Consider the following 56,166-nt stretch of genomic DNA (forward strand, 5'->3'; position numbering starts at 1 on the left):
CTCATTCCACTGCCTTCCCTCCGAAGAGTTCCGTCAGTTTCCTGCGCTCGACTTGCATGTATTAGGCACGCCGCCAGCGTTCGTCCTGAGCCAGGATCAAACTCTCCATGAAGTGTTTGACTTGCTCTTTTTTGTGACCGGAGTCACGATTGACGAAGCTTGCGCTTCATTCGTTTTTGTATTCCGTAGAATACGATTTTTGCCTCATCGTTCAGTTTTCAAAGTTCGTCATTGTTTGTTTTGAAAATGGTGGGCCTAAGTGGACTCGAACCACCGACCTCACGCTTATCAGGCGTGCGCTCTAACCAGCTGAGCTATAGGCCCGTCAAAGCAAACAAAATATGGTGCACCCTGAGAGATTCGAACTCCCGACCCCTTGATTCGTAGTCAAGTACTCTATCCAGCTGAGCTAAGGGTGCGATATGGTGCGGTCGAGAGGACTTGAACCTCCACGATGTTGCCACCACTAGGCCCTCAACCTAGCGCGTCTACCGATTCCGCCACGACCGCAAATATGAAATTAAAAATGGTGTGTCATGCAGGATTCGAACCTGCGACCCTCTGATTAAAAGTCAGATGCTCTACCAACTGAGCTAATGACACATAAAAACTGGGCTGGAAGGGATCGAACCTTCGCGTGCTGGAATCAAAATCCAGTGCCTTACCACTTGGCTACAGCCCAAAAATGGCGGTCCTGACGGGATTCGAACCCGCGATCTCCTGCGTGACAGGCAGGCATGTTAACCGCTACACCACAGGACCGCAATTTGAAGTTGTAAACAACTCTTTAAAAAGAAATGGTGGAGGATGACGGGATCGAACCGCCGACCCCCTGCTTGTAAGGCAGGTGCTCTCCCAGCTGAGCTAATCCTCCATATGGTGACCCGTACGGGATTCGAACCCGTGTTACCGCCGTGAAAGGGCGGTGTCTTAACCGCTTGACCAACGGGCCATATCGTAATTAATAATTATTCTCAAGAAACATTTTCACATAAGAGGTCTGGCGGAGATGGAGGGATTCGAACCCTCGCACCAGTTTCCCGGCCTACACCCTTAGCAGGGGCGCCCCTTATAGCCACTTGGGTACATCTCCAAAAGAATGGCTCCGCAAGTAGGATTTGAACCTACGACCTACCGGTTAACAGCCGGTTGCTCTACCGCTGAGCTATTGCGGAACGTTACGTTCTGTTCGGAACACTTTTATATAGTAGCAACTTTTTTTCTTTCCGTCAATGCTTTTTTAAAAAAGTTTTTAGCGACGATAAGTTGTTTAGTTGCTGTCGTTTTGACGACTTCTATAATTTATCATGCTCCGAAATGAACGTCAACTACTTTTGTAAAAAATCTTTCCACGACATCGACCACATCGATACCTTTCCGTATTCATGCGTCTTTTCCTTCTATATAATGTGCTGCATTTCTCACATTCATAAAGATAGGATTTTTTTTCGTCTTCTTGTCTTCTGGGACTGTATCGAAGCCCACCATAGCGCTCTAACCATTCCTTGAAGTCTTGATCTTGATGACGGTGTCCCATTCCTGCTAGATGTAAATGATAGTGACACAGTTCATGAATCACGATTCCGCGGAAGACTTTCATGTCATCGATATATCGTTTATTGAAGTCTAAATGATGATCGCCTAAGAAATAGCGACCACCTGTCGTCTTCAGCCGTGGATTAAAATAAGCTTTATGTCGAAACGGTAAGGAAAATACGTCGAGCGAAAGTTGCTCGACGTATCGTTGTAATTGTTCATTCGTCATTTCGGCGGAACCAGTGTCAAACCAATCCGTCCCCGCTCTGGTTCAACATTCGTCACCCATACTGTCACGATATCCCCGACAGCGACGACATCAAGTGGATGCTTGACACGTTTACGACTGAGCTTCGAGATATGAATTAAACCATTCTCTTTCACTCCGATATCAACGAACGCACCAAAATCAAGAACATTTCGGACCGTTCCTTGGAACTCCATCCCGACTTGGATCATATCCATCGATAGAACATCTTGGCGGAGCAACGGTTTATCGAGCGCTTCCCGAGGGTCACGACCCGGACGTTGTAACGCTTCGATGATGTCACGTAATGTCGGCTCTCCGATCTCGAGCGTCTGTGCCATCTCCGGTAATGACAATGTAGACAATTGTTCCCGCACCGCATCCGTTCCAACTTGATCCAGCGTTAAGCCGAGTGTCTTAAATAACTTCTCGACTGTTTTGTACTGTTCCGGATGAATCGGCGTCCGGTCGAGCGGATGCGTACCTTCTAGAATTCGTAGGAATCCTGCTGCCTGTTCATATGCCTTTGCACCAAGACGAGGAACTTTCAATAATTCCTGACGCGTCTTGAACGTCCCAAGTTCCGAGCGGCGTTCGACGATTTTTTTCGCCGTCGCCTTCGTGATTCCTGCGACATAACTCAAAAGCGGTTCTGACGCTGTATTAACATCAACTCCGACTTGGTTGACGACCGTCTCGACGACAAAATCAAGCGTCTCCTTCAGTTTTGTTTGCGAGACATCATGTTGATATTGACCGACTCCGACAGACTGCGGGTCGACTTTGACAAGTTCAGCCAGTGGATCCTGCAGGCGACGCGCAATCGAAATCGCGGATCGTTGTTCAACCTGAAGCTCTGGGAACTCTGTCCGGGCAATCTCTGAAGCGGAATAAATACTTGCCCCTGCCTCGTCGACGATCGTAAAGGCGATATCTTTTTGCCCCTGCATCCAGTCCGCAACGAATGCTTCTGTTTCCCGCGAAGCTGTACCATTGCCGATCGCAATCAATTCGATCCCGTATGTATCGACGAGCTGCGAAAGAGTTTGACGTGCTTCTTTCGCTTTGTGTTCTGACATCGTCACGTAGATGACGCCGACTTCTTTCATTTCACCTGTCGGATCGATGACTGCCCACTTACATCCTGTCCGGTAAGCCGGATCCAGTCCCAACATGACTTTCCCTTTCATCGGTGGCTGCATGTAGAGTTGGCGGAGGTTCTTACCAAAGACGTCGATTGCTTGGAGCTCTGCCTTTTCCGTCAGTTCATTTCGAATTTCTCGTTCGATGGCAGGAAAGACGGATTTTTTATAGCCCGTCGTGATCGCTGCTTCGACGATATCACGTTTCTTTGGCGCCAGTTGTGCGTAGGAACGAAGCAATGTCGGTAAAACCTGTTGTTCCTCTAACACGACTTTCACAGAAACGATTTTCAATGCTTCCGCACGGTTAATCGCAAGAATCCGGTGCGGAACGATCTGTTGGATCCGCTCACTGTAGGCATAATACTGTGCAAAGACGCCTTTTTCATCGACTGCATCCTTTTTCTGTTTCGTAACGATTTCTGCTGAACGGCGCATTTGCTTACGAATGAACTCACGCACCGTCGCTTGTTCGCCCCACTCCTCGGCAATGATCGATTGTGCCCCGGTAAGAGCTTCTTCCAGATCCAGCCCATTGCTCAAGCGATGGAATGTCGCTTCATCATAAGCAGACTTGTCGCGGAACCAGTCAGCAAGTGGTGCAAGCCCTGCTTCCCGTGCAATTTCCGCCTTTGTCCGACGTTTTGGTCGAAACGGTAAATAGATATCTTCGACTTGTTGTAACGTCGTCGCTTCCTCGAGCGTTCGACGGAGTTCCGGCGTCAATGCACCTTGCTCCTCGATTTTTTCAAGGACGTCACTCCGTCTACTTTCAAGTTGTGTTAATTGTTTATGTCGATCAAGAATCGCTTTGATCGCGACCTCATCGAGTTCACCTGTCTGTTCTTTTCGGTAGCGGGCGATGAACGGAATCGTACCGCCTTCTTCCGTCAATTGTAAGACTGCCTTCACTTGCGCAGGACGTACATTCAATTCACTTGCGATTCTCTTTTCCATCTGCTTCACCTCTCATTCATTATACCGAAGAACGCATGGAAAAGAAAAAAGACTGACACGAGGTCAGTCTTTTGAGAATACTTCATTTGGTTCGACTTTGATCGCTTCACGTAACTTCTGCAAAGCACGTCGTTGGAGACGGGAAACGTGCATTTGTGAAATGCCGAGTAATTCGCCCGTTTCTTTTTGACTCATATTGCGGTAGTAGGCACATTCGAGAATCGAACGTTCGCGGTCCGTTAAGACAGCAAATGCCTTTTCAAGAATCAGACGCTGATCGACGGAGTCGTAGCCGTTTTCTTGATTCCCGACGAGGTCGAGTAACGTAACAGTACTACCTTCCTGATCTGCCTCAATCGAACTATCGACAGATAATGCTTGATAGCTTTTACCCATCTCAAGTGTTTCGAGGACTTCCTCTTCCGATACTTCAAGACGCGCAGCAATTTCATCAATGCGCGGAGAGCGTTGCAACTCCGTCGTCAATTCTTCCACTGCTTTCTTGATTTTCGGTCCGAGTTCCTTAATGCGACGTGGAACGTGGACGCTCCATGTCTTATCGCGGATGAAACGTTTGATTTCACCGATGATCGTCGGAACAGCAAACGACTCAAAACTGCGACCGAATTCTTTATCGAAGCGGCGAAGCGCTGCGAGCAACCCAATCATACCGACCTGAACGAGATCGTCATGAATCGGTCGACCACGCGAGAACTTCCGGGCCAAAGCTTCTACCAAGTCTGAATAACGCTCGAGTAATGCCGCATGCACTTCCTCATCTTGGTCGTCCTGCTGATACAAATCAATCAGTCGAAGTACTTCATCATCACTGTGATGGCGTTGTTGAGACTTTGCTGGCACTTTGACCCACCTCATCTCTATTCATATATTTTGTCATATGGACAGTGACGCCGTTCGCTTTCTCGATCGTTACTTGATCCATCAATGCTTCGATCATCAAGATGCCGAGTCCTCCTTCATGCAAGGAATCGAGATCGTGTGCATCCGTAATCGGTTCACTTTGGCGTTTGACCTCATCTTTATCGAACGTAATGCCGTTATCCTTGACGACAATCTCAAGACGATCATCCGGATAGACGTTACATGTCAAGGCGATGCTACCATCTTCTTTTCCTTCGTACGCATGTTGAACAGCGTTCGCACATGCTTCTGAGACAGCGATCTTGATATCTTCGATGTCATCATACGTGTATCCCATCCGGTTCGCGACGCCTGAAACCGTCAAACGGGCAATGGCTACATATTCCGGTTTTGCCGGTAATGTCATGTTTAGTTGTTCGTTCTTCATTGCGTTCCACCTCTTACACCACTATCGATTGTAATGATGCTTGAAAGACCTGTGATTTCGAATAGACGACGGATGCGTTCAGAAACACCGACGAGCGTGAACGATGTACCGTTCTTTTTCGCTGCTTTGAGTGCTCCGACGAACACGCCGAGACCTGTCGAATCCATGTAGTGGACTTCATCCAAATGGACGACGACATCGTTTGTCTCAACTGCCGGAACTAGTTCTTGGCGAAGTTTTGGTGCTGTATACGTATCAATCTCACCTGCGATATAAAGATGCGTCTGACCGTCAAGCTGCTCTGTTTTAATTGTTAAATCCATCTTCAAGTTCCTCCTCAAGGAAAATCTGTCTATGTGGTCTTGCTATTCATCCTACCTCATCCCTTTATAAAAAGGTCACTTGGGTATGTTTCCCCATAAAGAAAACTTTAAAACCTATTTTATAAAAAAAGAGGTCAAAAAAAGTCGCATACGCTAGTATCGACTCTTCTTGTGTTGCGCTTCTATGTAAGTGCCTAAAAATCAACCAAGCCTAAGCTGATTGCGACGGCACTATTTACCTTCATCATCGTGTCTGGATCTAGATGTGTGACTTTATCCGTTAGACGGCGTTTATCAATTGTCCGGATTTGCTCAAGTAAGATGACCGAATCACGTTCTAATCCGTGTCGCTCTCGATATACTTCCACATGGGTCGGTAGTTTGGCTTTGTCGATCTGTGCCGTGATCGCAGCCACGATGACTGTCGGGCTGAATCGGTTACCAATATCATTTTGTAGAACAAGCACGGGACGAACTCCCCCTTGTTCCGATCCGACCACAGGTGACAAATTTGCATAAAACACGTCGCCACGTTTGACTATCAAAGCTTACACCCCGCTTACTTGACGTAGGAGTGAGAACTCCGCCTCCGTTTCAATCTGGAACATTTCGCCAACGATCGATAAATTGATTGCTGCCATTTCTTCGTAACCACGCTTCAATTCCTCACGTAGCTGACGCTTGCGTTCTTCGGTCGTATGGTTCGACTTCATCCCAATCGTCTCCTTCGCTACATTTCGCTCAACAAACTGCATTTCCCGTTGTTGGACCAAGATAATGGCACCTCCAGATTCACTGAAACCTTAACGAACGACTCACTTTCTACTTCAATATATCAGTCGAATTCAGAAAATACAATCAAAATTCAAACAAATAACATATTTTTGCCATCTTATTGATGTCTTGTACGAATCATTGACGCGGAACACGCTTAGAGAATTGACAGAGAACTTCATAGTTGATCGTTCCGAGCCAATGGGCTGCTTCCTCGATCGGTGCCCCTTCTCCAATCAGGATGACTTCCGTTCCAATCGGATATTCCCGCGGTAAACGAATCATGAGCCGATCCATGCAGACACGACCGACGATTTCGCACGGTAGACCGTCTACGATCAACGAATAGCCTTGGAACTTGCGTGACCAGCCATCCGCGTAACCGATCGGAACGGTACCGATCCATTCATCCGTCGGCGCTGTATAGGTCGCTCCGTAACTGATTGTTTGACCCGGTTCGACTTGTTTGACCTGCATCAGACGACTTTTCAGTGAAAACGCTGGCTTTAAGAATTCGTAATGTCCTGCCATCTCATCCGACGGCATCGCCCCATATAACGCGATACCGACTCGTACGACGTTAAACGGCGCTTGACCTGCTAAACGAATCGCTGCCGCCGAATTGGCACAGTGGACGTAACGGATATCCGGTACTAGTGCGACATACGATAAAAATGTCTTGAGCTGGCGCTCGAATAACTGACTGTTCAACTCGTCAGCGGTCGCGAAATGCGTATAGATGCCTTCGAGCTCGACGAGATCATCATCGCACTCAGCAAGAATTCGCTTCAACTCATCGACATGTTGTAGTCCGAGTCGTCCCATTCCCGTATCGATCTTGATATGCAAGCGGAGATGATCGATTTCCGTCAAATGACGTTTCGCTTCCTGAAGCCAATCGGCTGAAAAGACAGGAACGGCGACATCATAATTCGAAGCGACTGGTGCATGTTCTGGTAGTAAGGCTTCAAGCATCAGGATCGGTGCTTGGATGCCCGCTTCGCGTAACTCGATCGCTTCTTCAAGGAGTGCGACAGCGAGTAAGTCGGCTCCGTTCTCAAGAGCGATCTCAGCGACTGTCACTGCCCCGTGACCATAGCCGTCCGCTTTGACGACCGCCATCACCTGTTGCTCGCCCATCCGTGTTTTGATTTCGCGTATATTATGTGCGATCGCTTCCCGATCGATTTCAATCCAAGTTGGTCGGTACATCCCATTCCCTCTTCTCTAATAAGACTTGCGCAGATGCATAATGCTCAGAATGTGTGATCGAGACGTGGATGACGCCATCGAATGGTCCACTCATGATCGGTCGCCCTGTCTCATCGTTTAAGACTTCAACGTCTTGCCAAGAGACTTCTTTTCCGACGCCAGTTCCGAATGCTTTGACGAACGCTTCCTTTGCGGCGAAACGTCCAGCGAGATACTCGATGCGACGATATCCCGAGAGCGATTGAAATCGTTCCTGCTCTGCCTGGGTTAAGATTCTCCCAGCAAAACGCGGCTGTCGCTCGAGCGTTTGCTCGATTCGATTCAGTTCGACCAAATCGATTCCAATTCCATAAATCATCTGAGACGCCTCCACAGTTCTATTCTTCGCCATCTTCATATAGAATGAAGATGAAGCGAGGTGTTGTCATGTTTAGTCGAACGGAAAACCTACAAACGTTCACACGTTCTTATCCGGTCGTTTCGTTGTTCATTTTAATCCAAGTTGCCCTGTTTGTCATCGAACAGTTGGGCCCACTCCTTAATCTGACATTCTCTCCTCTAAATGCAGGGGCATCCATCAATCTCTTAATTGAACAAGGTGAATGGTGGCGTGTCGTCACAGCAACGTTCTTGCACTACGATTTTTGGCACATTGCGTTCAATACGTTTGCTCTCGTCATCTTCGCTCCACCGCTTGAGCGGATGATTGGTCACGGTCGATTTGCAGCCTTTTACTTGCTCGTTGGTACGCTCGCGAACATCTTGACGTACTTCACGAAAATCAATGAACCGTTTTATGGTCAAGCTGGAGCATCGGGTGCCATTCTTGGTTTGCTTGGTTTTTATGTCTACTTGAGTCGATTCAAGCGGACGGTCATCCTAGCAGATGATACACGTCTTGTGTATATCTTCACTGCGGTCACGGCAGTCTTTACGTTGCTCGGATCGAACGTTGCTGTCTTTGGTCATTTGTACGGTTTCGTCCTCGGATTCCTCTTTGGATTCGTCTTTGGTAATCGCGCCGTTCCATTCACACGTCCGTTTCAAACCGGTCGTCGTTCGAGCGGTGGACCTGTCTTCGTAAGCGGTTCTGGTCAACTCGGTCGGATCTTCTTCTATATCATCATCGCGTTTGCCGTACTCGGATTATTCTTCCGCTACTTGTAAACCAGCATACAAAAAGAACTCCGCTACCCAATCGAGTTCTTGCAGATTGTAGATAAAAGAGCTGACTCAAAAAATGACGCATCTTTTCACGCCCTTTCCTCAGGCGAGACACAAGCCAGTTTTCCCGCTCCATTCGAGCAGGAAAACGGGTCTTGTTTGTCTCTGACAGCGCAAAATCGCGCTTTTTCCTGTAGGAGTGGCGTATGAGGCGTCATTCTTTTGATACTTGGAAGAAGGATTAGAGAAGTATTTTGTTCTCTCGAGATCGCTTCCTAGGGAAAAACAAGCAAGAGCGACCCTGAAGCGGCGCGATGCTTGTCCCAGGAAAACGATGCGAGACGAACAAAAAAGCGTAATCCTTCTCGTTAGAGAAAAATTACACTTTGTCTTCAGTCTCAAAGGACTCCGCTACACGCGTGAGTCCTTTTTTTGCTTATTTGCGAAGTACTTCTGCTAAGTCCTTCACGTCGTCAATCAGGTTATGGATCGTCTCCTGATTGTCCGTATAGAGTGCTTTTAATTCCTCAAAGCGCCCTTTTGGATCTTGTTTGACGGCAGACAATTGTGTTCCTGCGCCGCTGAATGTCCGTTTCACTGCTGCAAACTGCGCTTGGCGCGTATCTTTATGCAGTAGTGATAAAGTAGCGCCGACAAGTGCGCCACCGAGTGTTGCTACGACAAAATAGTTCTTCTTCATCTGTTAGTCCCCCTGCATCTCACTCATTTGTTGGTGGTACGATTTGATACCGTTTCATGACGGGAGAAGGCGCGAACGACTTCCCTGCCTCTTCAGCATACTGGTCTACCGTAAGACGTTCAACTGATTTTGCATAACGAGCTCCGTCCCCTGTCTCTTGGAACTGAATCAATAAGGCAAGATCCGTTCCCTTCTCGACACGTCCAATCCGAAATGCCTGGAAGCCACCATATTCTGCTCCGATGACTTTCGGATTCGACATCACTTGATGTACGAATAGATCCCCGCTATTTTGATCTGCCGGAATCGACCAGTAGAAGAGACTGCCTTCGTCCGAAAAATTGCCACGTGATTCAAGCAACGTATAGGTATTGCCACTTTGAAAAGGTGATTTCGAGTCCGTCTCCATCCAGAGGATGGCATCGCCGCTTCCGCTAGCGACACGAATATGAGCATCACGGGAACGAATTTGTTCAACGAACGAACCGCTACCGAATGTAATCGAAAGTTTAGATGGCATCACAGGCCTCCGCAAGTTGAAAGTCTTTTTCCGTCAATCCGTTTTCATCATGAGTCGTCGCTGCAAGTGTGACGTTTTTATAGTCGATCACGATCCGTGGATGATGATTCAAGTTTTCAGCGATACTTCCGACTTCTTGTACGAAATCCAGTGCCGCAGGAAACGATGCAAGTGTATAGGTCCGGACGATTTCATCATCCACGACACTCCAATCCTGCAACCGCTCAAGACGCTCTTCCACTTCATACTCATTCAACCTAGCCATCCCTTTCTCCTCCTCTACTATCATTTTCGTCCTATACCTTATACCCCATTCTTTTACTTCTCTATACCTGTTTGTATCCGATTTCTTCCTTTTGCCTTCTGTGTGAGATAGAGTACAATGTGAAAGAGAACACTAATTCAAAATCGGAAAGGGGCTTACGCATATGCGCGCTCTGATTGTCATTGATTACACGATCGATTTCGTTGCTGACGAAGGAAAGCTGACTTGTGGAAAACCAGGACAAGCGATTGAAGATCGAATTGCTACGTTGATGGAGGAGTTTTCAACGGAAGACTACGTCGTCATCGCCAACGATATTCACGAAGAAGGCGATACATTCCACCCGGAAACCGTCCTCTTCCCACCACATAATATCCGCGGAACACATGGACGTGATCTGTTCGGGAAAGTCGCAGCCATGGCACGGGTCGCCGATCACGTCATCGACAAGACGCGTTATAGTGCGTTCGCCGGGACGGACCTCGATTTACGCTTGCGTGAACGCGGTATCCGCGAAGTCCACCTCGTCGGTGTCTGTACGGACATTTGTGTCCTTCATACAGCTGTCGATGCCTACAATCTCGGGTATCGTATCGTCGTCCATGCCGATGCGGTCGCAAGCTTTAACGCGACTGGTCACGAGTGGGCGCTTACACACTTTAAACAATCGATCGGCGCAGAAGTCGTCGGCGAATAAGAAGGGATCTGTCCGTCATGTTACAACGTAATCTTGCACTCCATACCGATCTGTACTTACCACGGTGGATGTATATCTATTGGAAAGAAGGACGTCATAATGAACGTGCCGTCTTTGATGTTTACTACCGTTCGAATCCGTTCGCAGGAGGCTATGTCGTCTTTGCGGGTCTCGAAAATATCATCGAGTATATTCAAACACTCCGTTTCACGGAAGAAGATATCACGTACTTGCAAGAGATGATTGGCTTCCCGGATGAGTTCAAGGATGAACTGCGTCAGTTCAAGTTCAATGGCTCGATCTCAAGTGTCAAAGAAGGCGAAATCGTCTTCCCGAACGAACCACTGATTCGGATCGAGGCACGCATCTTTGAAGCGAAGCTCTTACAGACCGCGATTCTGAACATCGCGAACCACGAATCGCTCATCGCGACGAAGTACGCACGTATTCGTCAATCGGCTCCCCGTGCGAAGTTCCTCGAAGCTGGTGCCCGTCGCGCGCAAGGCATCGATGCCGCTTACTTCGGAACGCGTGCTTCGTACCTGGCTGGTTTTGACGTCACAAGCCTTGCTTCAGCAGGACGCGACTTCGGCATTCCGTGTGGTGGAACGATGGAACATGCCGACATTCAATTCCACGATGACGAATTGACGGCATTCCGGACATTCGCTTCTCATTATCCGGATCAGGCGACATTACTCGTCGATACGTACGATACGCTCAAGAGTGGTCTTCCGAATGCGATCACGGTTGCGAAGGAACTCCAAGCTAAAGGGCATAAACTACGCGGCATCCGGATCGATTCTGGCGACTTATCCTACCTGTCAAAACGTGCCCGTAACATGCTTGACGAAGCTGGCTTCCCGGAAGTCGACATCGTCTTATCAGGGGATCTCGACGAATACGTCATCCAGGACTTGCGCATCCAAGGTGCCCAAGCCAATACGTTCCTCGTCGGAACACGTGGCATCACAGCTTACGAACAACCGGCTCTTGGGATGGTTTATAAACTGGTCGCGCGTGAAGTAGATGGCGAGCTCGCACCCGTCATCAAAGTATCCTCGTCAAAAGCCAAGACGACGACACCTCACATCAAAGAAGTCTATCGCATCATTGATCCGGTGACGGATAAGTTCAAAGGCGATTACGTGACGTTGATGGACGAAGATCCGTCGACACTTGAAGCTGTCGATCTCATCGACGTCCGGGACCCATCGTTCCGAAATCGCATCGAACAGTTCAAGGTCGAGCGGTTACTTGAACCAATCTTCAAAGATGGAGAACTGGTCTATACGGTCCCAACGATCGAAGAAAGTCGCCACTTCCACGAAACACAGATCGGTCGTCTGTGGGAAGAGTACAAACGGCTACGTTTACCAGAGATTTATGCTGTCACATTCAGCGATCGTCTCTGGAAGCTCAAACTCGACATGATTCGGGATACTCGACTGGCAAGTGGGTTAAAATAAGACGCCAAAAAGCGCCGTTCTTCCTCCATCGGGATGAACGGCGCTTTTTCTCATGTTAATCCTGCTTCGTTTCCGACAGGTGTCATTTCTGTTGGCGCTTGTTCCATCTTCTTACGAAAGTACCATGCGAAGCCAAGTGCACCTCCGATGAAGACGATATACGTGATGCGTTGACCGAATTCAGCTAAGGAATCCGCGTAGAAAATACTGATTAAATGATCACTTCCACTAATGAGTAGCAAACAGGCAATCAGGAGCGCAATGCGATATGCAAGCGTCGGGCGGTCTGTCGGTTCAGCATGCCAATACATGATGATATGGTGGGCAAGTAGAACGATACCCAGGATTCCTAATATTCCAATGAGTACTTGCGGCATAATGAACGATCCTCCTGTTTAGTAGTATCTAGTCTTATTTAAACATAGTTCATACGAATTTCGTCAGGAAAAGTTTCCCGTCTTACATTCCTCACGGTATACTGTAGGAAAATCGTAAGCGATCAAGGGAGGGCATTTTTTCATGAAAACCTTTAAGTTATGCACATTACGCATTTTAATGGATGAGTCAGGACGTGATACGACGATTCCCGTCGCCATTCAGGACGGATTGACGGTCAGTACCGAACAGACGGCACAGTGGGTTGCAGAAATCGTCGTTCCTCCAACGGATCAGCCGATCGTCGATGAATTGTTCACAAAACATTTACGTGCTTTGATTGAAATCACGATCTCACGACCTGATAATGACCCTGCCGCGATGATCGTCACGCCTCTCGAACGGACTGTCTTAAGCGAAAACGTCTCGTATGTCTTCACGGGTAAGATGGTCATGATGAAAAATGATTTATCTGAATCGATTTTACGCGAAGTCGTCGAAGATGGATTCGCTGGCGAAGAACTCGTTCAAGAGTATAAGGATCGTCGTTCGAAACGTGGCGCCCATATCACAAGCATCGCTAAAGAAACATTCAAGCAATATTTGACAGAGCATCCGAACGCACCCGTTTCTTAAGGTTTTTCGACCTCATCCGTGATGTGATCCGCTACGTTGATTCGGTCAATCGTATAGTGATCCGTATGCTGGATATAATTCGCACACGCGTTTTTCAAAGGTGTCCGGTAACTGAACGTCGCATCAATCGATGATAAGGCTGCCTTGATCGTATGCGAGTGACAGACGATTAGAATTCGTTTCCCTTCATACATGCGTGTCGCTTCCTGTATCGCATCGAACACGCGATCCTGGATGGCTTGTTCCGTTTCAAGACCCGGCACAAGTGTCGTATCGTTCGCTTGAACAGCCTCGTAAATCGCTGCGACCGGTTCACCGGAAGCGGCTCCGAATTCGCGTTCGACAAGTCGCTCGTCTGTCGCTGTGATCGTTAAACCAACAGCACGACCGATGATTTCCGCTGTCTCAACGGCACGCGACAAGGGACTTGCTAACAAGACATCCCACTCTTCATTCGATAGATAAGCGGCGCTGAGTTCCGCTTGTCTTCTTCCTGTTGCATTTAACGGAATATCTTCTCTTCCTTGAATCCGTTCGTTTAAGTTCCAATCCGTCTGACCATGCCGCACTAAACAAATTTCAGTCATGTCTCTGTCTCCCTCATTTAAGAAATATGACTGATTGTATCATGTTTTCCATTCGGAAGTTGTCGCGGTGCCAACAGTAGCACCTGACAGGTGAAACGTTCAATTCGTTCAAGCAATCGCTCAATCTTTAACGGATTTTCCGTCTGAGCGAAACTGGCAAGTGAGTGGGTGCCATTTGGGAAGGAAAACAAACGAACATCGGCTCCGACATCCGCTCCCTTCTCAACGAAATGCAAGGCTTGAGAAAACGGAACAATCGGATCTTTTTTCCCATGCAAGAGCATGATGGGCGGGGCATCCGACGATAAATGTGTGACAGGTGAGACGTGCGTCATCAGCTTGCGCCATTCTTCTCGTCCCCCCTTGTAGAACTTAATGTGGGCAATCCAAGTCTGAATGAAATTAAACAACAAAAAGTTCGTCGGTGGATATAAAGCGATCACACCACTGATCAATGGCATGTGGCGCTCATCACGCTCACCAACGAAAGCAGATGGGGCAAGTGCCGTCGTCAGCATGAGTGCGGCTCCGGCTGAGTCTCCCCATACCATCATCCGTCCTCTTAGAATGCGAAGACCCTCTGCTTCCTTATTCAAAAAACATAACGCATCCCGTACATCTTCGAGGTTATCCGGAAAATAACTGCCCTCTTCGAACAAACGATACTCAATACTACAGACGGCAACTCCGAGTTCAAGCAGACGGTCGACGATTGGACTAAAGCAGAACATGTCATCGCGCTCTCCACGAACGAATGCACCACCGTGTGCATAGATGGCAACTGGAAACGGTCCTTCTCCCGGTGGATAATAGAGATCGAGCTGTAAGATGCGGTTTCCCACCTGTTTGTAGGTGAGCGTCCGCGGTGCAAGTTGTTTTTCAGTGAGTGGCAAGGCGGGTTCGGTCCATCGAAGCAATGCACCATAATTGTTCCAGATACTCGCTCCCGCTGCTGCCGTCGTCAATAACGCAGCTCCCCCCATTAGCCATGCAGTTTCACGTTTCACTTGATCACCTCCAAAAGACGTGCCAGTTTCTTCACTTTATTATCCTTCTACCCCGTTTTAAAAGAAGTCGAACGTCTCGGTATTCGTACTTGACGCTTCACCAGCGTTCCGCTATAGTGAGAAAGTCCAAATCGGAATAGTTACGTTTTAATAATGGAGGTATCATATAATGAAAAAAATCATTCCCGCTTTAACAGTCGCTTTCGCAAGTGCAAGTGTTCTCGCTGCTTGCGGTTCGAATACCGATTCATCGACTTCAGATAAAACCCAGACAGAAGTCTATGCATCAACGTTCGCGACGGCTGCTATTGCCCGCGAAATCGGAGGGGATCAAGTCAACGTCAAGATGATCGTCCCACCTGGAGCAGACCCCCACTCTTACGAGCCGACGTCAAAACAACTCACCGAGATTGCTAAGGGCGACTTGTTCCTCTTAACCGGTACGACGCTCGAGCCGTATTCGAAAAAAATCCAGGAGAGTCTAAAAGGCACGGATGTCCGCTTCGTCGAGACGAGTAAGGACGTCAACTTACTAGAATCGGATGCTACACTTCATGCACATGAAGAAGAGGAGCATAGTGAAGACGAACATGCCCACGAAGAAGAAGGGCACGATGATCATGCAACGGATGAACATGCGCATGAAGAAGAGGGTCATGACCATGGAAAATACGATCCACACGTCTGGCTCGATCCTGTCAACGCAAAAGCAATGGCACGCTCGATTACAACTGCTTTATCAAAAGAAGTACCAAAAGACAAAGCAACATTCGAGAAAAACTTAAAAGCGTTCGATCAGCAAGCTGATGAATTGGACGAACAATTTAAACAAGCCGTCGCTGATGGATCGAAAAAAGAACTTCTCGTTACGCATGCCGCTTATGGTTACCTCGCAGAACGATATGGTTTCACACAACTACCGATCGCGGGAATTTCTCCTTCCGATGAACCGTCACAAAAGCAACTGGCCGCTTTAGTAAAAGAAGCACGGATGCATGATTTGAAATACGTCGCGTTCGAAGAGACGGTCTCACCAAAGGTCGCACGTGTCATCCAAAAAGAAATCGGAGCTGAATCCGTGACGATTCATAATCTAGAGTCGGTCACGAAATCGCAACAAAATAGCTCGTATTTCAAGTTGATGGAAGAAAACGTCCAGACGTTAAAACAAGCACTTCAGTAAAGTACAGTTGACACGCGTTACTCAATGCGGTACGGTAAGAAACGTGTTTTACAACAATTGAATGACTTCTTTTTATCGCGAGAAACGGAGGGACTGGCCCAATGATGTTTCGGCAGCGGACGATTTGATTCGTACTGTGCCAAATCCAGCAAGCGAAAGCTTGAGAGATAAGAAGAGCGTCTTTATTTCATAAAGACCTCCTTCTTTCTTGCGAAGGGGTCTTTTTTTGTATCTTTGAGAAACGAGGTGTCAACAATGAATGAAACAATCACGCCTAACAAATGGGCACTGCTTCCTCTCGTCGTATTCCTGGTCCTCTTCATCGGAGCCGGGATCTTCTATGACGACTTTTACAAATTTCCGATCCTTATCGCCGCATTGATCGCTTTGATTTTTGCTGCAATCACGACGAAAGGATCCATCAATCAAACGGTCGAACGAATTGCAACGGGTGCCGGAAATCCCGATATCATGATCATGGTCTTCATCTTCTTACTAGCCGGTACGTTTTCTGGAACGGCAGAAGCAATCGGTGCCATCGATGCGACCGTTAATGCCGCTTTGACGTTTCTACCTCCATCGCTCCTCATGAGTGGTCTGTTCATCATCGCTGCCTTCATCTCGATGGCGATGGGGACATCTACCGGAACGATTGCTGCACTCGCACCGATCGCCTTCGGTATTCATGAAGCGACAGGCATCAACGTTGCGATCGCAGCGGCTGCTGTCGTTGGTGGATCGATGTTCGGCGATAACTTGTCGTTCATCTCGGATACGACGATTGCTGCCGTCCGAACCCAAAAAACGAACATGCGCGATAAATTCCGGACGAACTTCATGATCGTCCTACCGGCTGCTATTTTGACGGTCATCCTGCTCGCATTCGTTTCCGGTTCTGGTGACGTCGTCGAAGCAAAAGCCTTTGAATTCTACAAGTTGATTCCATATCTCGCTGTCATCGTTCTTGCTATCTTCGGCGTCAATGTCATCCTTGTCTTAATTGGTGGTACGCTACTCACCGGCATCATCGGTATGATTGATGGTAGCTTCGGCTTAAGTGGATTCGTCCTCTCGATGTCCGAAGGCATGTTGGGCATGGCGGAGATCTCCATCTTGACGCTCCTCATGGGTGGTCTCGTCAGCTTGATTACGTTCAACGGTGGAATCGCCTTCTTAAAAGAGACGCTGACACGCAAGATTTCACAGCGTCGTGGTGCCGAATTCAGTATGGCGGCACTCGTCAGTGCAACGAATCTCGCGACAGCAAACAATACGATTTCGATTCTCGTCGCTGGACCACTGGCAGCTGAAATCGCCGATACGTATGAAGTCGATCGAAAAAAATCGGCGAGTATCCTTGATATCTTCTCTTGTGGTATTCAAGGCATCATTCCGTACGGGGCACAACTTTTGATCGCAGCAGAATTGACGAAAACGGCTTCACCGGAACTGATTCCGTATCTGTTCTATCCGTTCCTCCTCTTCGTCTGTGGATCAATTGCCATCTTCTTCGGCTTACCACGCATGAAGAAGACAGCGACGAAGCAAGAAAAAATTTCTTCGTAACCATAAAACAGGTCCAATCGCGTCGACGATTGGACCTGTTTTATTATTTATTCTGCTTCGCTTGTCGTTCTAAGATTAAGTAAGCGATTGCCGGAAGCGGGAACTGAACGAGTCCAGCGCCTCCCCACACCCATGGATTACGTCCTGACTTTCGCGCACTAAGAAACAGACCCACTGCCTGCGTTACTAACAAGGCGCCAATGCTAAGCCAAGTACATTTGGATAGCTTTTTATTCTTTTGAGCCATCTTTTCTCCCCCTCTTTTAACACACGATTAAATCTCACGATTCTTTTCTATTTTACCTTATTTCATTCCTCCATGAGCATGGAAACGGACGTCTTCGTTCGTTCATGCTAAACTAAACGAGCAAATCTAAACTACGTTTTATGAGGAGGAGTAACACATGCAATACGCAAAACTTTCAAACGGTATTACGATTCCCCAAATCGGATTCGGTGTCTGGCAAGTAGATGAAGAGACAGAAGCACCTGCTGCTGTCGCTGAAGCATTACGTGTCGGCTATCGTCATATCGATACGGCTGCTGTCTACAAAAACGAGCGCGGTGTCGCAAAAGGAATCAAGGAAAGCGGCGTGAAACGTGAGGATCTCTTCTTAACGTCAAAAGTCTGGAACGATGATATTCGTGCCGGTCGGACGAAGGAAGCATTCGCAGAATCGCTCGAACGTCTCGAAACAGATTATCTTGACCTCTATCTTATCCACTGGCCGGTCGAAGGCTATATCGAAGCGTGGAAAGCAATGGTTGAACTGTATGAAGCAGGCAAGATCAAAGCGATCGGTGTCTCGAACTTCAAAGAACATCACCTCGATACATTGGCAGAAGAGGGCTTGATGGCACCAATGATCAACCAAGTCGAGTTGCATCCACAATTACCGCAACACGAACTGCACGAATACTTGCAAGATCACAACATTCAAGTCGAAGCATGGAGCCCACTCATGCAAGGGAAATTCCTCGAAATCAACGATTTCAAGGAAATCGCAGAGAAACACGGCAAGACACCTTCACAAGTCGTCTTACGTTGGCATCTCGACAACGGCATCGTCGCTCTTCCAAAATCCGTTACACCAGCACGCATTGCGGAAAACTTCGACGTCTTTGATTTCCAACTCGATGCTGATGATCTTGAGAAAATTGATCGTATCGCAACGGATGTCCGCCTTGGACCGGATCCGGACGAAATCGATTTTTAATCTGGCGATTCACATAAAAGATGAGGCTGACTCAAAAGTCCGTTTCCACAAAGAGAAGGGTGGCAGAACGATGATCTGCCACCCTATCTCGTAACAAAAAGAATGACGCGTTTCACGCAACTCCTACAGGAAAAAGCGCATCTTTGCGCTGTAAGACAAACAAGACCCGTTTTCCTGCTTGAATAAAGCAGGAAAATTGGCTTGTGTCTCGTCTGAGGAAAGGGCGTGAAAAGACGCGGCATTCTTTTTTGAGTCAGCCTCTTGATTCATCTGAACGACGAGAGACCCGTTTCCAGTCTACGACTCGGAAGCGGGTCTCTTTTTTATGCTTTAAGCTGTTCAGACATAATAAATTAAAATCGTATCTTCCGCTTCTTCTGCCTTTTGAAAATAGGCACGTAAATCGGCGAACTGTTCCCAGATATCCTCGAATTCGCCCGGTGTTCCGGCTTCATCATGAATCGAAGCGAGTGCCCGTTGATCAAAATTCCGCATCACCTCAGCCGAGATGATGAGGAGTGGCAAGGGCAGAATACCGACAATCGCCGCTTTCTCCTCATTGACGATCAACTCTTCGCCAACGATCGCTCGTCCCAGGTTGTAATGTGTGTCTTGATCAATATAGATATCGATTTGATTCATCAAATGATAGATGGCGTTCGTCTGTTCGAGGGCGAACAATTGTTCATGATCGGGTTGTGTCTCATGAATGAATAAAATCCAATCCATGATGATGTGGGGATCGTTTCCGAACGACTCCCAGACCGCATCCGTGACGCGGACGAAATGTACGTTTTCCATTCTCCCCCTCCCTTCTGTACTCTGTATTCCCTTTTTAAATTCGTTCTATACAAAAAAAGAGCCAGATTTCTCTGACTCCCTTTTCCTTAAATTGCTTTTTCGTCTTTTTCTGATTCTTGCCATGCTTCAAGCGCATCTTTCCCCGGCAAGTTCGGAATCGAGTCCGCATAGAATCGTGGCTCTTTTCCAGCTTTTCGTTGCCCGACATAATCTTCGAGCGCTAGTTTCGCGATTTTTGAGAGACGGAAGATCGCATACAAGTTAACGATCGCCATCAGTCCCATGAAGATATCTGCCAACGCCCACACGAGGTTCGCCGATTCAACGAGTGAACCGAAGACGATCATGACGAGAACGAGTACACGATACGCCATCAAGACTTGTTTATTTTCACGGATGAAGTTGATATTCGATTCACCGTAGTAGTAGTTTCCGACGACAGAACTAAAAGCAAAGAGGAAAATCGCGACGACCATGAATCCTGTCGCGAGTGATCCCACTTGTGATGCGAGCGCACCTTGCGCTAAGTCGATCCCAGCTACCGGTTGACCACTAGCATCCTTTGTTGCCACTCCACTGACGAGAACGATCATCGCTGTCGCCGAACAGACCATCAACGTATCAACGAAGACCGCAAACGATTGAATCAACCCTTGTTTGACTGGGTGAGAGACTTCCGCTGTTGCCGCCGCGTTCGGCGCTGAACCCATACCGGCTTCGTTCGAGAACAAACCACGACGAATTCCGTTCAAAAGTGCTGCACCTACTGCACCACCTGCGAGTGTCTTGAATTCGAATAGACCTTCTTGGAAGATCAATTTAAAAATACTTGGCAGTACTTCAAGATTCGTCGCCATGATGTAGAGTGCGATCAGAATATAACCACCGGCCATGATTGGTACGAGGAACGACGCGACGGTTGCGATACTACGGACGCCACCAAAGATGACGAGTGCCGTCAGCACGACTAGTCCGACCGTAATCCATGTCTTATCAAAGCCGTATTGATTTTGAAGTGAAAGCGAGATCGTATTCGATTGAACGGAATTGAAGACAAATCCGAATGAGATCGTAATCAAGATACTGAATAAAATCCCTAACCAACGTTGACCGAGTGCTTTCTCCATATAATAGGCAGGGCCCCCACGCCATGCCTTATCGTCCCGTACCTTGTAGATCTGCGCGAGTGTACTCTCGACGAATGCCGATGCCGAGCCGATCAAGGCAATCAACCACATCCAGAAGACCGCTCCTGGTCCACCAAGTGCAATCGCTGTTGCGACACCCGCGATATTACCAGTACCGACACGTGCTGCCGTACTGATCGCAAATGCTTGGAATGGCGACACGCCGTCTTTCCCTTTATCCGTTCCTTGGAACAGTAAGCGTAACATCTCCGGTATCATCCGGAATTGAACGAACCGCATCCGGAATGTAAAATAAATCCCTAATCCGACGAGTAAGATGATCAGTACGTTCGTCCATAAGTAGTCACTGATTCTACTGACTACATCCATTACCTGCTTCTCCATCCGATTCCCTCCACTTCCACCACATAGTTTCTCTTTTTTAGATGTAAACTTTTTTCACATGTGAATTATCATACGCAATTTTTTTTGAAAAATCAAACTCATCTATACCTTAGGACGCAAAAAACGTGTCAAACCTCACATCAGATGTCAGGTTTGACACGTTCATTTAAACAGTTTTTTAGATTAGATGAACAGATTCAAATTAGCACCATCCGTTGCACCAAGGTAACTGGCGACGCCACCATAATCGATATCATCCAGTAACTCCTCTTTCTTGATGCCCATGATATCCATCGACATCGTGCAGGCGATCATTCGGACACCAGCAGCTTGCGCTTTTGCCATCATCGTTTCAAGCGCATCGACTTGTTTGTCCTTCATGACTTTTTTCATCATTTTTTGACCGGCGCCTGCCATGTTCATGTTCGAGAGTGGCAGCTCCCCGGCATGTTTCGGCATCATCATGCCCATCATCCGTTCGATTCCTGCTTTCTCGACTGCCGGTGCGTCTGGTTTTCGAATGATATTCAAGCCCCAGAACGTAAAGAACATCGTCACTTGTTTTCCCATCGCTTGTGCACCTTGTGCGATGACGAAAGAAGCAAGTGCTTTATCAAGATCACCACTGAAGACGACCATCGTCGCATCATCTGCCGGATTGACTTGAACCGTCGCTGCAGCTGGTGTCTCCCATTGCCCTTTTTCAAGCAAGACCTCGACGACCCCTTGATTCATTTCCGCTGAATGGACCGTGTGACCTAGTTTTTTCGCCCATGCTTGAACGTCTGGCAAGAATCCTGGGTCTGACGCCTTGACGAAAATTTGCTCGCCGTCCGTCATCTGATCGATTTTTGTTTTCAGCTCTAAGATTGGACCTGGGCACTGTAAGCCGCATGTATCGAGCAGCGCCACTTGTTCTAGTGCAGTCTTCGTTGTTGGCTCACGTTTCGTTACCGTCACAGCAGTCTCCTCCTTCGCTTGGCTTCGTGCTTCTTGATCACGATGCACGACCGACCATGTTTTGTATCCGCCGCTTAAGTTTTTCACATCATAACCGTGTTGTTGCAACAGTTGACTCGCAACATATCCACGTAATCCGACTTGGCATGTCACATAGATCGTTTGATCCTTCGGCAGATCAGTCAACTTCTCACGTAACGTCGGTAACGAGATATTGACCGATCCCGGAATCGCGCCTAACTCGTTTTCCGATGGTTCACGGACATCGAGTAATAAGCCACCGTTGGCGACAATCGCATCGATTTCGTGCCAATGAACGTTCGCACTGTCACCAAGCACGATGTTCGACGCAATATATCCTGCCATGTTGACCGGATCTTTTGCTGAACTATATGGCGGTGCATATGACAGTTCAAGATCTGGTAGATCAAGCACTGTCAATCCACCTTTAATCGCTGTCGCGAGAACATCGATTCGTTTCTCGACACCCGTCATACCGATTGCCTGTGCTCCGTAGATCGTTCCTTCGATTGGATCAAACAGTAGCTTCATCGAAATCGGACTCGCCCCTGGGTAGTATCCCGCATGCGATCCCGGGTGGAGATGTACGGCTTCGTAACGAAGACCGAGCTGACGTAACCGTTTTTCATTGTTACCGGTCGAAGCGACCGTCAAGTCGAAGACTTTTGCGACCGCTGTTCCGAGCGTACCGCTGTACCGGACGTCACGTCCGGCGATGATGTCAGCAACGAGGCGTCCTTGACGGTTTGCCGGCCACGCGAGTGGAACATGTGTCGCTTCCTTCGTGATATAGTCTTTGACTTCGATCGCGTCACCAATCGCGAAGATGGATGGATCGGATGTCCGCAGTTGATCGTCGACTTGAATCGTCTGTTTGATGCCAAGTGTTAAACCAGCATCTGCTGCGAGCGTGCTCTCCGGTGCGACACCAATTGATAAGATATTCATCTCGGTTTCGATCACGCGTCCGCTTGTCAGGACGACGCGGCGACCTGCCTCTTCAAAACGAGCGACGCTATCTTCTAGAATCAACTCGATGCCTTTCGCACGAAGATGTTCATGAACGATTGCGGCCATTTCCGGGTCGACCGGAGCCATGACTTGATCCGCCATCTCGACGAGGGTGACGTGCGCCCCACGTTCGACGAGGTTTTCTGCCATTTCGAGACCGATGAATCCTCCACCGATGACGACTGCCCGCTCTGGACGCGTCGTATCGACGTATTCCCGCATCCGGTCCGTATCTGGGATGTTCCGTAACGTAAAGACGTTTGTTGCGTCATCGAGTCCTGGAATGTTCGGACGAATCGGTTTTGCACCTGGAGAAAGAATCAGATGATCGTACGATTCATCGTATTCTTCACCCGTTTCAACATTGCGGATCGTGACCGTCTTCGCTTCACGGTTAATCCGAATCGCTTCCGACAAATTGCGGACATCTAAATTAAACCGTGCATGCATGCCTTCTGGCGTTTGGACGAGTAATTTATTACGATCTTTGATGACATCTCCGATATAGTACGGCAGTCCACAATTCGCGAACGAAATCTCTTTTCCCCGTTCAAGCAAAATGATTTCTGCCGTTTCGTCAATCCGACGCAGTCGTGCTGCTGCCGTAGCGCCACCAGCGACGCCGCCTACGATGATCGTTTTCATCTGATGATTCCTCCTCGATTTTCTATCTGCCACTTAATATACCCTGTTAGGTATGTATTTTCAAGTCAGTTGCTCGCAGATTCACAAACATGACATATCTCTACTCTTTTGTATTTTCTTCCTATCTTAACGGACATTAGTTGCAATTCCTTCTGAAATGCTTGAAACTGAATTTATAGTATATAAAGGGGGATTTTGCAATGGACCAGGAACGTAACTCGAACGAATCAAACGAGAACAATAAAGTGACACCGATTCACCAAGATCGTCAACCCGAAACAAACGAACAAGGAATCGCGCCACAACAGCAACAACACTTGGAAGCTTTCCAAGCTTTCCTCGTGGAAAAAGGCATTCCAATGGAAGCACGTGAGAACGAGACACACGTCTTCTTCATGACACAAGAAAAAACACCTGCAGGAGCAGAACCGATGATGATGATCGTCTTCAGTAAGACGACGACAGATGTCGAATTGTTCGCTCGTACGGTGACACACGTACCAGACGGTGTCGAGGATCTCCCGATTCTGAACGCCATCAATGACTTCAACCAAGAATTCAAATACTTCCGCGTCGTTCTCGACAGCGACCGTGATGTCACGATCGCATCAACGATCGATCTTGATCACGGCTTCAATCCGGCTGCGATCTTCGGACATTCTGTCATGATGTTCCAAGCATCAGACGAAGTCTACACGTATTTGACAAAACTGTACGAACAGTTCTAATTTCTCATTTTAAAACGGCTTTGGAGCCCTGCTCCGAAGCCGTTTTTTTCTTTAAAGTTCAATTGACAATGAGAATTATTCTCGCTATAGTTAGATTTGTGAAAACGACTACATGACGGAAAACGTCTTATTAATTCTTCTGGGGGAATCACGATTATGAAAAAACGTTTAAAAGTAGCTTCAATCTTCATGGTAGCCGGTATCTTGGCTGCCTGCGGTTCGAATGAAACGGATACGACTGCACCGAAAAAAGAGAAAACGGAACAGTCGACCGAAACAAAATCAGCAGATGCGGGGATCGCTGCAACGACACTGACAGATGAATTGACGATCTTCAGCTCAATCAAAACAGAACTCGACAAAGCAAAAGAAGGACAAGCGATCGATTGGAAGATGGTCACGACAAGTTATGAATCGAAACTAAAAGGTGGTGTCGAGACGACAGCACCAGAAATCGAACAAGTCATCCAGTCTGCTTTAGCAGGTGTGGAAGCGAAGGATCTCGATGAGAACATCGCTCGTCAACTCGTGGATAAAGGTCTACAATCGTATTTCTATAAATTACAAAAAGCAACACAAGCAAAAGCTGAAGAAGCACTCGTAGCTGGTAAACCGGAAGCTGCAACGGAAGCACTCAAGGATGTTGAAGCGATGGCGAAGACCGTCTTCATTCCGACAGCTGAAAAACGGGACGCGAGCTACGGCTTCAAAAACGAAGACGCCATCGCTCAAGCGATCACATCAGGTCTTGCAGCTCAGCAAGAAGCCATCGACGCGAAAGAACTCGGTGATTTCAATGTTGCGAAACAAGTGACGGATAAATCGATTTATCGTTCCTTCTATTTAGCTGCACTCGGTTATGCACAAAAAATCGAGGATGGCGTCAAAGCCGGTACGGATGAAAAAGAATTACAAATGGAGCAGGCAGAAGGATATGGCTTCCTCCTCGCGATCGAAGAATCGTTAGCAGGTGGAGACGAAGAAGCTGTCAAAACGCTGAAAGAGCGCTATGATTTCTCGAAAACAAAACCAGCTGATGTCTCTTACAAAGAAATCGAAGGATTGTTCGCAAAAGCGTTGACGGAAAAAGTCGACGGGTATCATGAAGAGGCACAAGAAGCGATCGAGAAGAAAGACGTCGATACAGCACGTGCAGAAGCAATGGAAGCGAACATGTTCGTCGTTGCGATGAAACCGACGCTTGAGAATCGTCTTGGCAAGGACAAAGCAGCACAAGTCGCAATAGACGCAAACGAATGGTTCGCACTCGTCGAAAAAGGCGACGTCAAGGCCGAAACGACAGGCGAACGGATCACAGACGCACTCGAACCACTTAACTAAGAAGGAAATGGAAACGGAGGGATAAGATGAATATCGGAATCACAGGAGGTGCCGGCTTCATTGGCGCCGCCCTCGCCCTCCGGCTCCAGCAGCACCATACCGTCCATGTCCTTGATGCTTTCACGGACTACTATGATGTCCAGTTAAAAGAAGAACGAGCAGATGAACTAAGACGTGCCGGCGTTATCGTTACGACGGGTGACGTTCATCACGATCTCGACGCCTGGATGGAGACATCGTTCGACGCCGTCTTCCATCTCGCAGCTCTTCCAGGTGTTCCGCGTTCGCTCGAGGAACCGCATCACTATATTCGTGAGGACATCGATATGACGGTGACCTTGTTAGAAGCCGCAAAAAGACATGGCATGCCGCATGTCTTTTTCGCGTCTTCTTCTTCCGTTTACGGGGAGCAGACGGGTCCGCTGAAAGAAGATCAGGCAACGGGACACGTCGCCAGTCCTTATGCGGCAGCCAAGTATAGTGCCGAAAGCTTTTGTCATGCTTATGCTCATTTATATGATGTAAACGTGACGCTGTTTCGCTTCTTTACGGTCTATGGTCCTTCGGGTCGTCCTGATATGGCGCTGTTTCGATTCATCGAACAGGCATTACGCGGAGAGGCACTCACCGTCTTCGGTGATACGATCCGTGACTTCACGTATATCGATGACATCACTCGCGGAATGGAACAGGCGTTGCTGGCTCGTGCAGTCGGGACGTATAACCTCGGCGCGAATCAGCCGGTCTCCGTCCGCACGCTAGCTGAACGGATCGGTCAACGGTTTGATGTGCCCGTGCAGACTCAAACTGCACGACGTGGGGACGTGACGATGACATGGAGTGATACGACGGCTGCAAAAGAAGCATTCGGTTACCAACCGTCAATCGAGATCGATGTTGGACTGGAGCAGGTGATCGCGTGGCATCAAAACCGCTGATTCGAACGTTTCTGTATCTGACGCTTACCGGGCTTGTCATCTTTTTACTGCTCCGTTTTTTCTTGGAGTTACCGGTCTCGTATCGGTACATTGAAGCTTTATTCAAGAGTCCCTGGACGATCCTTGCGACCTTGACGTATGCGATCGCCTTTTATTTACGCGCGGTCGCCTGGCGCCGCGCCGATGCCAAACGTGCACCGACTGCTGTATACCTGTCGAGCCTGTATATCGGACTGACGATCAATCATCTCTCACCGGTCAAACTGGGAGAGATGATCCGACTCGTGACGGCGAGAGCCGTCGGAAGTCCATGGAAACAGACGAGCGCGATCTTCGTCTTACAACGAAGTATTGACTTGATCGTTCTGTGTACCTTCATTCTGATCGGTTGGTTGTTTCACCCAATCGTCTTGCTCGTCGCGCTCCTTGCGACCGCGTTATTGCTCGTGTTACGCCGACATGTCCCGCATCTCCCATCGCTCGTTCTGTTCGGAACGCTCGCTTGGGCAGTCGAGGCACTCGCCGTCTTCCTCCTCTTGCACGGAGCAGGTATCGATGTGTCCTTCCCGACGACATTGATTGCGATGAGTGCCGGTGTCCTGTCCGGTGTGATTCAGTTCACGCCGGGTGGCCTCGGTACGTATGAACTCGCGATGGGTACAGTGTTACGGCAAGCCGGTGTTGCCCATGCGTACGACGTTGCCTTGATGACGCACTTCTTTAAATATGCCTTTGCTTTTCTCATTCCGCTGTACGTTCTCATTCGGCATCCGGCTACGCTTCGGTTGTTGGTTCGTCAGCTCAAATACACTGATTGGAAAGGAGGAAGACGATGAAAAGTGCTTCTCGCTTTGAAAAAGTCGCAGCACGCGCCTGGAACTTACTCAATGAAGGAAAACCCTTCACACCCATTTTTACGATCGGCGTCTTCTTGACGTACGCCTTATGGACGCAGATGCCACTCGCAGAAGCTGGTCTTGGTTTCATCGTGACGCTTCCTTTATTTATCTTGCTTTGGCGTTATGACTTTCCGTTATTTTTACGAAATTACCTTTGGATCCCGGTCATCGTTTGGCTGTTCCTTCGGGGTACGAATGCAGATTACTTACCTTTGTTCGCCTATGGCGCAGGTCTCTATTTCTTCTTTACGATTTTTTTCTGGGGAACGATCTATTATCATCTCCGGATCGGAACGCGCTGGACGAACTTCACGCGTTTTTGGAAACTCGTTCTGAAGAATAGTGATTCGACAAGTGGTAACGCGCAGGAGCAACTGCCTAAGGTTGCCTTGTTGCTCATGTACTGGTGGACGGCAAGTGACGCGTCGACACTCGACATGACGTTCATCTGGTTCCCAATTGGTCTCTTCGTCTTTGCATGGATCCTGCATCACTACCTGTTCGACTGGAAACCGAAGTTGCCTGAGGCAATGACGGTAGATGCCAATCTTCCGACTTCAGAAAAAGTCTATGTCCTGATTGTCGACGGGATGCGTAAAGATCGCTACATGGCAGCAAACACACCGTTCCTCGAACGATTGCGTCAGGAAGGAACGGAATATACGAATATGGAGACCGTCTACCCTGCCCGGACCGTCGTCTGCTTCAGTTCGATGTTCACCGGTGCTCGTCCGGAAGATCACGGCATTCATTCGAACATGGTCTGGAATACGACCGGCGTTAAAACGGATACCGTCTTCGATCGCCTCCGTGTCGTCGATAAATCCGGTAAGATTCTTGGTATCGCCCACCTCGTCGATGCGTTCGGTTCAACCGACGTACGGACCGTCACAGCAGTCATGCATAACGATGTCGCGGATCGAAATATCGTAGAACGTGCCAAACAAATCGTCCATGAAGAGGATCCGGATCTGCTCGCGATTCAGTTGATCGGAACGGATCAAACAGGACACAGTCGAGGCACTCTCTATTCCGAGTATGTCGAAAAAATCGAGGAAGCGGATGCACTCCTTGCCGAGTTTTGTGAGGAACTCGATCGCCTCGGTAAACTCGAGGATGCGACACTCATCGTCATGGCGGATCACGGTCAAGCGGACGGAATCGGTGGACACGGTCACCTGGATGAAGGCGAACGGTTCGTTCCGTTCTGGATGTATGGTAAGAACGTTCATGCTGGTCTGAAAGTGGATACGCACCGCCATATCCTGTCACTCGGACCAACGATCACCAAAGTCCTAGGGGCAGACATTCCGCACGATAGCCGTGGTGTGCTATTGACAGAAGCCTTCAAGGAGGCAAAGTCTAAATGAAGATCATCGTCTTTTTACCAGCCCACAATGAGGAAGTGTCGCTCCCGCTCGTCTTAAAACGAATTCCGGACATGATTGACGGTATTCCAGTCGAGATCCTCGTCATCGACGACGGCTCAGTGGATGCGACGAGTACGATTGCGCGTCAACACGGCGCACATGTCTATCGGTTCGAGCAGAATCAAGGACTCGGCGCTGCAGTCCGGGAAGGACTCCGCCAGTCCTACGAGCTCGGCGCTGATGTTGCTGTCATGATTGATGCGGATAACGAATATCCGGCCGATCAAATTCCGGATATCGTCCGACCGATCTTACACGATCAGGCCGACTACGTATTCGGTTCCCGCTTCCTCGGTACCGTCGACGGGATGCGGCTCTATCGCTATATCGGCAATCATGTCTTCACGTGGTTGCAATGCCTTTTATTAAAACGTAAAATCCATGATGGTCAAAGCGGGATGCGTGCTTTTTCACGCGCAGCGTGTCACCATGCTGAGATCATTCACGATTATAACTATGCACAAGTATTGACCCTTAATCTCGTCCGAAAAGGCTTCCGCCTTCACGAAGTCCCGATCCGTTATCGGGTCCGGGAAGCAGGAAAGTCTTTTATCCGTCTGAATTATGTCCAACGTGTCCTCCCAGCGATTTACCGGGAGTGGCGACGACCGATCACACAGCTTAGCGTTGAAGAACGCATGGAACGAAAGGAGCACCTCGGATGAAACGCCTTCTTTTGCTACCGCTCCTCCTGCTCTCACTGTTCGTGAGCACTTCCACGGTTTCCGCTTATAGTTACGGAGACCCAGGAAAGGAAGCTTTTGCGGAAGCGTATAAACAATTTGAAGAACAACTCGATGCCAAGGATTACGCGCTTGCGAAAGAGACGCTTGCCGCCTATGATAAAGAATTCAAACTGTATTTCCCTGAAGCGAAAGCGAAGATCGACACGGCTCTCGAACAAGAAGATGCAGAGGCTGCAAAACAAGCGTACCGCGTCGCTCTCCGTCAAAACATCGAACGTCGCTTGCACTTTGCTGAAGAGCAGTTCGAGGACTTCGGTCAAGCGAAACTCTTACTCGCGAAAGCCCGCGGGACATACGATGTGCTCGCACCTTATGTCAAGGAAAGCAAGGATGCACAAACATCCGATGACGTGTATACTGCATTTGATGAATCCTTAAAAGCACTCGGAAATCCTGGTCTGTTTGGGGTCGGGAAAAAAGCGAGTGACGAAGAATCCTTCACGAAAAACATTACGATGATCGAAGATACGTTGACTCCTCTCTTCGTCCTGCCGGGTGAAGAAAAAACAGGTGTCTTCACGGAAGAAGACTCTTTCCTCGGTCAAACGTTCGGAACGGACGCGATTTGGAAATTGATTGCGCTCGGACTCGTCATCGTACTCATCATTATCGTCGTCATTGGTCAATGGAAGAAGAAACGCCGCTCATAAGGAGGAAGACAGATGGATTTTCAAGCGTTTTTGATTACGCTTCGGGAGTGTCTCGAGGCTGTTCTCATCGTTGGGTTGATCTTGGGTTATCTCGATCGATTGAACGCTCCACAATATAAAAAGTGGGTCTACGCAGGTGTTGGGTTGGCACTTCTCGCTAGCCTTGGTGTCGCGTTCCTGTTCCAAGTCGTCTTTACGAGTTTTGCGAGCTTCGGAAGCGATACGTATCTCCGTCTCGGCATCATGATGGTCTCCGTCCTTCTCTTGACACACATGGTCCTCTGGATGGGGAAGGAAGCGAAAGAGAATCAAAAAGCCTCCCAAGCGAAGGTCGCCGCTGCCGTCTCGACGGGTAGTGCCATCACGATGATCATCCACTCCTTCCTCGTCATCGTTCGAGAAGGAATTGAGACAGTCTTCTTCTTCGCTGCCATCTCAGGTGGGGAAATCGAAAAAGTACTGACGAGTTACGGTGCGGTTTCCGGTCTGTTACTCGCCTTGATCTTCGGATACTTATTCGTTTCCGGCTCTATGAAGATTCCCGTCAAACGCTTCTTCCAAGTGACGGGCGTACTCATTCTATTCATCGCAGCCGGCATGCTCGTCCAAACGATTGGACGCTTCCAAGATCTTGGTTTGCTCGGTAGTCTTTTGATGAATGCTGACGGCACACCAGCTGCTGTATACAATATTGTCGGCTTCATGCCGGAGCACTACATCGATCAGGTACAATACTTGCGTGATACAGGAAACTCGACATTGATCAGTGGACAGATCGGAACGTTCATGGCCGCGATGTTCGGATACAGCCATAACCCATCGCTCGAACAAGTCGTCGCTTGGTGGGGCTACTTCGCCTTTGCCGGTTGGATGTTGCTCCGTCAAAACAAACCATCGAAGTCATCAAAGTCCTTACAGGAGGTTTCTTGACCGTCCGAAGCGATCGTTCACGTCCGCGTGGAAGATCGCTTTTTTGGATCACGCTTCTATTCATCGGTAGCTGGATTGGTTTACGGATCATTTACGTCAGTCCCTTCATCGCGAGCTACGATATTGCGAACTTCACGTTAGCTGTGACCGATTATGATCTGGCTGATTTACGTCCGCATTTTCCGGGTTATCCCTTTTTCATCTTATTTGCCAACCTGTTTCTGCCACTGATGATACCTGTCAAAGCGCTCGGACTCGTCTCCACACTAGGACTGGCAAGTGCGCTCTTGCCACTTTACTCGCTCTTTCGCCGTCATGCGTATGATACGACTCGGCTGATCGCTGCCTTTACCGTTCTCTCCACTGCCTCACTCGTGACGTTCGCTGCGACAGGGATGTCGGATGGGCTCGCCCTCGGACTACTCGTCTGGTACGGCTGGAGCATCGAACGCGCACGGCATCAGATTCGTCGCTGGCTTCCGTATCTTCTGTTCGGTTTACTGATGGCGACTCGCCTATCCTACGCGCCGTTTGGTTTCATGTTGCTTGTCCTGCTGTGGCAGGTACGAAAGGATTACTGGCAACTCTTATCCGAGTGCGCCCTTCTTGTTCTGGCGCAGTTTGCTTGGTTGCTCCCGGTCGCTTTTTCTGTCGGTGGACCCTATTCGTTTCTTCAATTATCACTCCGCTTCGTCAGCGGTCATTTTTCCGATTGGGGTGGTTCTGCTCAGACGGATGACGCTTCTATCGTTCAACGATTTGTTCAGACGCTTCAGCAACTCTTCTGGCATGGGATCGGTTATGGCACGTGGATCGGACTAGTGTCTGGCCTGCTACTATTCTTACGCAGACGTTGGACGGTCGATGTCGCTTGGGGAGCGACGGCTGGACTCTATTTCGTCTGGGTCTGGCTCGGACAAAATATCGATAAACCCCGTCACGTCTTACCACTTGTCCTATTGCTACTCATCTTGTCAATCCGTCAGCTTCCGTTGCGGATGTATCTGCCGTTTTTAGTCGTTCAGTTGACGATCGGTAGCATCGCGTTGAACGAACAAGCAAAGCGTCCTCCGGCGACGATTGAACTAGCACGTTACGTAACGACTCTTCCAATCGGCGCGACAGTCTTTACCGACGAGGAAGCTCGCCAATTCCAGTCCGAACGACCGGATGCCGCAATCGTTCCGATCGGTTCGGTCAGTAAATGGAACGCAGAACCAAAATCCGATCAGAGTTACGTGACTGGTCGATTGCTCGAGCGCCTCCACGCTCAAGGCGTGCAACCAAACGTCAAACTGGTCACACGCTTCACGAGTGATAGCCGATACGAACCGGAAGACGCGCAAGCGATGCTGTATCAACTAACTCCTTGATGGCACAACTGCATGCATACGAAAAACCATGTCGATTCCCGAATGACACCGTGGAAATCGACATGGTTTTTTTCATTGCTGCGTATCGTAACGACGTTCCATATAATCAAAGGTACCGCCGCTGATTTCAATCGTCCGAATCGGTTCGAAGCCGAGGCGGCGATACAATCGCTGTGCCCCTGCATTCGTTTGATCCGCATTTAAGGTAAATGCTCGTAGTCCCCGTTTCTCGCCCTCTTCCGCTGCTGCCTGCAACAGTTTCGTACCAATTCCTTTTCCGCCATGACGCGCGTCAACCGATAAAGTATCCAGGTAATAGACCGGACCTTCCGTCTCGACGTCGATCCGGACGTCTTGACCCGTCCAGCGCTTCAGTTGGTCTTTGATCGGTTCGTCGAGTTGTTCCGCATCCGTCCCGGCATACGCAATGACGATTCCCGCTACTTCATCCTCGATGATTTTCACGAGGATGTTCTCATGGCTCAGTCGGTTTCCGGTTTCAGCGACAAAGTACGCGAGTCTCTCTAAAACTTCCTCCCGCTTTGTCGTTCCCGTCAGTGTCTCAGCAATCTCATGAATCGCTTGCTCAATCAATGGGGCAATCTGTTGCGCTTCAGAAGCATGTGCTTGTCGAATCATCTCATCCTTCTCCTTTCGTTTTTCTAATCCATGAACCTGAAAAATCGGACTCGACGATGTCGAATCCGATACATGATTTTGTTAGACATTCATCTGTCTCACTGCGTGACTTTTTGTACGACAGGTGCCGGTACGATGACAGGCTCCCGTGTCATGACAGCAACGACACGTCCAGCGATCGCTACAGCCAGTAACGTATATAACGTTAAGCTGAGCGGCAGATAGACGAGTGAGATGACTAACACGATGGCATCGAGTCCGAACAAGATCGTCCCGATCGATAGACCTGTCAGTTTGCTGAGTCCCATCGATAGCAAATCGTCTCCACCTGTTGCCGCTCCACTTTTCAAAACAAGTCCGAGACCATATCCGGTCACGATTCCGCTAGCGATCGCTGCGATGAGCGTCGCTGGCCAAGCCTGTTCTGGAAAGTGGAACAAATCGAGTCGGTGCCACATCTCATAAAAGACTGATAACGCACCTGCTGAGAGTAACGCTTCGCTGACGAAACGTTTCCCTTTGAAGTACAAGGCACCGATGAAAAATGGAATATCGAGCACGATCATTGAGATCGAAGGATTGATATCAAAAAAGTATCGACCGAGCAACGATAATCCGATAAAGCCGCCTTCTGCTAATCCGAACTGTTCATTCAATGTGTAGTAACCGAACGCCATGATCAGCGTCCCGGTTAAGATGGTTGCGATTCGTTTCATGTTTTATTGTCCTCTCCCGTTTACATCGTGGGAGAGGTTTTATACGTCCCGTTTGGGTATTCATCTATTTTCGCTCTCCCTGATTTTTATAAGCCATTACCGTCTGTTCGTTATGACCGGTACTGCTAAAAATCAGGTAAGCTGAATAGATGATTGGTCCTCTCGGTATCCATCGGTTTCCACCCCTTCATTAAAAATCTATCTTCATTATAACCCGAATTTCAGTAACTAAAACAGTTTTACGCATTCTTCACATAATCCAAACACTTTTGCTCACTCATTCACAATTTAGACAAGGTTATGCTCAACATTGAACAAACCACTTGAAAACAACCTTGTGAAGGATTACACTAAGTATATCAAATGAATGTGATATTTATCACAAACAAAACACAAAGGAGACTTTACCCATGAAAGTAGCAGTCATCGGATGTACACACGCAGGAACAGCAGCAGTCAAAGAACTCGCTTCACAACAAGACGTCGAGATCACCGTTTATGAGCGGAATGACAATGTATCGTTTCTCTCTTGTGGAATCGCGCTTCACGTCGGTGGTGTCGTCAAACATGCGGAATCGCTTTTCTACTCATCACCAAGTGAACTCGCTGAACTCGGCGCTGAGATGCGTCTGAAACATGATGTACTTGAAATCGATAGTGAACGCCAAACGATCGTTGCGAAAAACCTCATGACTGGTGAAGTCGTTCACGATACGTACGATAAACTCATCATGACGACTGGATCATGGCCAATCATTCCGATGCTTCCCGGCATCGAATTGAATCAGATCGAGCTCTGTAAAAACTATCACCACGCTCAAACAATCATTGAAAAAGCAACAGATGCAGAGCGGATCACAGTCGTTGGTGCAGGGTATATCGGTGCTGAACTCGTCGAAGCGTTTGAAGCATACGGAAAAGACGTCACGTTCATCGATAGCGCGGATCGCATTCTCAACAAATACCTCGACCGCTCGTTCACTGACGTCATCGAACGTGAATTGACAGACCGTGGTATTCGCCTCGAACTCGGACAAACCGTCCAAAGCTTCAAAGGGGAAAACGGCGCCGTGACACACGTCGTCACAGACAAAGGAACGTTTGAAACGGATCTCGTCATTCTCTGTGTCGGTTTCCGCCCAAGTACGGAACTCTTAAAAGGACAGGTCGACATGCTACCGAACGGTGCTATCATCGTTGACGATTATATGCGGACAAGCAACCCAAACATCTTTGCTGCTGGTGACAGCTGTGCCGTCTATTACAATCCAGCTCGGACACATGCCTATATTCCACTCGCAACGAATGCTGTCCGGATGGGAACATTAATCGGTAAAAACTTACGCGCACCAAAGATTCGTTACCAAGGAACACAAGGCACATCAGGTCTTCGCCTATATGATTTGAACATCGCGTCGACTGGTTTGACAGAAGAAGCGGCACCCTTGTTCGGACTTGAAGTGAGCAGCACGACGGTCACAGATGCGTATCGCCCAGAGTTCATGCCAACAGCCGAAGACGTCCAATTGAAGCTCGTCTTCGAGACAGCAACCCATCGTGTCGTCGGTGCACAAATCATCTCAAAAGTGGATTTGACACAGGCGATGAACACACTGTCAGTCGCGATTCAAAATGATATGACACTTGAAGAGCTCGCTTTCGTCGACTTCTTCTTCCAACCGCACTACAACAAACCGTGGAACTTGCTGAACCAAGCAGCTCTGCAAGCGATGAATGAACGTCAATCCGCTCGTGTCTAAGCGCATTACACGATCAATCAAACAAGCAACGAATCATCGTTGCTTGTTTTAGACTGAAGACAACGTGCAATTTTTCTCTAACGAGAAGGATTGCACTTTTTTGTTCGTCTCGAATCGTTTTAATGAAAACACCAGTTATATCGTCTTTTTCTCCGATTCAGTCTCAAATAGATGTTGCCAGTCTTGATACGGCATCGTGCCATTCACTATTTCCATGTCAAAGCGTAACGGTGCGATCAACTCGAGTGAATTTCCATCTGGATCCTCGAAGTAGATCGCCGCGTGCGCATGTGGATGGTTATCGAGAACGAGCGGTTGATCGGCTGCCGCTACACCAAAGGCGGATCGGACTTCAATCCCTCTCTCCTTTAACCAGTCCTGTGCTTTATCGATATTTTCTTGCTCCATCCGAAACGCCACATGTCGGACCGATGGATGATACGGTAACTCGGCTTGACCAGCTTTCCATAAACCTAACCAACTCTTGCCATGCTCGATCCAAAAGAAAGCGACGCGTTCATTTTGGAATGCACATGCAAGTCCTAATTTTTCGTAAAAGGCAATCGATCGTTCGAGTTCTTTGACCGGTAAATGAGCTTCATACAATCCAGTAATCATCTTCTTCACACTCCTCTTTTTCTAGTGTAAACCATCAATTTCCAAATTTACTATCATCAGAAACGTTTAATCCGACCTGTTGAGGGAACATACACCCTATACCAAAACCAACTTTCAGGAGGAATGTTTACATGGCTGCATCGAAAAATCCGTTAACCCAATACTTCAATGACGATTTCCCAAAACAATATCAGGACGCACCAGCGGTTCAAGCAAAAATGGAACCTGTTCCCGATTGTGGAGAAGAGAGTTACAAAGGCTCTGGCAAATTGATCGGCAAAAAAGCACTGATTACGGGTGGCGACTCCGGCATCGGCCGAGCAGCAGCAATCGCCTACGCTCGTGAAGGGGCTGACATCGTGCTCAACTACTTACCGGAAGAGCAACAGGATGCTGAAGAGGTCAAAGCACTCGTTGAAGCAGCGGGACAAAAAGCATATCTCTTACCTGGTGATTTAAGTGATGAAGCGTTCTGTGGACAACTCGTCAAAGAAGCACACGAATCGCTCGGCGGGCTCGACATTTTGGCACTTGTCGCTGGTAAACAACAAGCCGTCGAAGACATTCTCGACCTGTCGACGGAGCAACTACGCAAAACGTACGAAATCAATGTCTTTTCCCTCTTCTGGGTCGTCAAAGCAGCCTTGCCACTCTTAAAAGAAGGGGCTTCGATCATTACGACGACATCCGTTCAAGGATATAACCCAAGCGCGAACCTCTTGGATTATGCATCGACAAAGTTTGCTATCAACGGTTTCACGCGTGGACTTGCTAAACAAGTCGCACCAAAAGGAATCCGTGTCAACTCCGTCGCACCTGGTCCGATTTGGACACCACTTCAAATCTCGGGCGGTCAGCCAAGCGAGAACATTCCAGAGTTCGGACAGGAAACACCACTGAAACGCAGTGGTCAACCGGTCGAACTGTCGGATGTGTATGTTTTCCTCGCTTCAGACGCTGCGAGCTATGTTACAGCGCAAATCTATGGTGTCACAGGCGGAATCGAATTAGCATAAGAATTGCATTTGACGGGAATGACTCAAAAGTCAGTTTCTACAAAGACCAGGGTGGCAGAATGATAATCTGCCACCCTTTTCTCGTAAAAAAAGAAGTGCTCGTTACACGCGACTCCTACAGGAAAAAGCGCATTTTTGCGCTGTCAGAGACAAACAAGACCCGCTTTCCTGCTGAAGAAAGCAGGAAAGCGGGTCTTGTGTCTCGCCTGAGGAAAGGGCGTGAAAAGACGAGTCACTCTTTTTTGAGTCAGCCCCCTTTACGTATATCTTAACGGGATATCAGTTGCATCACCGGGTACCATTTAGTCTAATGAAAGTATTAACGATGAAGGAGTGAATCAGATGACTGAAAAAGAAAAAATGATTCAAGGGGAACTCTACTTAGCACAAGATCCGGAACTCGTAGCTGACCGCATCCGAGCACAATCACTCTGTTATGAGTTCAATCAATTGAGTGTTCATGATGGGACTAAACGGAAGGCACTTCTTCAACAATTATTCCAGACGGAGCAAGCCGACTTTTACATTGAACCGACCTTTAAATGTGATTATGGCTACAACATTACGTTAGGGGCTCGCTTTTATGCCAACTACGACTGTGTCTTGCTCGATATTTGTCCGATCACGATTGGTGACAACTGCATGCTTGCTCCAGGAGTACATATCTATACTGCGACCCATCCACTCGATCCTGTCGAGCGCAACAGCGGTTATGAATTCGGAAAACCGGTCGTCATCGGTAATAACGTCTGGATCGGTGGGCGCGCGGTCATCAATCCCGGTGTGACGATCGGAGATAATGCTGTCATCGCCTCAGGTAGTGTTGTCGTCAAGGATGTACCGGCAAACAGCGTCGTCGGTGGAAATCCAGCCCGAGTCATCAAGACGATCTAATTCTCATCAAATTCTAATCTGTTCCTCAGCTTCCTTTCACGTGGTCTGGTTATTCTATGTATAAGAACAACAGCCACTACTAAAGGAGGACATCATCATGACTGCAAAACGAACAGATAAAGGGAATAAACACTTCAAAAAAGGAATCGCTACACTTGCCGTAACGGGTACAGTCTTAACAGGAGCCGGTGCGTTCCTACTCTTCACAGGTCCAGGACACTCTCTCGTCAACTCGACGGTCACTACTTCACAGCAGGCAGAGCAAAAAGTCGAAGCTGCTTCGCGCCAAGTCGAACAAAAGCTTCCAGCTTCGATGCGTGACGATCAGGAACTCGAAGGCACATTACAGAAACTATCGGATCGTTCGATGACGATCGATGTCAACGGTGAATCTCGTACGTTTGATTTCGCTTCGTCAGTCGAACGCGAAGCCGTGCAAGAAGGCGATTGGGTCAAAATCGATCTGAATGCAAATCAGCAAATCACGGAACTTGAGCGAGAAGATCAAGATGATCGGAATGACCGAGAGGACGATGGCAATCGCTCAGATGATTCATCGGATGATGCGAATGAACGATACGGCATCCTTCGTGCCCTATCACAAAGTGAATTGACACTCGAACAAGATGGACAAGAGACGGTCTACGCGATTGCGGATCGTGCGGAACGTGATGCTGCGAAATCTGGGGATATCGTAAAAATCGAATTGAATGCAGACGGTCAAGTCCGTGAGCTTGATCGGGAAGACGACGACGAGGTTCGTAATGCTACACGCGACGAAGACAGTGACGATGCACGGGAACAAGAAGTCCGCGGCACGCTCGCTAAAATAACGAATCAAGAAATCATCATCGAACAGAATGGTACGCAAAAATCGTACTCTCGTGCATCAAACATGGAACAAGATGATGACATCCGAGTCGGCGGTTCCGTTAAACTTGAGTTAAACGCGTCAGACGAAGTGACAGAAATCGATGAATGATCATTAAAGGAGGATGTTTATGCCAATCACCATCTTAATCGTTGAGGACGATGCGAAAATCGCACGCCTCCTTGAACTCGAACTCCAATATGCCGGGTACGCGACACGTGTCGCCCCCAACGGAAAAGATGGTCTCGCTGCCGCTGAGCATTCGGTTGATCTCGTCTTACTCGACGTGATGATGCCGGAGCTGAGCGGCTTCGAGGTGTTGCGCAGGCTCCGTGGAAAAGGTATTCATGTCCCCGTCATTATGCTAACGGCACGTGGAGAAGTTTACGATAAAGTCGCAGGACTCGATCTTGGTGCGAATGATTATGTGACGAAACCGTTCGAGATGGAGGAACTCCTTGCCCGTATCCGGGCGTTACTCCGCACCCCGACTTCAACGAATAACGCATCGCGCACGTTACAGTTCGCCGATCTTGTACTCGACCTTGATCGACATGAAGCATTCCGCAACGAATTGCGACTCGATTTGACACCACGCGAGTTCGAACTCCTGACGTATTTACTCGAAAACAAGGAACATGTCCTGACACGCGAACAAATTCTAAATCGCGTCTGGGGGTACGATTACTTCGGCGAGACGAATATCGTCGACGTCTACATCCGTTACCTTCGGAAAAAAGTCGATGCTCACCCTCCTGCTTTGATTCAGACCGTTCGTGGGGTGGGTTATGTGCTACGGGAGGCGACGCCATGAAGCTTCGAACGAAACTCGCTTTATCCGTCACCGCCTTTACGACACTCTTGTTGTTACTTTCGTTCATCGTCGTGACCTTCGTCGTCCGCAATCATTTGATTGAATCCCGTTATACGCAGCTTGAACAGGCGGAGGAATTGATGGAGGATGATTCATCAGTCCGAGCATTACTGACGCTTCATGAGGATTCTGTCGTTTTATCGAACGAAGATGAACGATGGGTCATTTCAAATGATGAAGAGGATGACGACTCGTCTACCGTTAATGGAGACGTACAAGCGAGTGATCTACCCGGTATTCCACGTTCGAATGAGCCATTCAAGTCTGGCGATTGGTTCGGTATCGTCTATCAGGATCAAGCCTATTTGTTCGAAGATGAGAGCGTCGATGATACGGTCTCGACACTCATCTTGACCTTTACCATCGTGTTGGTCGTCGGAATCGTCATCGCGTTCATCAGTAGCTTCTGGATTGCGTATCAGACACTCCGCCCGCTCAGACAACTGAATGATACGATGCAACGGATCTCGTCTTCTGGAACGCTTGAGACTGTGCAGACCGAACGCGATGATGAGATCGGTCGCCTCGGTCATGTCTTCAATCAGATGATTGGGCGTGTCGATCAGACAATGGAACAACAACGGCAATTCGTTGCTGATGTCTCGCATGAGATGAAGACACCATTGACCGTCATCGAAGGCTATACACAATTGTTGAAACGATGGGGAAAAACGAAGCCGGACGTCCTCGATGAATCGATTGAACACATCTTGCAGGAGACGCATGCGATGCGGACGACCTTGATCGAGCCCATGCTCGAACTGTCTCGTCTCGGGTATGAAGAAACATCTGTTGAAGAGATCGATTTAGCCGAGCTTGGGAGCGAACTCGCCGATCGGATGTATCACGCGACAGGGACGATCATCCCTGTTGATGCCTCTGGAACGATCCGGGCGAATCGCGAAGCGGTGCTACGCATCTTGACGATTTATATCGATAACGCCCTGAAATATGCCACTTCTCCTGAATTACATCTGCGCAAGGAGCGACTTGCTGTCCTTGACCGCGGGACATCTCTAACGAACGAAGAACGTGCACGGTTATTTGACCGATTTTACCGACTTGATGCAGCACGCGATCGTTCAGGAAGTGGACTCGGATTGTCGATTGCCGCTGCACTTGCGACGACACACCATTTTCAGGTCGGTAGTGAAGCGCGTCAGCCAGATGGCAGTTGTTTCTATCTGATTCCCGAGCAGTCTAAATGAAACTTTTTCTACATTTGTGTCGTACACTTAAGGAAGAACGTCACATGATGAAAGAAGGAATTTCACGATGGCTAAAAAACGTTGGGGTGGACTTGCTGTTGCCGGCGCCTTTCTCTTAACGAAAGGAAAGGTCATCCTTGCCTTATTGAAATTTTCGAAGTTTGGAGGCACTCTGATTTCGTTCGGAGTTTCGCTTCTCTTTTACGCTCAAGTATTCGGTGTCTGGTTCGGAGTCGGATTACTCTATCTCCTATTCATTCATGAGATGGGACATCTACTCGCTGCGAAACGACTCGGTTTTAAAACGGGTCCCGCGATTTTCGTACCGTTCATGGGAGCCGTCATCGGGATCAAAGATACGTTCCGGACACCAAAACAAGAAGCGATTCTTGCGTACGGTGGACCACTCGCGGGTCTTGTGTCCCTGATTCCGCTTGCGATTGGATACGCTGTGACGGGAAATGACTTTTGGCTCGTCATCTTCCATCTCGGAGCTCTATTAAATCTCTTCAATCTACTCCCTGTCAGTCCGCTTGACGGCGGACGGATTCTTGCGGGACTTCCGATCATCGTTTGGGTTGCGGGTCTTGCTGCCTTGATTGCTTACGGCATCACGAACTTCAGCTTGATTCTGCTCTTGATCGCTTTCTTCGGCGGTAGCGCTGTCTGGAAACGGTATAAGTTCGCAAAACAATATGAAGAGAACCGATCGACCTTGATGTTATACCGTGCTGCACGCGAACGCGTCTTACGCGCAAAGGCGGAGCAAGAACGTGCAAACGCGGAAGTCGCTCTTGCACCGGAAGTGGAGGAAGAACAAACGGTCGAAAGTACGTACGACCCGATTGCTTGGTCGCTTCGGCTCGATTTACAAGATTTGCGACAAGCGAGTCCGGAAGAGGCACGTCAGGAAGCGGACGATCTGTTACGGTATCAATATGATGCTGCGAACGACTACGATGCGTTGTTGCGACGAATCGATCAGCGAATCGAGCCGCTCCGACTCGCTGAAGAGTCGGTCCAGTATCACCAGATGCCGAAAAAACAACAAACGATCACGCTCCTTGCTTACTTGGCGCTCGGTGCCATTTTATTCATTGCTTTCGAGTACTCGAAAGGGTACTTGCCTACACCATCTTAAAACGAGTTCCATCGGATGCGCTTCATGGCGCATCCTTTTTTCATGGAGCAAACACATTGACTAGAGTGATTTCTTGCATCTCATCAAAGAAGCGACTACTCTGAGTAAAACCCTACTTACCACTTGTCTAAAAAAGGAGGCTCTCCTTCCATGAATAAAAATACTGCCCGCCTGGGTGAAGCACCTGTCAATCAGCTCTTACTTAGTCTCTCTTTACCGGCGATGGTCGGGATGCTCGTCACGGCACTCTACAATATCGTCGATACGATTTTCGTCGCTCAAGGTATCGGTACGGCTGCCGTCGCCGCCGTCGGAATCGCTTTCCCGGTCCAGCTCGTGTTGATGGCGATCGCTAACTCAATCGGTATCGGAGGTGCTGCAATTGCATCACAACGGCTTGGTCAAAAACAAACGGATGGTGCCAGTCGTGCTTATGCGAACGTCTTGATAGCAGTTTTCTTCATCAGTATGCTCGCCATCATCAGTGCTTTCATCTTCGTCGAACCGTTACTTCGTCTCTTTGGAGCGACAGATGAAATCATGCCGTATAGCATCGATTTCTTACGCGTCCTCTTGATCGGATCTCCTTTCTTCATGTTGACGATGGCGTCGAGTGCCATGTTACGCGCAGAAGGACGCGCGAACTATCAGATGCGCGTCATGCTGACGACGGTTGCCATCAACATCGTCCTGACACCTCTGTTCATCTTTGGTCTTGATTGGGGCATCCAAGGTGCTGCACTCGGGACAGTCGTTGCGCAAATCGTCGGTGCTGCACTTGTTTTCCGATTCTTCTTTACGAAACGTCGGCAAACGGGGTTAACACTCGATCGACATGCTTTCAAACCCGATTTCCGTTTAACGTTTCGGATGATGCAAATCGGATCATCGTCTTTCATCATGCAAGTCTCCCAATCGATTTTGTTCATCACCGTCAACCACATGCTCGTCCGGTACGGGGGTACGACAGAACTAGCGACGTTTGCGGTCATCAATAAGTTTATGGCGCTTGTCGGTATGCCGATCATGGGGATCGTACAAGGGATGCAACCGATCGTTGGGTATAATTTCGGTTCTCGGCAATTTAGCCGGATGTCGCTTGCCATCAAACTCGCAATCCGTTACGGCTTATCGTTATCAATCAGCTTGTGGTTACTGATTCAACTGTTCCCCCGTTTTTGGGTCGGCTTGTTCACGGAAGAAGCAACACTGCTGCAGGAAGGCTCGAGTGCGATGCGCATCTTATTCGCTCTATCGTTCGTCTACGGGATTCAAATGATTGTCAACGGGATGTATCAATCGCTCGCCAAAGCAAAAGTCGCTTTATTCTTGTCCTTGTCACGCCAAACGTTATACACGATTCCACTCGTCCTGATTTTACCCCTGTTCTTCGGTGTCAACGGGGTCTGGTTCGCTTTCCCGATTGCTGATGCGATGGCTGTTTTAACGGCCCTTGTCTTCGCCTATAAAGATCGCGTTCTGTTATTTAAACCAGAGGAATACGTCGCAGAGGAACAAAAAGTCGCCACCGCGAAGTGACTGGAAGAGATATCAGATCATCTGCCTTGCAGATGGTCTTTTTTGATGGACTTCTATAATACGAACATGTATTCTGTTACTAGTGAATAACAGAAAGGAGTCTGCAGCATGTATACATTAGCGATTGACTTTGAAACGGCAAATCGGAATAGCCGAAGCATTTGTGCGTTTGGTTGGTCCGTTCTCTCTAACGGTCGCGTCACGGAGAGTAAACAGGTCTTAATCAATCCAGAAGAAAACTTCGATGCCGGAAACATCCGGGTTCATGGAATTCGTCCGAGTGATGTCTTCGATGCACCGACGTTACCTGAAGCGATGGAAGCACATGGCTTATACGATTTAATCGCAGGTGCTCAACTGGTCGTCGCCCACAATGCATCATTTGATATGGGGGCGCTCCAAAAAGCGATTCAAAAATACGATATGTACCAGATGCCCGCTTTTACGTACGGGTGCACGGTCAAATTATCCCGCAAACTGTATCCGTGGTTGCCAAACCATCGATTGAATACGATGGCAGAATTCCTCAACGTCTCTTTCCAGCACCATGATGCGAAAGAGGATGCCTACGTCTGTGCCTTGCTCTTAAACGATATGTTGGAACGAACGAATCTACAGGATCCGGTCACCTTGCATACGTTTTGTGGCGTTCGGATGGGACAGGTTGCCTATTAAACAAAAAAGCACTCTAGACACAAAATCTAGAGTGCTTTCAGATTGTAGACAACAGGGCTGACTCCAAAAAATGACGCGTCTTTTCACGCCCTTTCCTCAAGCGAGATACAAGCCCGTTTGTCTCTGACAGCACATAATGCGCTTTTCCCTGTAGGAGTGACGTGTAACGCGTCATTTTTTTATATCCGGAAGAAGGATTAGAGAAGCGTTTTGTTCACTCGACATCGCTTCCTAGGGAAAACAAGCAAGAGCTACCCTGCAGCGAAGCGAAGCGGCGCGAAGCGGCGCGAAGCGGCGCGATGCTTGTCCCAGGAAAACGATGCGAGACGAACAAAAAAGCGCAATCCTTCTCGTTAGAGAAAAATTGCACTTTACCTTCAGTCTCAAAGCACTCTAGACACGAAATCTAGAGTGCTTTTTGATGCTGTTCTATTATTTGCTTGTTTGTTTGATCGGGAACCAGCCTGGACGACTTGTGATGCCTGCCCATAATGCATCTGGAACGACGAGTTCTGCTTGTGCTTCTGGATCAAGTTCTGTCCGGATTGACGCAAGGTCACCCGCTTCGACTTTCTCAACCCATTTCGGTTCCATGATCAGTTCACGACCGAGGGCGATCATTGGAACGACAGCCAAACCTTGTTCAACTTCGTCCGCTGTGTGAAGCGATCCGACACCGATGACAGGTACTTGTTCGCCAACACGTTCTTGGACGAGCGTGATTGGTGATGTCGTTGCATTTTCGTCACGAATTGAACCTGCGAAGAAGTCCATCACGGAAACGTGCAAGTAATCGAGGTCTTTTTTCGCCAGCTCATCGACGAGGCGCATCGTATCATCAAGTGTGATTCCTGGATTTTCGATCTCTTCTGGAGAGAAACGGTATCCGACGATGAACGAAGGATCCTGTTTCGCGACGGCTTCGACTGCATCTACGACTGCTAATGGGAAGGCGAGACGTTTTTCTAAACTGCCACCCCATTTATCTTCACGACGGTTTGAATGTGGTGAGAAGAATTGTTGGATCAAGTACGTGTTCGCACCATGAATCTCAACACCGTCAAATCCAGCTTCCATCGCACGACGTGTCGCTTGACCGAATGCTTCAACGATTGCTTCAACTTCTTCTGCCTCTAACGCACGAGGTGTCATTGCTCCTTCACGTACGGGTGCGACAGCACTTGCACTGACTGTTTGCCCACCGACGAGTTCTGGTGGTGCCATACGACCAGCGTGGAAGATTTGTAAGATCGCTTTTGCGCCTTTATCTTGAATCGTTTTTGCGAGTCGCTTCAGACTTGGAACGAGATCGTCACGATGCGCACCGAACTCATTCGGGAATCCTTGACCGTCTGCCGTGACGTTCGCACATGCTGTAATGACCGCACTGACGCCACCTGAACGTTCTGCATAGTACGCGAGTTCCGCATCCGATACTTCGCCGTTCTCTTGTGCCGCATAGTTCGTCATCGGTGCCATCAAGACGCGGTTTTTCAGCGTCACACCGTTTGGTAATGTAAATGGTTCAAACATTGCTTGAGTTGCCATGAGTGAAGTGCCTCCTCTAATTTCTTGAATTGAATATCGACAGTATACGCTCGTCTTCCTCTGAATAGCTACTGATGTGCTTACGTGATGTGTCACTTGCGGATCGCTTTACGACGACCACCCGGCCACCACCAGTTCCAGTGACCAAATAGTTTCATCAGTGCGGGGACGAGTAACATCCGGACGATCGTAGCATCAATAAATATCGCAAGCGCGATACCGACGCCAAGTTGTTTAATTGGACTGACGCCCGTGAAGGCAAACGCCCCTGTGACGACGATCATGATCAAGGCAGCAGACGTAATGATTTTACTCGTCTTCGCAAGCCCCATCTCGGTCGCGTAATCGTTATCGCCTGTCTCGTCATAATACTCTTCCATTCGCGAGACGAGGAACACTTCATAATCCATCGATAAACCAAAGACGAGTGAGAAGATGAAGACCGGTGTCAGAATGCCGATCGTCTCCTGCGGAAGAACTGCGCCGGACTCGAACAAGATGACGAGTAATCCGAATGTCGCTCCTAGACTAAGCAAATTCATCAGAATCGCCTTGATTGGGATCAAGATGGACCGGAACGCAATCAGCAGAATGATGAATGTCGCCAAAACGACGACACCGACTGCTAGTGGGAGTTTCGATTCAATGGCATCATAAATTTCCTGATTGAAGGCTGCCGGTCCCCCGACAAGATAACCGTCCGCTTGCATCTTTCGCACCCAGTCTTGCGAAGCAGCATCGCCGGGATCTCCTTTTAAGTTAACATCAATTCGTGCTTGGTCGTTCTCTGATAGAAATGCCGTCAAAGCTTCGCGCCCGGCCGGAACAGCGACTAACTGCTCGAGCGGCACTTGTTGCTGTTCGGCAATCGTTGCGGCGGATACGACGGAACGTACATCGGGATCCGACTCGAGTCGAATCGTCACGTCTTCGATTTTTTCTCGTCCCACCTCTGAGGAAGCATCAGCAGATAAAATGAGGACGGCGTCCGTTCCATCGTTTCCGAATGTTTTTTCCCACGACTCAAAGGCGAGACGCGACGGATACGATTCCGGTAAAGCGGTCGCTTGCGGAATGTTCAACGTCAAATCACGTAACGGCAATAAACAAGGTAACAACAGCAATAAGGACAAAATCGTGACTGCGACCGGGCGCTTCATGACGAAACGAGCGAGGCGACGCCAACGATCTTCACTACGACCTGCTCGCTGCCGGAAGAGTCGTCCTTTCTCTAACACCTTCCCGAAAACGATCAATAGTGCCGGTAGTAACGTTAATGCACTGACGACTGCCCCGAGGACCGAAACGAGCGTCCCGATCGCAACAGCGCGGAAGACATCCACATCAATCAGCAATAGCCCGGCAAGTCCGACGAATACACAGATTCCGGAAAATAAAATTGAACGCCCTGCCGTCTCGACCGAACGAATCGCCGCCTTCCGAATATCTTGTCCGTCCTGCCGTTCTTCGCGAAATCGATTGACGTATAACAGCGAAAAATCAATTCCGAGCGCCAGCGAAATCATCGCGACCGCATTCAAGACGAAGATTGATAACTCTTGTTGCCCGGCGACGAAATAAAGAACACCGGCACCAAAGACAAAAGTAACGAGTCCCATGATCAACGGTAGGATGGCGGCAACCGGAGTACCGAAAACGAGTAGCAAGACGATCAACGCTGCTGGAATTCCAATCAACTCAGCCCGGATGAGATCATTTTTCGACGCTGTATTCAAATCATCGACGACGACTGGTTCACCCGTTAGTCGAATCGTTCCGGTATCATCCAGTTGACGTGTGACCGCAGCTGCCCATTTCGCATCAAGTGTCGGTACCCCGACCGTCACGTATCCCTTATCGTCCCGAATCGCTCGCGGATTTTCAACAGGACCAGTGACGTTCCCGACACCTTTGATATCACGGAAGCGCTCGACATGTTCCACCATCGTTTGTTGTAGATTCTCTTGATTTTCAAATAGAACGATGATCGTATGCGGATCCTGACCGAAGTCTTGATCGAGTTCTGTCTCGACGCGTTGAAAATCACCGTCACGCGTAAATCCGTTTCCTTCTAGCCGATCGGGTAGTTGATAAGCGAAATATCCAAGCACGACGAGCAGGATTGCCCAAACAATCAACACTCCTCGAAAATACGTACTCATCAGATGACCAAGCCGTTGCATGATGCGTCCCCTTTCTGTATAAACGTACAAAAAACATCCTTCTTGCTGAAAAGCGAAAAGGATGTTTCATTACGTCTTTTGAAAAATTTGAACCCATGTGTTGCCGAATGTCGCCGATGTCGATACGATCGCAAGACGTCGCGCCTCTTCATCGAGTAACACACTTTTGAGTAAAACGGAGGAATGACATCCCTCGAACTTATATTTCAGCTGACTCTTCTCATACAAGTAAAAACGAGATGAATCGGTGATCGAAAACAATTGGTGCCGGTGATCAACGAGCGAGTACTCCGCGTAATCCGAAAAAGGAATAATCGATTCCTGATTCGTCGCAGCGTCCCAAATCACATACCGTTCTTTTAGATCATCATAAGAAATGATCGTCGTAGGTGCGATGAATCGTTCGAACGTCAAACGTGTATCATATCCTCGCTCCACTAAGCGTCCGAACAGTGGCGCCTCTTCATAATTTGAGTACCGCCAGTCCCCTGTTTGAACGTTCACACAGACAACGTCTGTTTCTGCCGTGTACAGGAAGATCTCATCATCTTGCCACAAGAATAAATTACTGAACCATGCTTCGGAAAAAGCAACGGGTCGCTTGATATAATCTAAATGCCCTTGCTCTAAATCTAGTAAACCAAAATAAGCTGACTCTTCAAATACGATGAACAATCGTCCACCGCCTGGCTCAATGTACCAGGAGAATGGAACATACGCACATGCTGTTTCCCATAGTGGTCTTAAATCCGCATCACATTTCATAAATCCGTGGCGATCTCGAAAAAGAAGCAAATCCTCCCCGATTCGATCAAACAGTGAGACGGATTCATGGAGTAACAGCTCTGCAGCAGGTTTATACATATGCATCACTTCCTACTTCATACGGTATCAACCTTCTCAGTTTCTCGCTACTATTGATGCGCTCGGCTTGCACCTCCTGTTATACTAACTTCATGGAAAAAGGAGGACGAACACGATGAAACCTTTACAATTATCAGCAGAGACGGCTGTCGAACTCGCAAAACGTCTGAACGTACCACTTGAACAACTGATGCATATGCCGCGCCATATCTTGATTCAAAAGCTCGTCGAACTCGAGCAGGAACAAGCGAAAACAGAATCTGATTCGTCTAGCGAATCGGAATCTTGAGTAAAAAGCCTCTATTCCAATGACGGAAGGAGGCTTTAATCTTCGTTTAAGATTGTGGATGATAGTCTGATTTACCATAACGGAAGACATTGATGATCGCTTTTCCGTCACTCGGATAACCATTCGGGTGATCGATCGGGAAGAGGGAGAAAAAGACGAAATAAAACGAGAAATACGCAAATTGGTACGTAAAAATCGACGCCTCGAACACGCCGGCATAAATAAGACCATTTACGACTAAGATACTCACCAAGTTCGCGATCGATCCACCAGCATAGACCATGATATTAGCAAACTTCGTTTCATGACGTAGTGCCTCATACTGACACCATCCATCCCAAAAATAAACACGATTCAGTCGAATCGGACCAACACGAAGCAATGATTTGCCTGAACCAATATTGATTTCCATGTTTCCACCGAATAATCGAGCGAAAAAGTAATGACCCATCTCATGAATCAATGTCACGATAGGCAGCAGCAAAAAGAACGATAAAAAGAATTTCCATAAATCACCGAAACCGAACATACACCGTACACCCTCTCACTTCAAAACAATATCTTAAATACTACATATAATTTTTCCCGAAAGATGTATCTTCAAACAATGTTTCGATGATTTTCGCAAGTCAATTGCATGACAGACTGACATCGGACTGTCATCCACGCAAAAAAGGACGAAGCCTTATAGCGCTTCGTCCTTTTTGATTTAATCGGTTTTCTTACGACGTTTGTTCGCTGCGTACAACAATCCGATGATCGTCAGTGCTGCACCGCCTGCTACCGCATATTTCTTGTAATCCGCTTTTCGTTCGGCGATGACCGTCGTCGTCAATGCTTGGACGACCAACTGTTTCTCTTCATGCAGTCGTGGTGCGTGCAACTTAACGGCACCCGACTCCACTAACACCTCGAATTCACCGTTTGGCAATTCAATCGTGATATCCTCTTCCGTCGCATTATGATAGACACGCTGCCGTTCGACGTATCCTTCATAGGTTCTCTTCAGTTCAAAGGCAATGACACCTTCCCCTTCTTCAAGGAAGCGCAGATGTTTTTTGATCATCGCTGCGTTTGCGAGACGGAACATCGGATACTGACGACGGAGGGCAATCAATCCTTTGACGTACTCGACTGCCGGACGCTCTGTTTCCGCCCGTTCATAGTCAAGACGATTGACGACCTCACCCGCATTGAAGCTGTCACGAATTCCGTCCTTCGTCCGGAAGAACTCTTGTCCGGCATGGAGGAACGGAATCCCTTGTCCCGTCAAGATGATGGCATTCGCGAGCATTTGCCGTTTCCGACGAATCTCTTCCGTATCCTCAGGGCGAGACACCGTTAATTTATCCCAAATCGTCAAATCATCGTGCGCTTCGACGTACGAGACGACTTGATTTGGTTCATCGGCAAATCCTTGCGAAGAGACGTTGCCGGCGATTCCCCGTTTGACTTCACTCGTCCGGTCAAACGCGCCACTGATGAAACCGCGGTCTTCCGGCGTTTGGACGTCGCCTTTGACCCCGTCCCGTAAACCGTTATTGAAATGAGCGATTCCTGGCATCTTCGGTGCGTTGAAATAGTTCGCTTTTTCTTCTGGATCGAGTGGCGTATCGAGATCCCAGCCTTCACCAATGATTAGAATCGACGGATCGATCCGGTCAAGTGCATGGCGCACCTGATTCATCGTCTCGACATCATGCAGTCCCATCAAATCGAATCGGAAACCATCCAGATGGTACTCTTTCGCCCAGTACGTCACACAATCAAGAATGAACTTCCGCATCATCAAACGTTCAGATGCCGTATCATTTCCACAGAAACTACCGTTCGACAAGCTACCATCCGCCTCTTGACGATAGAAGTATCCAGGAACGAATTGACCGAGCGGAACCGTTGCTGCATCATACGTATGATTGAAGACGACGTCCATGATGACACGGATCCCGCGGTCATGTAACGCTTGTACCAATTGCTTTAATTCAAGGATCCGCGTTCGTGGATCATCCGGATTCGATGAGTACGACCCTTCCGGCGCAAAGTAGTTCACCGGATCATATCCCCAGTTATAGTTATCCGGGTCGTTCGGCGCTGTCTCATTGACTGAGCCAAAATCATAGATTGGCAGTAACTGGACATGTGTCACACCGAGATCCGCTAAATAATCAAGTCCCGTCAATCCGCCATTTGGTGTCCGAGTCCCTGCTTCCGTCAATCCAGTGAACGTACCACGTGCGACGACACCACTAGCCGGATGACTCGTTGCATCGCGTACATGTAGTTCATACACAACTGCATCTTGCGAAGAATGGAACAGTGGGCGTTCTTCGATCCATCGTTCTGGTGTCACACTTGTCGGGTCAATCAACGCACCGCGTTTTCCATTCGTTCCGACGGCTTTCGCATACGGATCGACCGCCTCGACCTTTTGTCCGTTGATGCTCGCTTGAAACGTATAGAAATAACCTTCATATGCCGCTCGATCGAGTTCAACGACGTACGTTCCCCGTTCGCCTGCCACCATCTCGACCTCTTCGACTTTTCGTGCGCGTAGTGTCTTGTAGAGACGAATCACGACACGTTCTGCCGTCGGCGCCCACAAGCGCACGCGAATCGCTGTCTCTGAGAAGGTCGCTCCTAAATCATTTCCACTATAGGCAAATCGCTCATCCAGTTCTTGCGGTGTGAGCGTCAACATGTCTGCTGTTTGTTTCAAAGCTAAGCACCCCTTTCATTTCATGGTTTTTATTATAACAAAATTTCAAAGCAGTGGACGCTTCCGGTATTCCTCTCTAAAATAGAGAGTGGAATGAAAGGGGAGATTAACATGGCAGCAAAAGATAATTCATTTGATATCGTGTCACAAATCAACATCGAGGAAGTCAAGAATGCAGTTCAGATCGCACTGAAAGAAATCACGAACCGCTTCGACTTCAAAGGTTCAAAGAGCGACATGAAGCTCGAAAAAGAGGATTTGATTCTAATCTCAGATGACGATTTCAAACTCGATCAAGTCAAAGATGTCTTAACAGCAAAATTGATCAAGCGCGAAGTCCCGACCAAAAACCTGCAGTACGAAAAAGTCGAACAGGCTGCTGGCAATACAGTTCGCCAACGCGTCATCCTTAAGAGCGGGATTGATCGTGACGATGCGAAAAAGATCAACAATGCCGTCAAGGAATCGAAATTAAAAGTGAAGACACAGATCCAAGATGATCAAATCCGCGTCACAGGTAAATCACGTGACGACTTGCAACAAGTCATGCAAATCGTTCGTGAGCTTCCGTTATCGGTCGACGTTCAATTCATTAACTTCCGTTAATCTACTCGCGTTAAATCGGCTGAACGTTCTTATTCAGTCCATCAAACAAAAAAGGGAGGTGCTTTCTGGATCGTATCCAAGAAGCACCTCCCTTCATTTATAGTGTTGCTTATTGCGCTGTGTAACCACCATCGAGAACGACAGCTTGACCCGTGACACCTGCTGCTTTGTCACTTGCAAGGAAAATAGCGTAATCCGCGATTTCTTTGACTTGGAGTAACCGTTGTTGCGGGACAAGTGGATAGATGACTTCTTCTAATACACGTTCGAGTGGTACATTCCGTGTTTCAGCGAGCGAAGACAATTGGTTTTGGACGAGTGGTGTATCGACATATCCTGGGCAAATCGCGTTGACCGTGATACCCGAAGTTGCCCCTTCTAATGCTGCGACTTTCGTTAAACCGATGACGCCGTGTTTCGCACTGTTATAAGCAGCTTTCCCTGCAAAACCAATCAATCCGTTGATCGATGACATGTTCAAGATTCGTCCAGAGCCTTGTTTTTTCATGATCGGGAAGACATATTTTGTATAAAGGAATGGTGCACGAAGCATGATGCTTTGAAGCAAGTCGAATTTCTCAGTCGAGAACTCTTCGATTGGTGAGACGTGTTGCATACCCGCATTGTTGATGACGATATCAATCGTTCCGTAGTGTGCGACAGTCTGTTCGATACTTGATTTGATTGCCTCTTCATTCGTCACGTCACCTGCGACGGCAAACGCATCGAAGCCTTTTTCACGAAGTGTTTCAGCAGAGCGTTTTGCAGCTTCTTCCTGAAGATCGACGATAACGACCTTCGCACCTTCTTGGGCGAATTCTTCAGCGATCTCAAGACCGATTCCGCTTGCTGCTCCTGTAATTAATGCAACTTTTCCTTCGAGTTGTTTCATCATGATGGATTCCTTCTTTCTTTATCTTTACGTGTTCGGTCTCTTTACTGTACGCTGATTGAAAGAATAATAAAAATGAATACTTGTTATGACATCTATAACTCAAAAGAATAGGAGAATACTGATGGATTTCCGCCAACTGGAATACTTTACGGAAGTGGCACGCTTCAAAAGCTTCACTCGTGCTGCTGAACATCTCCACGTCACGCAACCAACACTCAGTAAAATGGTCCGTCACTTAGAAGAAGAACTTGAGATGGAATTATTCGATCGGAGCAAACGACAAATCGTCCTGACGGATGCCGGTGAGACCTTATTGATTGAAGGTGAAAAGATTCTGCGGCAGTTATCTGACCTGCCTTCCCACCTTTATGATGTCATGCATTTGACGAAGGGAACGATTCGGCTCGGCGTACCCCCACTAATTGGTTCGCTGTTTTTCCCGGGTCTACTGCGTCGCTTCGAAGAGATGTATCCGATGATTCAAATCGAATTAATCGAAGCCGGTGGACATGCGTTAGAAAAAGCGGTCGTCGCCGGTGAAGTCGATTTGATCGCAACGGTGCTTCCTTCGGATGAGCATTTAACGACACACCCCTTCATTGAAGAAGAACTCCATTTATTCTTACCGAGTGATCATCCACTCGCTGATCGGTCGATGATTGCGTTAGAAGAAGTTTCCGACATGCCGTTCGTCTTGTTCAACGAAACGTTCTCGCTACACGATGTTGTCTTGAACGCCTGCCAAGATGCCGGATTTACGCCTAACGTGTCTCGGGTGAGCTCGCAGTGGGACTTCTTATGTTTACTTGTCGCAGAAGGAAATACCGTGACCGTCCTTCCGCGTTCGATCGCGGATCGCTTTTCGATTCGTGGCGTCAAAACGATCCCACTTGAAACACGAGTCCCGTGGCACTTAGGAATCGCCGTTCCAACCGGTCGCTACCAATCGTACGTGACGCGGAAATGGATTCAATTCGTCAGCGATATGTATTCCAAATAAGCATACCTTTCATAAAAACCATGTATTTGTAGAATGGAAATTCTTCCTTTACGATGAGAACATCGTTAAAAAAGAAAGGAAGTCCTTTACCATGGCAACTCATTTTGAATCACGTCACGAAACAGGCGTTAAAAAACTCAGCGAATTCACAGACGCAAACGCTGCACAATCGACGCATGACAAAATCTCTGAATCCCTGAAAGATATCGCTCCAGCAGTCGGTGAGTGGATCACGGATTTCGCATACGGTGAAGTTTACAGCCGTGATGGTCTCGTCAATCGTGACCGCGCAATCGTGACGATTGCTTCCCTCGTCACACAAGGTACAGAACCACAGCTCGCTCTCCACATCAATACTGGATTGACAGCTGGTTTGACAGGAAACGAAATCGTCGAAGCTATCATGCATCTTGTTCCTTACACTGGATTCCCACGTGTCTTGAACGCACTTGAAGTCGCAAAAGTCGTTTTCGCAGAACGTGGCGTCACAGTCGAAACAGAATAAGATTCGTACGACTTAATTGAAAAAAGATGGGCATGACGCATTTTCGGGTATCTCCTTAACAAAGGAGTGGTCGATCATGCGTTATGCCCTTTTTGCGGATCTTCACAGCTCAGTAGCCGACACAGCGGCTGTTCTAGCTGACATACGGCGGCTCGCTCCCGATGCGCATTTGTTTTGTCTCGGTGATGTTCATGAATGTCATGTCGGTAAAAAGCGAGCGAAGCGCTATTCCTTTGAATCGCTCTCCCTCGTCGTGACGCTCGATGATGATTTTTTAAAGCTGATTGATTTTAAGACGTTACTCGGTAATCAAGAAGAGCGCATCCTGTCGCTCGTTCCACCACATCTATCTCCTGTCATCGATGCATTACGCGATTGCCCTCGAAAACAACGCATCGAGGGGGCATTGTTGATTCATGGAGACCAACTCAGTTGGTCGCGGGATTTTCTACCCGACCTGTCACAACAACGCGAACCGTTACTCTTTTTTGGTCATAGTCATATCAGAGGTTTGTTTCGAAATGGCATCGCCAAACCGAGCCCACTAGGTCAAACTTTATCCATTAAAGGAGGACGGTATGCCGTCAATCTAGGTCCCGTCGTGTTCGAACGAGAATGGTGTCTTTACGATTCAGAGCAACAAACAATCGTGTTCTATCAGGCGAAGTAAGAAGATACGACAAAAGCCGTCGGGCACAGGGCTCGACGGCTTTTGTTC

At 48.3% G+C, this 56,166-nt stretch carries 58 protein-coding genes, 10 tRNA genes, 1 rRNA gene and 1 riboswitch; of the genes, 30 read left to right on the forward strand and 39 right to left on the reverse strand.

Annotation, left to right across the window (positions count from 1 at the left end; all coding sequences use genetic code 11):
• The 20 genes from KNQ09_RS13270 to acpS form a co-directional block, all read right to left on the reverse strand.
• Positions 1-112: ribosomal RNA gene (locus KNQ09_RS13270) — 16S ribosomal RNA — on the reverse strand; the annotation flags it as partial.
• A gap of 135 nt (positions 113-247) precedes the next feature.
• A tRNA-Ile gene (locus KNQ09_RS13275) sits at positions 248-324 on the reverse strand.
• A gap of 18 nt (positions 325-342) precedes the next feature.
• Positions 343-419: transfer RNA gene (locus tag KNQ09_RS13280), tRNA-Arg, on the reverse strand.
• Positions 420-423: 4 nt separating this feature from the next.
• A tRNA-Leu gene (locus KNQ09_RS13285) sits at positions 424-510 on the reverse strand.
• A 17-nt stretch (positions 511-527) separates the two neighbouring features.
• Positions 528-603 (reverse strand) — tRNA-Lys (locus KNQ09_RS13290).
• A 7-nt stretch (positions 604-610) separates the two neighbouring features.
• A tRNA-Gln gene (locus tag KNQ09_RS13295) sits at positions 611-682 on the reverse strand.
• A gap of 4 nt (positions 683-686) precedes the next feature.
• A tRNA-Asp gene (locus tag KNQ09_RS13300) sits at positions 687-762 on the reverse strand.
• Between the two features lie 36 nt (positions 763-798).
• A tRNA-Val gene (locus tag KNQ09_RS13305) sits at positions 799-874 on the reverse strand.
• 3 nt (positions 875-877) lie between these two features.
• A tRNA-Glu gene (locus KNQ09_RS13310) sits at positions 878-952 on the reverse strand.
• Between the two features lie 49 nt (positions 953-1,001).
• A tRNA-Ser gene (locus KNQ09_RS13315) sits at positions 1,002-1,093 on the reverse strand.
• A gap of 7 nt (positions 1,094-1,100) precedes the next feature.
• A tRNA-Asn gene (locus KNQ09_RS13320) sits at positions 1,101-1,175 on the reverse strand.
• 149 nt (positions 1,176-1,324) lie between these two features.
• Positions 1,325-1,765: a SprT family protein gene (locus tag KNQ09_RS13325; protein WP_064300644.1), complete on the reverse strand. Its 441-nt coding sequence runs from the start codon at positions 1,763-1,765 to the stop codon at positions 1,325-1,327.
• On the reverse strand, positions 1,762-3,882 hold the full coding sequence (locus tag KNQ09_RS13330; protein WP_214858799.1) for a Tex family protein: 2,121 nt from the start codon (positions 3,880-3,882) through the stop codon (positions 1,762-1,764). The genes KNQ09_RS13325 and KNQ09_RS13330 overlap by 4 nt, the downstream gene beginning before the upstream one ends.
• Positions 3,883-3,945: 63 nt before the next feature.
• Positions 3,946-4,743 (reverse strand): RNA polymerase sigma factor SigB, encoded by a 798-nt coding sequence (gene sigB / locus KNQ09_RS13335; protein ID WP_023469620.1) that lies wholly within the window; start codon positions 4,741-4,743, stop codon positions 3,946-3,948.
• Complete coding sequence (rsbW, locus tag KNQ09_RS13340; protein ID WP_023469621.1) at positions 4,709-5,191, reverse strand: anti-sigma B factor RsbW; 483 nt, start codon at positions 5,189-5,191, stop codon at positions 4,709-4,711. Before rsbW ends, sigB begins: the two co-directional genes overlap by 35 nt.
• Positions 5,188-5,514 carry an STAS domain-containing protein gene (locus tag KNQ09_RS13345; protein WP_023469622.1) on the reverse strand — a complete coding sequence of 109 codons (327 nt, stop codon included), beginning with the start codon at positions 5,512-5,514 and terminating at the stop codon, positions 5,188-5,190. Before KNQ09_RS13345 ends, rsbW begins: the two co-directional genes overlap by 4 nt.
• Before the next feature lie 194 nt (positions 5,515-5,708).
• Positions 5,709-6,059: a type II toxin-antitoxin system PemK/MazF family toxin gene (locus KNQ09_RS13350; RefSeq protein ID WP_023469623.1), complete on the reverse strand. Its 351-nt coding sequence runs from the start codon at positions 6,057-6,059 to the stop codon at positions 5,709-5,711.
• A 3-nt stretch (positions 6,060-6,062) separates the two neighbouring features.
• The gene (locus KNQ09_RS13355) at positions 6,063-6,287 is read right to left on the reverse strand and encodes a hypothetical protein (RefSeq protein ID WP_023469624.1); all 225 of its coding nucleotides are present in this window, start codon (positions 6,285-6,287) and stop codon (positions 6,063-6,065) included.
• A gap of 139 nt (positions 6,288-6,426) precedes the next feature.
• On the reverse strand, positions 6,427-7,500 hold the full coding sequence (gene alr, locus KNQ09_RS13360; RefSeq protein WP_050679020.1) for an alanine racemase: 1,074 nt from the start codon (positions 7,498-7,500) through the stop codon (positions 6,427-6,429).
• On the reverse strand, positions 7,478-7,858 hold the full coding sequence (acpS, locus tag KNQ09_RS13365) for a holo-ACP synthase (RefSeq protein WP_214858800.1): 381 nt from the start codon (positions 7,856-7,858) through the stop codon (positions 7,478-7,480). The genes alr and acpS overlap by 23 nt, the downstream gene beginning before the upstream one ends.
• Positions 7,859-7,926: 68 nt before the next feature.
• On the opposite strand from acpS, the gene KNQ09_RS13370 reads away from it, so the two are divergent.
• On the forward strand, positions 7,927-8,667 hold the full coding sequence (locus KNQ09_RS13370) for a rhomboid family intramembrane serine protease (RefSeq protein WP_064300646.1): 741 nt from the start codon (positions 7,927-7,929) through the stop codon (positions 8,665-8,667).
• A 433-nt stretch (positions 8,668-9,100) separates the two neighbouring features.
• Here KNQ09_RS13370 and KNQ09_RS13375 read toward each other — a convergent pair whose 3' ends face one another.
• From KNQ09_RS13375 to KNQ09_RS13385, 3 genes are read right to left on the reverse strand one after another with little or no spacing between them, the layout of a single operon-like run.
• The gene (locus KNQ09_RS13375) at positions 9,101-9,364 is read right to left on the reverse strand and encodes a hypothetical protein (protein WP_023469628.1); all 264 of its coding nucleotides are present in this window, start codon (positions 9,362-9,364) and stop codon (positions 9,101-9,103) included.
• A 19-nt stretch (positions 9,365-9,383) separates the two neighbouring features.
• Positions 9,384-9,884, reverse strand: a complete 501-nt coding sequence (locus tag KNQ09_RS13380) for a hypothetical protein (protein WP_023469629.1) — start codon at positions 9,882-9,884, stop codon at positions 9,384-9,386.
• Positions 9,874-10,149, reverse strand: coding sequence for a 4a-hydroxytetrahydrobiopterin dehydratase (locus KNQ09_RS13385; RefSeq protein ID WP_023469630.1), 276 nt, complete (start codon positions 10,147-10,149; stop codon positions 9,874-9,876). Before KNQ09_RS13385 ends, KNQ09_RS13380 begins: the two co-directional genes overlap by 11 nt.
• Before the next feature lie 163 nt (positions 10,150-10,312).
• Between KNQ09_RS13385 and KNQ09_RS13390 the strand changes: the two genes are divergently transcribed.
• Both KNQ09_RS13390 and KNQ09_RS13395 read left to right on the forward strand, forming a co-directional pair.
• Positions 10,313-10,846, forward strand: a complete 534-nt coding sequence (locus tag KNQ09_RS13390) for a cysteine hydrolase family protein (protein ID WP_064300647.1) — start codon at positions 10,313-10,315, stop codon at positions 10,844-10,846.
• Between the two features lie 17 nt (positions 10,847-10,863).
• Positions 10,864-12,315 carry a nicotinate phosphoribosyltransferase gene (locus KNQ09_RS13395; protein ID WP_029342847.1) on the forward strand — a complete coding sequence of 484 codons (1,452 nt, stop codon included), beginning with the start codon at positions 10,864-10,866 and terminating at the stop codon, positions 12,313-12,315.
• Positions 12,316-12,365: 50 nt separating this feature from the next.
• On the opposite strand, the gene KNQ09_RS13400 is transcribed toward KNQ09_RS13395, so the two are convergent.
• Positions 12,366-12,692, reverse strand: a complete 327-nt coding sequence (locus tag KNQ09_RS13400; RefSeq protein ID WP_029342848.1) for a hypothetical protein — start codon at positions 12,690-12,692, stop codon at positions 12,366-12,368.
• 142 nt (positions 12,693-12,834) lie between these two features.
• On the opposite strand from KNQ09_RS13400, the gene KNQ09_RS13405 reads away from it, so the two are divergent.
• The gene (locus tag KNQ09_RS13405; protein WP_050678476.1) at positions 12,835-13,326 is read left to right on the forward strand and encodes a YwpF family protein; all 492 of its coding nucleotides are present in this window, start codon (positions 12,835-12,837) and stop codon (positions 13,324-13,326) included.
• Here KNQ09_RS13405 and KNQ09_RS13410 read toward each other — a convergent pair.
• Both KNQ09_RS13410 and KNQ09_RS13415 read right to left on the reverse strand, forming a co-directional pair.
• Positions 13,323-13,913: a histidine phosphatase family protein gene (locus tag KNQ09_RS13410; protein WP_214858801.1), complete on the reverse strand. Its 591-nt coding sequence runs from the start codon at positions 13,911-13,913 to the stop codon at positions 13,323-13,325. The two genes, KNQ09_RS13405 and KNQ09_RS13410, sit on opposite strands and share 4 nt — an antisense overlap.
• A 17-nt stretch (positions 13,914-13,930) precedes the next feature.
• Complete coding sequence (locus KNQ09_RS13415; RefSeq protein ID WP_064300649.1) at positions 13,931-14,920, reverse strand: alpha/beta hydrolase; 990 nt, start codon at positions 14,918-14,920, stop codon at positions 13,931-13,933.
• 169 nt (positions 14,921-15,089) lie between these two features.
• On the opposite strand from KNQ09_RS13415, the gene KNQ09_RS13420 reads away from it, so the two are divergent.
• Together KNQ09_RS13420 and KNQ09_RS13425 are read left to right on the forward strand one after the other, a co-directional pair.
• Positions 15,090-16,103 (forward strand): metal ABC transporter solute-binding protein, Zn/Mn family, encoded by a 1,014-nt coding sequence (locus KNQ09_RS13420; RefSeq protein WP_214858802.1) that lies wholly within the window; start codon positions 15,090-15,092, stop codon positions 16,101-16,103.
• A gap of 69 nt (positions 16,104-16,172) precedes the next feature.
• A riboswitch (SAM riboswitch) is annotated at positions 16,173-16,277 on the forward strand.
• A gap of 81 nt (positions 16,278-16,358) precedes the next feature.
• Positions 16,359-17,669 carry a Na+/H+ antiporter NhaC family protein gene (locus KNQ09_RS13425; protein ID WP_064300651.1) on the forward strand — a complete coding sequence of 437 codons (1,311 nt, stop codon included), beginning with the start codon at positions 16,359-16,361 and terminating at the stop codon, positions 17,667-17,669.
• Positions 17,670-17,712: 43 nt separating this feature from the next.
• Here the strand turns inward: KNQ09_RS13425 and KNQ09_RS13430 are convergent, their stop codons facing one another.
• Positions 17,713-17,916 (reverse strand): hypothetical protein, encoded by a 204-nt coding sequence (locus KNQ09_RS13430; protein WP_149427980.1) that lies wholly within the window; start codon positions 17,914-17,916, stop codon positions 17,713-17,715.
• A gap of 157 nt (positions 17,917-18,073) precedes the next feature.
• On the opposite strand from KNQ09_RS13430, the gene KNQ09_RS13435 reads away from it, so the two are divergent.
• Positions 18,074-18,886, forward strand: a complete 813-nt coding sequence (locus tag KNQ09_RS13435) for an aldo/keto reductase (protein ID WP_029342855.1) — start codon at positions 18,074-18,076, stop codon at positions 18,884-18,886.
• 339 nt (positions 18,887-19,225) lie between these two features.
• Here KNQ09_RS13435 and KNQ09_RS13440 read toward each other — a convergent pair whose 3' ends face one another.
• From KNQ09_RS13440 to KNQ09_RS13450, 3 genes are all read right to left on the reverse strand, one after another.
• Positions 19,226-19,687 (reverse strand): hypothetical protein, encoded by a 462-nt coding sequence (locus KNQ09_RS13440; RefSeq protein ID WP_029342856.1) that lies wholly within the window; start codon positions 19,685-19,687, stop codon positions 19,226-19,228.
• 86 nt (positions 19,688-19,773) lie between these two features.
• A complete protein-coding gene (locus KNQ09_RS13445) occupies positions 19,774-21,219 on the reverse strand; it encodes an alanine/glycine:cation symporter family protein (RefSeq protein ID WP_214858803.1) in 1,446 nt (481 codons plus the stop codon).
• 183 nt (positions 21,220-21,402) lie between these two features.
• Complete coding sequence (locus KNQ09_RS13450) at positions 21,403-23,856, reverse strand: CoA-disulfide reductase (protein ID WP_214858804.1); 2,454 nt, start codon at positions 23,854-23,856, stop codon at positions 21,403-21,405.
• A 200-nt stretch (positions 23,857-24,056) separates the two neighbouring features.
• Here KNQ09_RS13450 and KNQ09_RS13455 point away from each other — a divergent pair, with 200 nt between their 5' ends.
• The 9 genes from KNQ09_RS13455 to KNQ09_RS13495 all read left to right on the forward strand — a co-directional run bounded on the left by KNQ09_RS13455 (position 24,057) and on the right by KNQ09_RS13495 (position 32,891).
• Positions 24,057-24,584, forward strand: coding sequence for a type III secretion system chaperone family protein (locus KNQ09_RS13455; RefSeq protein ID WP_023469644.1), 528 nt, complete (start codon positions 24,057-24,059; stop codon positions 24,582-24,584).
• A gap of 156 nt (positions 24,585-24,740) precedes the next feature.
• Positions 24,741-25,925 carry a hypothetical protein gene (locus KNQ09_RS13460; protein WP_214858805.1) on the forward strand — a complete coding sequence of 395 codons (1,185 nt, stop codon included), beginning with the start codon at positions 24,741-24,743 and terminating at the stop codon, positions 25,923-25,925.
• A gap of 26 nt (positions 25,926-25,951) precedes the next feature.
• Positions 25,952-26,863 (forward strand): NAD-dependent epimerase/dehydratase family protein, encoded by a 912-nt coding sequence (locus KNQ09_RS13465; protein WP_214858806.1) that lies wholly within the window; start codon positions 25,952-25,954, stop codon positions 26,861-26,863.
• The gene (locus KNQ09_RS13470; protein WP_214858807.1) at positions 26,845-27,699 is read left to right on the forward strand and encodes a lysylphosphatidylglycerol synthase transmembrane domain-containing protein; all 855 of its coding nucleotides are present in this window, start codon (positions 26,845-26,847) and stop codon (positions 27,697-27,699) included. Before KNQ09_RS13465 ends, KNQ09_RS13470 begins: the two co-directional genes overlap by 19 nt.
• Entirely contained in the window at positions 27,696-29,132 is a 1,437-nt protein-coding gene (locus tag KNQ09_RS13475; protein ID WP_214858808.1) for an alkaline phosphatase family protein, read from the forward strand. Before KNQ09_RS13470 ends, KNQ09_RS13475 begins: the two co-directional genes overlap by 4 nt.
• Positions 29,129-29,857: a glycosyltransferase family 2 protein gene (locus KNQ09_RS13480; RefSeq protein ID WP_214858809.1), complete on the forward strand. Its 729-nt coding sequence runs from the start codon at positions 29,129-29,131 to the stop codon at positions 29,855-29,857. Before KNQ09_RS13475 ends, KNQ09_RS13480 begins: the two co-directional genes overlap by 4 nt.
• Complete coding sequence (locus tag KNQ09_RS13485; RefSeq protein ID WP_251138208.1) at positions 29,854-30,588, forward strand: hypothetical protein; 735 nt, start codon at positions 29,854-29,856, stop codon at positions 30,586-30,588. The genes KNQ09_RS13480 and KNQ09_RS13485 overlap by 4 nt, the downstream gene beginning before the upstream one ends.
• A 12-nt stretch (positions 30,589-30,600) precedes the next feature.
• Positions 30,601-31,518, forward strand: a complete 918-nt coding sequence (locus KNQ09_RS13490; protein WP_023469651.1) for an FTR1 family iron permease — start codon at positions 30,601-30,603, stop codon at positions 31,516-31,518.
• Complete coding sequence (locus tag KNQ09_RS13495) at positions 31,455-32,891, forward strand: hypothetical protein (protein ID WP_251138209.1); 1,437 nt, start codon at positions 31,455-31,457, stop codon at positions 32,889-32,891. The genes KNQ09_RS13490 and KNQ09_RS13495 overlap by 64 nt, the downstream gene beginning before the upstream one ends.
• A gap of 72 nt (positions 32,892-32,963) precedes the next feature.
• Here KNQ09_RS13495 and KNQ09_RS13500 read toward each other — a convergent pair whose 3' ends face one another.
• On the reverse strand, positions 32,964-33,530 hold the full coding sequence (locus tag KNQ09_RS13500; protein ID WP_214858810.1) for a GNAT family N-acetyltransferase: 567 nt from the start codon (positions 33,528-33,530) through the stop codon (positions 32,964-32,966).
• A 98-nt stretch (positions 33,531-33,628) separates the two neighbouring features.
• Positions 33,629-34,246, reverse strand: a complete 618-nt coding sequence (locus KNQ09_RS13505) for a YitT family protein (protein WP_064300662.1) — start codon at positions 34,244-34,246, stop codon at positions 33,629-33,631.
• A 410-nt stretch (positions 34,247-34,656) separates the two neighbouring features.
• On the opposite strand from KNQ09_RS13505, the gene KNQ09_RS13510 reads away from it, so the two are divergent.
• Positions 34,657-36,006 carry an FAD-dependent oxidoreductase gene (locus KNQ09_RS13510; RefSeq protein ID WP_058713917.1) on the forward strand — a complete coding sequence of 450 codons (1,350 nt, stop codon included), beginning with the start codon at positions 34,657-34,659 and terminating at the stop codon, positions 36,004-36,006.
• A 135-nt stretch (positions 36,007-36,141) separates the two neighbouring features.
• Here KNQ09_RS13510 and KNQ09_RS13515 read toward each other — a convergent pair whose 3' ends face one another.
• Complete coding sequence (locus KNQ09_RS13515; RefSeq protein ID WP_214858811.1) at positions 36,142-36,624, reverse strand: VOC family protein; 483 nt, start codon at positions 36,622-36,624, stop codon at positions 36,142-36,144.
• Between the two features lie 131 nt (positions 36,625-36,755).
• Between KNQ09_RS13515 and KNQ09_RS13520 the strand changes: the two genes are divergently transcribed.
• From KNQ09_RS13520 to KNQ09_RS13555, 8 genes are all read left to right on the forward strand, one after another.
• Complete coding sequence (locus KNQ09_RS13520) at positions 36,756-37,640, forward strand: SDR family oxidoreductase (protein ID WP_029342871.1); 885 nt, start codon at positions 36,756-36,758, stop codon at positions 37,638-37,640.
• Positions 37,641-37,982: 342 nt separating this feature from the next.
• Positions 37,983-38,534: a maltose acetyltransferase domain-containing protein gene (locus KNQ09_RS13525; protein ID WP_035395634.1), complete on the forward strand. Its 552-nt coding sequence runs from the start codon at positions 37,983-37,985 to the stop codon at positions 38,532-38,534.
• 97 nt (positions 38,535-38,631) lie between these two features.
• Positions 38,632-39,516 carry a hypothetical protein gene (locus KNQ09_RS13530; protein WP_251138210.1) on the forward strand — a complete coding sequence of 295 codons (885 nt, stop codon included), beginning with the start codon at positions 38,632-38,634 and terminating at the stop codon, positions 39,514-39,516.
• A gap of 19 nt (positions 39,517-39,535) precedes the next feature.
• On the forward strand, positions 39,536-40,219 hold the full coding sequence (locus KNQ09_RS13535) for a response regulator transcription factor (RefSeq protein WP_214858812.1): 684 nt from the start codon (positions 39,536-39,538) through the stop codon (positions 40,217-40,219).
• On the forward strand, positions 40,216-41,487 hold the full coding sequence (locus KNQ09_RS13540) for a sensor histidine kinase (protein ID WP_214858813.1): 1,272 nt from the start codon (positions 40,216-40,218) through the stop codon (positions 41,485-41,487). The genes KNQ09_RS13535 and KNQ09_RS13540 overlap by 4 nt, the downstream gene beginning before the upstream one ends.
• Positions 41,488-41,554: 67 nt before the next feature.
• Positions 41,555-42,628: a site-2 protease family protein gene (locus KNQ09_RS13545; RefSeq protein ID WP_058704417.1), complete on the forward strand. Its 1,074-nt coding sequence runs from the start codon at positions 41,555-41,557 to the stop codon at positions 42,626-42,628.
• 150 nt (positions 42,629-42,778) lie between these two features.
• Positions 42,779-44,167 carry an MATE family efflux transporter gene (locus tag KNQ09_RS13550; RefSeq protein ID WP_214858814.1) on the forward strand — a complete coding sequence of 463 codons (1,389 nt, stop codon included), beginning with the start codon at positions 42,779-42,781 and terminating at the stop codon, positions 44,165-44,167.
• Between the two features lie 108 nt (positions 44,168-44,275).
• Positions 44,276-44,842: a 3'-5' exonuclease gene (locus KNQ09_RS13555; protein WP_053452136.1), complete on the forward strand. Its 567-nt coding sequence runs from the start codon at positions 44,276-44,278 to the stop codon at positions 44,840-44,842.
• Between the two features lie 432 nt (positions 44,843-45,274).
• Here the strand turns inward: KNQ09_RS13555 and KNQ09_RS13560 are convergent, their stop codons facing one another.
• The 3 genes from KNQ09_RS13560 to KNQ09_RS13570 all read right to left on the reverse strand — a co-directional run bounded on the left by KNQ09_RS13560 (position 45,275) and on the right by KNQ09_RS13570 (position 49,437).
• A complete protein-coding gene (locus KNQ09_RS13560) occupies positions 45,275-46,390 on the reverse strand; it encodes an NADH-dependent flavin oxidoreductase (RefSeq protein WP_058265686.1) in 1,116 nt (371 codons plus the stop codon).
• 92 nt (positions 46,391-46,482) lie between these two features.
• A complete protein-coding gene (locus tag KNQ09_RS13565; protein ID WP_214858815.1) occupies positions 46,483-48,573 on the reverse strand; it encodes an MMPL family transporter in 2,091 nt (696 codons plus the stop codon).
• A gap of 69 nt (positions 48,574-48,642) precedes the next feature.
• On the reverse strand, positions 48,643-49,437 hold the full coding sequence (locus KNQ09_RS13570; RefSeq protein WP_082627447.1) for a hypothetical protein: 795 nt from the start codon (positions 49,435-49,437) through the stop codon (positions 48,643-48,645).
• A gap of 115 nt (positions 49,438-49,552) precedes the next feature.
• Here KNQ09_RS13570 and KNQ09_RS13575 point away from each other — a divergent pair, with 115 nt between their 5' ends.
• Positions 49,553-49,726, forward strand: coding sequence for a YycC family protein (locus KNQ09_RS13575; protein ID WP_023469668.1), 174 nt, complete (start codon positions 49,553-49,555; stop codon positions 49,724-49,726).
• Positions 49,727-49,772: 46 nt separating this feature from the next.
• On the opposite strand, the gene KNQ09_RS13580 is transcribed toward KNQ09_RS13575, so the two are convergent.
• Together KNQ09_RS13580 and pulA are read right to left on the reverse strand one after the other, a co-directional pair.
• Entirely contained in the window at positions 49,773-50,255 is a 483-nt protein-coding gene (locus KNQ09_RS13580) for a site-2 protease family protein (protein ID WP_058265683.1), read from the reverse strand.
• 180 nt (positions 50,256-50,435) lie between these two features.
• Positions 50,436-52,442 carry a type I pullulanase gene (gene pulA, locus KNQ09_RS13585; RefSeq protein ID WP_231884718.1) on the reverse strand — a complete coding sequence of 669 codons (2,007 nt, stop codon included), beginning with the start codon at positions 52,440-52,442 and terminating at the stop codon, positions 50,436-50,438.
• Positions 52,443-52,553: 111 nt separating this feature from the next.
• Between pulA and KNQ09_RS13590 the strand changes: the two genes are divergently transcribed.
• Positions 52,554-53,048, forward strand: a complete 495-nt coding sequence (locus KNQ09_RS13590; protein ID WP_023469671.1) for a YajQ family cyclic di-GMP-binding protein — start codon at positions 52,554-52,556, stop codon at positions 53,046-53,048.
• Between the two features lie 109 nt (positions 53,049-53,157).
• On the opposite strand, the gene KNQ09_RS13595 is transcribed toward KNQ09_RS13590, so the two are convergent.
• Positions 53,158-53,943, reverse strand: coding sequence for a 3-hydroxybutyrate dehydrogenase (locus KNQ09_RS13595; RefSeq protein WP_029342884.1), 786 nt, complete (start codon positions 53,941-53,943; stop codon positions 53,158-53,160).
• Between the two features lie 121 nt (positions 53,944-54,064).
• Here KNQ09_RS13595 and KNQ09_RS13600 point away from each other — a divergent pair, with 121 nt between their 5' ends.
• The 3 genes from KNQ09_RS13600 to KNQ09_RS13610 all read left to right on the forward strand — a co-directional run bounded on the left by KNQ09_RS13600 (position 54,065) and on the right by KNQ09_RS13610 (position 56,118).
• Positions 54,065-54,943: a LysR family transcriptional regulator gene (locus KNQ09_RS13600; protein WP_035395614.1), complete on the forward strand. Its 879-nt coding sequence runs from the start codon at positions 54,065-54,067 to the stop codon at positions 54,941-54,943.
• A 91-nt stretch (positions 54,944-55,034) separates the two neighbouring features.
• Complete coding sequence (locus KNQ09_RS13605; RefSeq protein WP_023469674.1) at positions 55,035-55,448, forward strand: carboxymuconolactone decarboxylase family protein; 414 nt, start codon at positions 55,035-55,037, stop codon at positions 55,446-55,448.
• Between the two features lie 76 nt (positions 55,449-55,524).
• A complete protein-coding gene (locus KNQ09_RS13610) occupies positions 55,525-56,118 on the forward strand; it encodes a metallophosphoesterase family protein (protein WP_214858816.1) in 594 nt (197 codons plus the stop codon).
• Positions 56,119-56,166: the final 48 nt, after the last annotated feature.

Origin of the sequence: Exiguobacterium sp. s191 (assembly GCF_018618955.1) — a bacterium.
Classification (GTDB): Bacteria; Bacillota; Bacilli; order Exiguobacteriales; family Exiguobacteriaceae; genus Exiguobacterium_A; species Exiguobacterium_A abrahamii.

Excerpts from the sequence above, each read along its gene's own strand:
- KNQ09_RS13480 (WP_214858809.1), top strand. The coding sequence starts at position 29,129 with ATGAAGATCATCGTCTTTTTACCAGCCCACAATGAGGAAGTGTCGCTC.
- KNQ09_RS13410 (WP_214858801.1), bottom strand. The coding sequence starts at position 13,913 with ATGACTGAAATTTGTTTAGTGCGGCATGGTCAGACGGATTGGAACTTA.
- rsbW (WP_023469621.1), bottom strand. The coding sequence starts at position 5,191 with ATGAAGAACGAACAACTAAACATGACATTACCGGCAAAACCGGAATAT.
- KNQ09_RS13345 (WP_023469622.1), bottom strand. The coding sequence starts at position 5,514 with ATGGATTTAACAATTAAAACAGAGCAGCTTGACGGTCAGACGCATCTT.
- KNQ09_RS13380 (WP_023469629.1), bottom strand. The coding sequence starts at position 9,884 with ATGCCATCTAAACTTTCGATTACATTCGGTAGCGGTTCGTTCGTTGAA.
- KNQ09_RS13555 (WP_053452136.1), top strand. The coding sequence starts at position 44,276 with ATGTATACATTAGCGATTGACTTTGAAACGGCAAATCGGAATAGCCGA.
- KNQ09_RS13330 (WP_214858799.1), bottom strand. The coding sequence starts at position 3,882 with ATGGAAAAGAGAATCGCAAGTGAATTGAATGTACGTCCTGCGCAAGTG.
- acpS (WP_214858800.1), bottom strand. The coding sequence starts at position 7,858 with ATGATTTATGGAATTGGAATCGATTTGGTCGAACTGAATCGAATCGAG.
- KNQ09_RS13575 (WP_023469668.1), top strand. The coding sequence starts at position 49,553 with ATGAAACCTTTACAATTATCAGCAGAGACGGCTGTCGAACTCGCAAAA.
- KNQ09_RS13490 (WP_023469651.1), top strand. The coding sequence starts at position 30,601 with ATGGATTTTCAAGCGTTTTTGATTACGCTTCGGGAGTGTCTCGAGGCT.
- KNQ09_RS13395 (WP_029342847.1), top strand. The coding sequence starts at position 10,864 with ATGTTACAACGTAATCTTGCACTCCATACCGATCTGTACTTACCACGG.
- KNQ09_RS13385 (WP_023469630.1), bottom strand. The coding sequence starts at position 10,149 with ATGGCTAGGTTGAATGAGTATGAAGTGGAAGAGCGTCTTGAGCGGTTG.
- KNQ09_RS13600 (WP_035395614.1), top strand. The coding sequence starts at position 54,065 with ATGGATTTCCGCCAACTGGAATACTTTACGGAAGTGGCACGCTTCAAA.
- KNQ09_RS13560 (WP_058265686.1), bottom strand. The coding sequence starts at position 46,390 with ATGGCAACTCAAGCAATGTTTGAACCATTTACATTACCAAACGGTGTG.
- KNQ09_RS13515 (WP_214858811.1), bottom strand. The coding sequence starts at position 36,624 with ATGATTACTGGATTGTATGAAGCTCATTTACCGGTCAAAGAACTCGAA.
- KNQ09_RS13595 (WP_029342884.1), bottom strand. The coding sequence starts at position 53,943 with ATGATGAAACAACTCGAAGGAAAAGTTGCATTAATTACAGGAGCAGCA.
- KNQ09_RS13570 (WP_082627447.1), bottom strand. The coding sequence starts at position 49,437 with ATGTATAAACCTGCTGCAGAGCTGTTACTCCATGAATCCGTCTCACTG.
- KNQ09_RS13500 (WP_214858810.1), bottom strand. The coding sequence starts at position 33,530 with ATGATTCGACAAGCACATGCTTCTGAAGCGCAACAGATTGCCCCATTG.
- KNQ09_RS13535 (WP_214858812.1), top strand. The coding sequence starts at position 39,536 with ATGCCAATCACCATCTTAATCGTTGAGGACGATGCGAAAATCGCACGC.
- KNQ09_RS13435 (WP_029342855.1), top strand. The coding sequence starts at position 18,074 with ATGCAATACGCAAAACTTTCAAACGGTATTACGATTCCCCAAATCGGA.
- KNQ09_RS13505 (WP_064300662.1), bottom strand. The coding sequence starts at position 34,246 with ATGAAACGAATCGCAACCATCTTAACCGGGACGCTGATCATGGCGTTC.
- KNQ09_RS13455 (WP_023469644.1), top strand. The coding sequence starts at position 24,057 with ATGGACCAGGAACGTAACTCGAACGAATCAAACGAGAACAATAAAGTG.
- KNQ09_RS13425 (WP_064300651.1), top strand. The coding sequence starts at position 16,359 with ATGAATGAAACAATCACGCCTAACAAATGGGCACTGCTTCCTCTCGTC.
- KNQ09_RS13485 (WP_251138208.1), top strand. The coding sequence starts at position 29,854 with ATGAAACGCCTTCTTTTGCTACCGCTCCTCCTGCTCTCACTGTTCGTG.
- KNQ09_RS13370 (WP_064300646.1), top strand. The coding sequence starts at position 7,927 with ATGTTTAGTCGAACGGAAAACCTACAAACGTTCACACGTTCTTATCCG.
- KNQ09_RS13375 (WP_023469628.1), bottom strand. The coding sequence starts at position 9,364 with ATGAAGAAGAACTATTTTGTCGTAGCAACACTCGGTGGCGCACTTGTC.
- KNQ09_RS13610 (WP_214858816.1), top strand. The coding sequence starts at position 55,525 with ATGCGTTATGCCCTTTTTGCGGATCTTCACAGCTCAGTAGCCGACACA.
- KNQ09_RS13510 (WP_058713917.1), top strand. The coding sequence starts at position 34,657 with ATGAAAGTAGCAGTCATCGGATGTACACACGCAGGAACAGCAGCAGTC.
- KNQ09_RS13605 (WP_023469674.1), top strand. The coding sequence starts at position 55,035 with ATGGCAACTCATTTTGAATCACGTCACGAAACAGGCGTTAAAAAACTC.
- KNQ09_RS13540 (WP_214858813.1), top strand. The coding sequence starts at position 40,216 with ATGAAGCTTCGAACGAAACTCGCTTTATCCGTCACCGCCTTTACGACA.
- KNQ09_RS13325 (WP_064300644.1), bottom strand. The coding sequence starts at position 1,765 with ATGACGAATGAACAATTACAACGATACGTCGAGCAACTTTCGCTCGAC.
- KNQ09_RS13525 (WP_035395634.1), top strand. The coding sequence starts at position 37,983 with ATGACTGAAAAAGAAAAAATGATTCAAGGGGAACTCTACTTAGCACAA.
- KNQ09_RS13590 (WP_023469671.1), top strand. The coding sequence starts at position 52,554 with ATGGCAGCAAAAGATAATTCATTTGATATCGTGTCACAAATCAACATC.
- KNQ09_RS13405 (WP_050678476.1), top strand. The coding sequence starts at position 12,835 with ATGAAAACCTTTAAGTTATGCACATTACGCATTTTAATGGATGAGTCA.
- KNQ09_RS13465 (WP_214858806.1), top strand. The coding sequence starts at position 25,952 with ATGAATATCGGAATCACAGGAGGTGCCGGCTTCATTGGCGCCGCCCTC.
- KNQ09_RS13430 (WP_149427980.1), bottom strand. The coding sequence starts at position 17,916 with ATGGCTCAAAAGAATAAAAAGCTATCCAAATGTACTTGGCTTAGCATT.
- KNQ09_RS13460 (WP_214858805.1), top strand. The coding sequence starts at position 24,741 with ATGAAAAAACGTTTAAAAGTAGCTTCAATCTTCATGGTAGCCGGTATC.
- KNQ09_RS13565 (WP_214858815.1), bottom strand. The coding sequence starts at position 48,573 with ATGCAACGGCTTGGTCATCTGATGAGTACGTATTTTCGAGGAGTGTTG.
- KNQ09_RS13450 (WP_214858804.1), bottom strand. The coding sequence starts at position 23,856 with ATGAAAACGATCATCGTAGGCGGCGTCGCTGGTGGCGCTACGGCAGCA.
- KNQ09_RS13475 (WP_214858808.1), top strand. The coding sequence starts at position 27,696 with ATGAAAAGTGCTTCTCGCTTTGAAAAAGTCGCAGCACGCGCCTGGAAC.
- KNQ09_RS13580 (WP_058265683.1), bottom strand. The coding sequence starts at position 50,255 with ATGTTCGGTTTCGGTGATTTATGGAAATTCTTTTTATCGTTCTTTTTG.
- KNQ09_RS13420 (WP_214858802.1), top strand. The coding sequence starts at position 15,090 with ATGAAAAAAATCATTCCCGCTTTAACAGTCGCTTTCGCAAGTGCAAGT.
- KNQ09_RS13390 (WP_064300647.1), top strand. The coding sequence starts at position 10,313 with ATGCGCGCTCTGATTGTCATTGATTACACGATCGATTTCGTTGCTGAC.
- KNQ09_RS13440 (WP_029342856.1), bottom strand. The coding sequence starts at position 19,687 with ATGGAAAACGTACATTTCGTCCGCGTCACGGATGCGGTCTGGGAGTCG.
- KNQ09_RS13545 (WP_058704417.1), top strand. The coding sequence starts at position 41,555 with ATGGCTAAAAAACGTTGGGGTGGACTTGCTGTTGCCGGCGCCTTTCTC.
- KNQ09_RS13530 (WP_251138210.1), top strand. The coding sequence starts at position 38,632 with ATGACTGCAAAACGAACAGATAAAGGGAATAAACACTTCAAAAAAGGA.
- KNQ09_RS13520 (WP_029342871.1), top strand. The coding sequence starts at position 36,756 with ATGGCTGCATCGAAAAATCCGTTAACCCAATACTTCAATGACGATTTC.
- KNQ09_RS13400 (WP_029342848.1), bottom strand. The coding sequence starts at position 12,692 with ATGCCGCAAGTACTCATTGGAATATTAGGAATCCTGGGTATCGTTCTA.
- alr (WP_050679020.1), bottom strand. The coding sequence starts at position 7,500 with ATGTACCGACCAACTTGGATTGAAATCGATCGGGAAGCGATCGCACAT.
- KNQ09_RS13550 (WP_214858814.1), top strand. The coding sequence starts at position 42,779 with ATGAATAAAAATACTGCCCGCCTGGGTGAAGCACCTGTCAATCAGCTC.
- KNQ09_RS13445 (WP_214858803.1), bottom strand. The coding sequence starts at position 21,219 with ATGGAGAAGCAGGTAATGGATGTAGTCAGTAGAATCAGTGACTACTTA.